A 57,671-nucleotide genomic window follows, 5' to 3' on the forward strand; every position below is an offset into this window, starting at 1 on the left:
TGCCCGGCGCGCGTATTGGCAATGACGCTCACATCGAGGCGGGTTCCACCGTCACCGGTGAGAAGAAGGTCAAGGCTGGCGCGCGCTGGTCGGGTTCCCCGGCTCGCAAGGTCGGCCGGTCCAAACACCGCTTCCCGGAGGAAGTTCCGCCGGCGCGCCGCCACTGGGTGGCTATCTACGGTCTCACCGCTGTCTTGCTGACACTGGTGCCACTGTCCGCTGCGGTCGCGATGGCTGCTGTCATCGGTTGGGGCACGGGGCTTATCGACGGCACCACCGAGCTAACCACCTCGAATCTCTGGCCAACGCTGGGCAGCGCCGTGCTGTGGGCTATTCCCGCCACCTTCGTTGGTGTTGCGGTGTATGCCCTGCTGACGCTGATTCTCGTGCGCCTGTTCAGCATCGGTCTGAAGCCGGGAGTGTTCCCGGTGCGTTCGCGCGTGGGTTGGCAGTCCTGGGCGACAATTCGCCTGATGGACGCTGCTCGTCATGACCTTTTCTTCATCTACGCCTCCATGCTGACTCCACTGTGGCTGCGTGCGCTGGGCGCCCAAATTGGTCACGACAGCGAAGTCTCCACCGCGATTGGTATTCCGAAGTTCTTGCACGTCAAAGACGAGTCCTTCTTGGCTGACGACACCATGGTCGGCAGCTACGAGCTCGGCGGTGGGTGGCTGCTGGTGGGCGACTCCCGCATCGGCAAGCGCGCCTTCCTGGGCAACTCCGGCATCACGCTTCCGGAACGCAAGCTGGCGAAGAACTCGCTGGTGGCCGTGCTGTCCTCTACTCCGAAGAAGACCAAGTCCGGCTCCAACTGGTGGGGTTCGCCGCCAGAGCGCATGCGCCGCGTGGGCACCGTCTCCAGCGATGAGTCGGCGCAAACCTACCGTCCGACTACGGGATTGAAGGTCGCCCGCGGCATTGTGGAGACGCTGCGCGTCCTGGCGCCGATGGTCTCTCTCATGCTGGCGACGATCACGCTGTTTAGTCTGCAGGGAATTGGCATGTTCACCGCGGAGTTGGTCCCTGCTGGTGGAGTTAGCGCTGCCGTGCTCGGCCTGGTGGTCGCGTGGCTGCTCTCCCCTGTTGTGCTGCTGATTGTTGGTGTGCTGGGGCTGTTGGTCACGGTCGTGGCCAAGTGGGTGTGCGTCGGCAAGCACAAGCCCGGTGATCACCCGCTGTGGAGCAAGTTCGTCTGGCTCAACGAGCTGCAGGATGCATTCGTCGAAATGGTCGCCGCGCCGTGGTACCTGAACCCGGCGATGGCCACCGGCGGTATCGCACGCGCGATGCGTCTGCTCGGCGCGAACGTCGGCCACGGCGTGTGGCTGGAGACGTACTGGCTGCCCGAGACCGACCTGGTCACCATCGCGCGGGGTGCCTCTGTCGGCCGCGGTTGTGTCGTTCAGACGCACCTGTTCACCGACCGTGTGATGACGCTCGACACCGTCCACATCGGACACGGCTCCGTGCTGGGACCGCACTCAGTCGCACTGCCGGCATCTGTGCTTGACGACGGCTGCCGCGTCGAGCCCGGTTCTCTCGTCATGCGCGGTGACCATGTTCCTGCGCACACCTCCTGGCGAGGTAACCCAATTGAGCCAGTGGTTACCAAGACGAAGTAGGGCTGCGCGGGTGGAGTGAAAGCCACCCGCGAAAACTCTTCCTCTATTTTGCGAAATCCTTTCGTATTGCAATCCAACCATTTACCCTAGTTCCTATGACTATTTTTCCTGACAAAAATGGTTTGGATCAGCCAATTACCCCACTGCGATTTCTAGAGCGCAGTGCCCGCGTCCACCCGAACAAAGTTGGCTTCGTCGACGGCCCACGTCGCATCACCTTCGCCGAGATGGCCGCCGATGCGCAGGCTTTTGCGCATGCACTGCTCGACGACGGGCTGAAGAAAAACGATCGGGTCGGCGTTCTGGCGGCCAATAGCTACGAAGCCCTTCTCGCGCAGTTCGCCATTCCGCTGGCCGGTGGCGTGGTAGTCGCAATTAATACCCGCCTGGCCGCCAAGGAAATCGAATACATCCTCGAGCACTCTGAAATCACCACGCTGCTCGGTGAACAAGCTTTGATTGACCAAGCATTTCCGACAGTCGGGCACCTACTTAAGCAGGTCATCTACATCGCAGATGGCGAAGGCAACGAACCCGAGATTGTTGACACCTCGGCATACCAGGCTGAGAATACGGCCGCTGTTACCTTTAGCCAGTACTTGGCTGGGGACGACGTCGTCAAGCGTGGGAAGAATCGCCCGAACCTGCCCTACAGCGTCGACGACGAACACGACCCCATCGCCATCAATTACACCTCCGGTACAACGGGTAAGCCGAAAGGCGTGGTGTACACGCACCGAGGCGCGTATCTCAATGCACTCGGACAGGTGCAGACTATGCACTTCAACCACTACACCGTCTACCTGTGGACGCTGCCAATGTTCCACTGTTCCGGCTGGTGTACCGGCTGGGCGGCGATGTCGACCAGCGCTCGTCAAGTGGCGATTCGCGCTGTTCGTGGTCCCGAAATGTGGCGACTCATCCTCGAGGAAGGGGTCACTGCAATGTGCGGTGCACCAGCTGTACTGACCACACTTGTCGATGATGACAACAAGCGTCGCGTCAGCAACCTGCGCATCATGACCGCGGGCGCACCACCGAGTCCGACAATTATCACGCGCTGTGAGAATATCGGTGTCGAGATCACGCACGTATACGGCCTCACAGAGTCCTACGGTCCTTTCACGGTTTGTGAATCACAACCTGATTGGAAGGACATGACTGTGCGCCGACGCGCTGTCCTCAAAGCGCGCCAAGGAGTCGCGACCGTTACAAACCAGGATGTTCGCATCATCGAACAAACTGATGCACTCGACGCACCACTGATTGACGTCCCCAGCGACGGCACCACCATCGGCGAAATCATCATGACTGGCAACGGTGTCATGAATGGCTATTTCAAGGATCCCGAAGCCACTGAATACGCTTTTCGCGGCGGCTGGTTTCATACCGGCGACCTCGGTGTCATGCATCCCGACGGCTATATTCAGCTGCTTGACCGCGCGAAGGACGTCATCGTCTCCGGCGGTGAGAACATTTCCACCATTGAGGTCGAGCAGGCTGTGGTCAGCTACCCAGATGTTTCCGACTGCGCTGTCATCGGCGTGCCCGATGACAAGTGGGGCGAACGCCCACGTGCATACGTAGTTCTGCGGCCGGAGGCCCGCTGCCAGGGCACTGCGGAAGAAGCGGCCGAGCACAACAAGAACGTAGCCGAAGTTGTCATTGCACACTGTCGCGCACACATCGCCGGTTATAAGATTCCACGCGATGTAGTTGTCATTGATGAGCTGCCACGCACCTCCACTGGCAAGGTGCGTAAAAATGAACTACGCGACCTAGCCTGGGAGAACGAAAAGACACGCATCAAGGGCTAACAGAGGCCGAAAGTGCTGGCGTTTTCCGAAAACGCGGTGCCACCCCCAATGTGATTATGCTCGTAGTCATAAAGGCTATTCATCCCACCTCTTTCAAGGAGTGACCTCGATTGACCCAGGCCCCCAACACTTCCCTGAAGGGTGCCAAGATTCCGTTCGATGGCCCGGTCCAGTCAGGCATTGAACAGCCCGGCCAGGCACACCTGCGCCTCGTCGCATTCAATTTAAAGGACGGCGTCGACGCAGCAGATCTAAAGGAACTGTTCTCCTCGCTTACCGACGTTGCCCGCCGCCTCACCCAAGGCCAAGACATCGAGGGGTATCTGGAACCGGAAATGGTCGCAGCCACCGCAAACCTGACCATTACCGCCGGTTTCGGTGAGCCCATCTTCGACATCCTCGGCAAACCAGAGCGCAAGCCCGCTGGCCTGCACGATATCCCCGCATTCCAACACGACATGCTTCGCCCGGAATGGGGTCAGTCGGACTTTGTGTTGCAACTGTGCGGTGACGACCTCGTCACCGTTACTGCCGCGTCTCGTTTGCTGGAAAAGAAGGCGGCTACATGGGCTCGCGTGAAGTGGTTCCAGAAGGGCTTTTCCTACGCCTGGGGTTCGCAGCCTCACGGCGCTACCCCACGCAACCCGTTGGGCCAGCTCGACGGCACCGTCAACCCGTCCACTCCGGATGAATGGTCCGAACAGGTGTGGATTGACTCCAAGGACAAGGCGATTAACAACTCCTGCGTGATGGTTGTTCGCCGTATTGCGCTCGACTTGAACAATTGGGATGAGCTCAGCACCGAGGAACGCTCCATCGTTATCGGTCGTGACTTCCACACCGGCGCTCCTCTTTCCGGAGGCGATAACGAGTTCGATGAAGAGGACATGGACGCCGTCGATGACCAGGGCGAGTACCTCATCCACCGCCAGTCTCACTTGGCGCTTTCCCGTGAGCAGGATGGTCAGCCTGACGACGCCCTGCGTCGCCGCGCCTATGCCTACGAAGACCAGCCCGGTGAGCCGGCCTTCCCGTTCGAAGGACCGAACGTTGGCCTGGTTTGGGTTGCATTCCAGAAGAACCCGGACAACCAATTCAGCGCAATCCAGGCCCGTTTGGATCGCGGCGATTTGCTCAATGAGTGGAACCGTCACATCGGCTCCGCTGTGTATTGGATCGCCCCTGGCACCACCCCGGAGTCCTACTGGGGTCAGGAGCTGATTGAGGGGTAGAGGCTGCAAGCTGGCGGGCTAAAGCCTGGCGTGCTAAAGCCTGGCGGACTAAAAAGCTTACGGGCTGCAAATGTGAAACTGACCCAGTTTATGACACTTTCGAGCAAAATTTCTGGCCGTTTTTGTCATAAACGCAGGCACTAACTCGCACTGGCCTGCCGCCGCCAGCCATAACCGAGGTCACTAACTCGCATTGGCGGCTAAGTAGGGCTAAGTAGCAAAAGGTACCCACCCAGCGTCACGCCGACCGGACACACTTTTTGCTACTTAACTCACTATTTATTTTGCGGCTATGCAGTTCGCGACTTACTCTGCTAGCTGCAACCGAGCCTGCTGAGCTGCGGCCACCAATACCTTCAGTGAAGCCGTAACCTCGTCCCAACCTCGGGTCTTTAGACCACAGTCCGGATTAATCCACAGGAGGTTGGGGTCAACGCTTTCGAGCGCATCTTCCACGAGCTGGTTGACTTCCCCGTCCGTCGGCACGCGAGGCGAGTGGATGTCCCAGACGCCTGGACCAATCCCGCGAACGTATCCCTCATTTTTCAGCGCTGCGAGCACCTGCATACCGTTGCGAGCTGCTTCGATGGACGTGACATCGGCGTTGAGATCATCGACGGTGTCGATAAGCTCATTGAAGTCCGAGTAGCACATATGCGTGTGAATCTGGATGTCGTCAGCCACACCAGAGGTAGCCAGGCGGAAGGACCCCACAGCCCACTTCAAGTAGGCGGGCTGGTCAGCTTCATTCAGTGGTAGCAACTCGCGGATGGCGGGCTCGTCGACCTGTACGATCTGCGCTCCAGCGGCCACGAGATCTGCAATCTCATCGCGCAGAACCAGCGCAACGTTATCCGCAGTGTCACCAATGGGCTGGTCATCACGGACAAACGACCATGCCAACATGGTCACCGGCCCGGTGAGCATTCCCTTGACGGGAAGGTCAGTCATGTTTGCTGCAGCCTTGTACCACTGCACCGTCATCGGCTCTGGCCTGGTGATATCACCGTAGAGAATCGGCGGCCGCACGCAGCGGGAACCGTAGCTTTGGACCCAGCCATTGGTGGTGGCAAGGTAGCCGTCCAGCTGCTCCGAGAAGTACTGGACCATGTCGTTGCGCTCAGGTTCACCGTGAACCAGCACATCGAGCCCCAGTTCTTCCTGCTGTTCAATGGCAGATCGAATTTCAGCGAGCATTGACGACTCGTAGTCAGCTGGGGTGAGCTCTCCCGAGCGCAGCTGTGCACGTGCACGTCGAATGCTATTGGTCTGCGGGAAGGAACCGATTGTGGTGGTCGGCAGCGGAGGCAGGTTAAGGGCCTCAGCCTGAGCCGCCTGGCGAGCTGCAAACGGGGAACGGTTACGGTCGCTATCCTCGATTGCCGCCAAAGCTTCACGAACTTCAGGCTTAACAATCCGCTTCGATTCTGCCCTCGATGCCAGTGCTGCCCGGGACTCCCTCAACACCTTCAAATCCGCGGCATCGAGTTGACGGTCATTCAACTTGGCATCAAGCGCCCTCGCCAAGAGGGTCACCTCGGCGATTTTCTCATCGCCGAAGGCCAGCCACTGCAGCACCTCGGCTTCTTCTTCGCTCGGGTTTTCCGAGGCCAGGGAGTACGGGACATGTAGCAGCGAACAGCTAGTCGACACCGCGATGGGGCCTCGAGCTGCCAGCTTCTCCAGCGTCGCCAGGGCTGCATCCAAGTCGGTGCGCCACACATTACGACCATCGACGATTCCCGCGACCAGCAGTTCCTTGCCAGTCCAATGCGGCAGCTCGGCGCTACCAGCTACCAGGTCGCAACCAATAGCCTGCACGCCTGTGCCAGAAAGGGTTTTCAGTGCCTGACCACCATCACCAAAGTAGGTCTGCACCCACAATTTGGTATTTGCAGACTCCGACACGCCAGCCAATTTCTCGTAGACCTGGCGAGTCCTATCAAGTGTCACTTCGTCGAGGTCAGTGACCAATACCGGCTCATCGAGCTGAATCCACTCAAAGCCTTTCTCTCCCAGTTGAGCAATGACGTCAGCGTACGCATCGGTCAACTTTTCCAAAAGGCCAAGTGGGTTAGAACCATCGTCGGTACGCGACAGGCTCAAGTAGGTCACTGGACCAATCAAATGTGGACGCAACATGGTTGTGGCGCCATTGTTCAAGCTGCAGGAATCGTCCAACCAGTCAGTGAGGTCGATGGTGAATTCCGTATTGGCCGACAGTTCCGGAACGATGTAGTGGTAATTAGTGTCGAACCACTTGGTCATTGCGGATGCCGGCTGCGTCTTTGTACCGCGAGCGGTGGCGAAGTAGTGGTTAATCCATCCTGGCAGATTGGAACCGTCCGTTTTCGGGGCATCCTGGAAGCGGGCTGGAAGCACTCCAAGCAGCGCCGATGTATCCAGCATGGAGTCGTAGAACGAGCGCCCAATTGTCGGAACCGAGTCGATTCCCGCCTTCAGCGCCGCGCCGATGTAGCTATTGACAGTATTGCGCGCCGTCGCGGCCAGCAAGCCGCCGGTCGCCGGGTCGCGCCAGTAGTTTTCCAGAGCTCTTTTGAGCTCACGATTACGCCCTATCCGCGGAATGCCCGCGAGGGTTGCGTGAATTGCCATGATCTCGTGATTTCCTCGTCAGTCGTGATCAGCATCGGATATGAAATTGCACAACCGGCAGGCATTCGGACTTGTCATCACTGCAAGATTGGTTATCAACGCGTCGGATAAACCAAAGCTCTGGCGGTGATGCTTACCGTTGCGGGACAGTTCCGGACTTGCACCGGGATTCCCCTGCATAACTCGAGGGTCTCATGCACGCTAGGTTCCAAAACACACCTTGCGCGGAAAACGTGCGATATGCAGCACTTTCCTTTATGAATACCTTCGAGGCGGCTGTGGATGTGAAGTATATCGCAATATACAAATATCTCATTCACTTAGCCCCCCCCCTCCCCGAGCCTTTGCTTTGATGCTCTCCTGCTGGGGCCAATGTGATTATGCTCGTAGTCATAAAGGCTATTCATCCCACCTCTTTCAAGGAGTGACCTCGATTGACCCAGGCCCCCAACACTTCCCTGAAGGGTGCCAAGATTCCGTTCGATGGCCCGGTCCAGTCAGGCGTTGATCAGCCCGGCCAAGCACATCTCCGCCTCGTCGCATTCGATTTGAAGGACGGCGTCGACGCAGCAGATCTAAAGGAACTGTTCTCCTCGCTTACCGACGTTGCCCGCCGCCTCACCCAAGGCCAAGACATCGAGGGGTATCTGGAACCGGAAATGGTTGCAGCCACTGCAAACCTGACTATCACAGCCGGTTTCGGTGAGCGCATCTTCGATGTCCTGGGCAAACCAGAGCGCAAGCCGGCTGGTCTGCACGATATCCCGTCATTCCAGCATGACATGCTCCGCCCTGAGTGGGGTCAGTCTGACTTCGCTCTGCAGTTGTGTGGTGATGACCTCGTCACCGTTACGGCCGCTTCCCGTCTACTGGAAAAGAAGGCAGCTCCGTGGGCTCGCGTGAAGTGGTTCCAGAAGGGCTTTTCCTACGCCTGGGGTTCGCAGCCTCACGGCGCTACCCCACGCAACCCGTTGGGCCAGCTCGACGGCACCGTCAACCCGTCCACTCCGGATGAATGGTCCGAACAGGTGTGGATTGACTCCAAGGACAAGGCGATTAACAACTCCTGCGTGATGGTTGTTCGCCGTATTGCGCTCGACTTGAACAATTGGGATGAGCTCAGCACCGAGGAACGCTCCATCGTTATCGGTCGTGACTTCCACACCGGCGCTCCTCTTTCCGGAGGCAATGACGAGTTCGATGAAGAGGACATGGACGCCGTCGATGACCAGGGCGAGTACCTCATCCACCGCCAGTCTCACTTGGCGCTTTCCCGTGAGCAGGATGGTCAGCCTGACGACGCCCTGCGTCGCCGCGCCTATGCCTACGAAGACCAGCCCGGTGAGCCGGCCTTCCCGTTCGAAGGACCGAACGTTGGCCTGGTTTGGGTTGCATTCCAGAAGAACCCGGACAACCAATTCAGCGCAATCCAGGCCCGTTTGGATCGCGGCGATTTGCTCAATGAGTGGAACCGTCACATCGGCTCCGCTGTGTATTGGATCGCCCCTGGCACCACCCCGGAGTCCTACTGGGGCCAGGAGCTGATTGAGGGGTAGAGGCTGCGAGCTGGCGGCGAAAAACTGACTTGACGGGCTAAAGCCTGGCGGGCTAAAAAGCTGACGGGCTGCAAATGTGAAACTGACCTAGTTTATGACACTTTCGGGCAAAATTTCTGGCCATTTTTGTCATAAACTCAGTCACTAACTCGCATCGCCCCGCCGCTGCCAGCCATAAGGGCATCGTCCCGCCGCCGTCACACGCCGCCGTCAGCCATAAGAAAACGCCCGCCGAGTGCCTGAGCACTCCTGCGGGCGTTTCTTCTAGACAAGAACTTTGTCAGTCACGGACCACCGAACTAGTCACCAATCTGGTCACGGCCACGCTTAACAATCTTCGGGTCCGGAGTACCGACCAGCTCGTGGTCCTTCTCCGTGTACTCGAACTTGCTCAGCACATAACGCATTGCGTTGATGCGGGCACGCTTCTTGTCGTTGGACTTAATGGTAATCCACGGGGACTCATCGGTATCCGTGTAGCGGAACTGCTCTTCCTTTGCGCGGGTGTAGTCACCCCAACGATCCAACGAAGCGAGGTCCATCGGAGAGAGCTTCCACTGACGTACCGGGTCAACCTGGCGAATTGCGAAGCGAGTGCGCTGCTCCTTCTGGGTCACAGAGAACCACAGCTTGGTCAGCGAAATACCGGAGCCCAGAATCATGTTCTCCAGCATCGGGACCTCACGCAGGAATTCTGCGTGCTGCGACTCAGTACAGAAACCCATCACGCGCTCAACGCCCGAACGGTTGTACCAAGAACGGTCGAAGAAGACGATCTCGCCAGCACATGGAAAGTGCTCAATGTAGCGCTGGAAGTACCACGAGGTGGACTCACGCGGCGACGGTTTTTCCAGAGCCACAGTACGAGCACCACGCGGATTCAGGTGCTCGTTAAAGCGCTTAATGGTACCGCCCTTACCAGCGGCGTCACGGCCTTCGAAGAGGATGATGTGCTTCTGGCCAGTTTCCTTGGTCCAGTTCTGCCACTTCAGAAGCTCAATCTGCAGCTTCCTCTTAATAGACTCATATTCCTTACGAGTCATGCGCTCCTCGTACGGGTAGCCATCGCGCCAGGTATCAACCCGCTCACCGTCTGGAGTGACCAGTACCGGATCGTCCTCATCAGAGTCATCGACGACGTAACCTTCGGTCTTCGCCAAATCGACGATGTGGAATTCCTCTTCATTCTTGTCAGCCATACCCCTTATCCTACTGAATTTCTCTGCCACACGTCCCCCATGCGGGTGCCCTTACCTGCAATTTCCCAGCAGTTAACGTTCCGTCTTACCGAAATTGAGGGGTGGGACTGCACGCGGCGACCGTCGATAAGCACTGCGCGTACAATAAATGCCATGTTGTTATCCGAGGCTCTTGCCGCACGATCCGAAGTTTCCGACCGGCTGGCTGAGATTAATCGCCGTCTCGCGCTGGTAGCGCAGGTGCAGGAAGGCGATACGCCTGATGAAGATCCGCAAGCGCTTATTGCCGAAGCCGAGCGTCTGATGGCGCGCTTCGAATGGCTGGTGCGCTCGATTAACGCAACGAATTCCGCTACTGCTTTCGAGGACGGAACGCTTAGCGACGCACTTGCGAAGCGCGACCACCTGCTAACACGGCGGCGGTTCTACACCTCCGTAGCCGATCAGGGCTCGGGTCGGCGGGATTGATACTCAGCTTCGGAGATTCGCTATGTCGCCACTGTGGATATCCGGTCGCTGCGCCAGAAAGCCGACAAGGTGGCGAAGGAATACCGGGACTTGGATACCCGTATTCAGCAGGCGAACTGGTCAACCGAGCTTATCGAGGCCGCGGATAAGCCGGCCGAATAGCAAGCACGGTTCGGAAGCGAAACTAGAAGAATTTCACATTTTGATAAGTCGGTAGTTGCATCCAGATTGTCGGCGAGCGCGACGGCCTGTCTCTGGCCTTAAAGGGACACCTAACGATCTCACCTGTACTGAGGCAGCAGGATTAATAACAGACAGTCCTCGGCATCGCGTACATGGGTACAGATCATCGGTTATTTTTCACTACCAAGCGCTGAGGCATCTGATGCGACGAGGGTGGGTTCGGGGACTTAAACTTTCTCAAGTTACAGAGCAAAAGCGCCGCTGAGGGACAACCCTCAGCGGCGCTTTTTAAGGCTGACTCAAACAGTTGGGACCTCTTTTAGAAGCCCATGCCGCCCATCTCGTCGCCACCCGGCATTGCCGGCATAGCCGGTTCCGGCTTGTCAGCGACAACAGCCTCGGTGGTCAGGAACAGAGCCGCAATGGAAGCAGCGTTCTGCAGTGCGGAGCGGGTAACCTTCACCGGGTCGTTGATGCCGGCTTCCATCAGGTCGATGTACTCACCGGTAGCAGCGTTCAGACCCTCGCCCTGCGGCAGGGAAGCAACCTTCTCGGTGACGACGCCGGCCTCGAGGCCAGCATTCAGAGCAATCTGGCGCAGCGGAGCTGCGAGAGCCGCACGCACGATGCGGACACCGGTTGCCTCGTCGCCGGTCAGACCCAGCTCGTCGTCAAGCACGTGCGAGACCTGCAGCAGTGCGGAACCGCCACCAGCAACGATGCCCTCTTCCACAGCAGCCTTTGCGTTGCGGACGGCATCCTCGATGCGGTGCTTGCGCTCCTTGAGCTCGACCTCAGTTGCGGCGCCAGCCTTGATAACTGCAACACCGCCGGCGAGCTTAGCCAGACGCTCCTGCAGCTTCTCCTTGTCGTAGTCGGAGTCGGAGTTCTCGATCTCAGCGCGGATCTGGTTGACGCGGCCCTCGATAGCGGACTGTTCGCCAGCGCCCTCGACGATGGTGGTCTCGTCCTTGGTGACGACGACCTTGCGAGCGCGACCCAGCAGCGGCAGGTCAGCGGTCTCGAGCGACAGGCCGACCTCCTCAGAGATGACCTGGCCATCGGTCAGGATAGCCATATCCTGCAGCATTGCCTTACGACGGTCACCGAAGCCCGGAGCCTTCACAGCGACAGACTTGAAGGTGCCGCGAATCTTGTTGACGACCAGGGTGGACAGAGCCTCGCCCTCAACGTCCTCAGCAATGATCAGCAACGGCTTGCCGGACTGCATGACCTTCTCCAGCAGCGGCAGCAGGTCCTTGATGTTGGAGATCTTGCCGGAAACCAGGAGGATGTACGGATCCTCCAGAACGGCCTCCTGGCGCTCCATGTCGGTGGCGAAGTAACCGGAGATGTAGCCCTTGTCGAAGCGCATACCCTCGGTCAGCTCCAGGTCGAGACCAAAGGTGTTGGCCTCTTCCACGGTAATGACGCCTTCCTTGCCGACCTTGTCCATAGCGGTGGCAATCAGCTCACCGATAGCCGGGTCAGCAGCGGAGATACCAGCGGTAGCAGCAATCTGCTCCTTGGTCTCGATGTCCTTAGCGGACTCCAGCAGCTTCTCGGTAACAGCCGCGACAGCCTTCTCGATGCCGCGCTTGATGCCCATCGGGTTGGAGCCAGCAGCAACGTTGCGCAGACCCTCGGAAACCAGAGCCTGAGCCAGAACGGTAGCGGTAGTAGTACCGTCACCAGCGACGTCGTCGGTCTTCTTGGCAACTTCCTTGACCAGCTCAGCGCCGATCTTCTCGTAAGGATCCTCAAGTTCGATTTCACGTGCAATGGAGACACCGTCGTTGGTGATCAGCGGTGCGCCCCACTTGCGCTCGAGGACTACGTTGCGACCCTTCGGGCCCAGCGTGACCTTGACAGCGTCTGCCAGGGTGTTCAGACCCGTTTCGAGACCACGGCGGGCCTCCTCGTCAAATGCAATCATCTTAGCCATGAGGTTTGAAGAATCCTCCGTCTATTTATGTGGCACTTACATTGGAAGTTGACCCAGGCGCCCGCGACGGCATGTGATTCGAGGGAAGCGCCGCCCTCTCCATCACCGGAGTCAACACTGTACTTTTTAACGACTTTTCAACACTTGTTTCAGCGTGCGCATACACAAGGTGTGAAGTTGTTTTTATTAGCACTCAATTAGAGCAAGTGCTAATTCACTTTTCTAGCACTCAACCCCATCGAGTGCAAGGTTAAGCACTGTCACTCCTGGCGTCACTCCTTATGCCACTTCCAACACCATCATGCTTGTGCGCCTACACTGTCGCACATGAGCATTATTAATAAGGAACTCACGGAGACCCTGCGAGACCACATCTCCAGCCAACGCGAGACCATCCACACCCAGCTGACCGAGCTGGTGGCTTTCCCCTCCGTACACGGCACCGAAGAAACCAAACAGGCTTGCATTGACGCCGCTCAGGCGGTTACCGACATGTACGCAGAGCTGGGCATCGAACTGGAGGCGCATCACACCGTCGACGGCTCGATTGCACTGTCGGGTTTCATCCCCGGGTCGTCGGAAAGCGCGAAGACCGTACTGCTCTACTCCCATTACGACGTTCAGCCGGCGGGCGACGAATCCGCTTGGACCGCAGGTCCGTGGACGCTCGACGAGCGCGACGGTCGCTGGTACGGCCGTGGCACCGCAGACTGCAAGGGCAACGTGGTCATGCACCTAGCTGCGCTGCGCGCGCTGCGTGACGACGCGCTTGCGGGCCGCGTCGACATGCCAAACATCAAGCTCATCGTGGAAGGTTCCGAGGAGCGCGGATCGGCGGGCCTGAACAACCTCATCGCCACGCAGCCGGAGCTTTTCGACGCCGACGTCATCCTCATTGCAGATGTCGGCAATGCCGAGGTTGGCCAGCCGACACTCGTGACCACCCTGCGCGGCACCGCCGATGTGGAAGTTCGCGTCGATGCGCTGGAGCAGCCTGTTCACTCGGGCATGTTCGGCGGCGCGGCTCCGGATGCACTGGCGGCGCTGATTCGCATGCTGGACAGCCTGCGCGATGAAAATGGCTTTACCTCTATTGACGGCCTGGACTGCTCGCAGCGCTGGGAGGGGCTGGACTACGCGCCAGAGACTTTCCGCGCCGATGCTGGTGTGCTTGACGGCGTGGACCTAATTAGCAACGAGGACGCTTCCGTCTCTGACCTGACCTGGGCTCGCCCGTCGGTGATTGTAACCGGTATCGACTGCCCACCAGCGACCAATGCTGTCAACGCAATTTCATCGACTGCTATGGCGCACATCAACTTCCGCATCCCAGGCGGCGTCGACCCGGCAGAAGCACAGGAGGCACTGGAGAATCACCTGCGCGCGCATGCTCCGTGGGGCGTGAAAGTGACGGTCGAGCGCGACGAGTTAGCGAACCCATTCCGGGCCAATGTTGAGGGCAAGGTTGTGCAGCTGGTTGCCGACAGCCTGTCGGCCGCCTATGGCAAGGAGACCGCAAGCATGGGCGAAGGTGCTTCAATTCCACTGTGCGCCACTTTGCTGGAGGCCGTACCAGGCGCTGACATCGCACTCTACGGCGTGGAAGAGCCGCAGGCTCGCATTCACTCGGCTGACGAGTCGGTGGACCCGAACGAGATTCGCGACATCGCTATTGGCGAGGCGGTTTTCCTAGCTTCCGTCAACGGAATTTAACGGGTACATCAAAAAAATCTGCCAGATTATTGGCTGAATGACTTGTGTCACATCTTTTTTCTGTAGTAAGGTTCGACCCATGCAGCAGAACATTCTTATTCGAGTAGCGAAGGCTACGAACCCCGGTGGAGGCCGACAGGACTGACCCCTCCACGCGGGGTCTCTGGCCGCAACTTCTCGAAGCACTTGGTTGGTCCGCCACTCACAGCAAAGCCATTAAGCAAAGGACCAGAAAAGAATGTTTTCCACTCGCACCCAGAAGAACATGTCCACTTCGACGACTTTCACGGGCAAGCGCCCCTCGTTGGAACACCAGGACAATGGCAATGTGCGAACTTATTCCGACGATCCGTTTAGGGCTCGCTTCGGACATCGCCTGCCTCGTGGCTTGAGGCAGGAAGCTCGTGGCATGAACTGGCAGAAGTTCAAGGACACTTACTCTCCCACTAACGGCCCGGTTCAAATCAAGAATTTCGAGGCAACCCGTGGCACCCTGGGCCGCTGGAACTTCAACGCTGACTTGTCTCTGACCGACAAGGACGGCCGTACCCGCACCTTCACCCAGGAAATCACCGCTATGGGGCCGGTGTCGGCTTGCACCAACTTGCTGGCTGATGCAGGTTACCGCGTTGAAATCGTGGAATTCCACCAGTTCGAGATTTTCGAGGCTACGGCTACCTTTGTCTACGCAGGTCACAACAATGACCATGTGTGGACCATGGGCTTTGGCCAGACTCCGGAGGCTTCCGTGCTCTCCGCTTTGGTCTGTGCTGCTAACCGCCTGCATGGCTAATGCGCAGGTGATATTCGAGTAGCGCACGAGTAATAAGTCCACCGATCTTGGGGCTTGGCAGCCAATTGCCAAGCCCCAAAAAATACCCAAATTCCCACCCCCAAATTTTCACCACACCGGAAAAAATTTCCCGTTTTCTCACACTCGGTTAACCCCATTTTGAATACTTAAGTCCCTAAAACGGGGTTGCATGAACCGGTGTGTTCCATTCATTATGGAATGGTGACTTCTCTCCTGTGCATCCTGTTCCTTACGGCAGCGATTGCACCATGGACGATTAAGTGGCTCGGAACCCGCGGGTTCCTCGTTCTCAGCCTCCCTCTGGCAGGTGGCGCTATCTACACCGGCGCCCATCTGGTTCGTTTAGCTCTAGCGAATGGAAACGGGGAAACCTCCGCAACCACACAACCCGCCGTCACGCATTTTTCGTGGATGCCCATTATCCACCTGGATGTAAACCTGCGATTAGGTCCTATTGAATCGCTCTTCGGCACACTGGTTTTGACCATCGGCTTTCTCGTACTGGTGTATTGCTCCGGATACTTCGTCAATCCGCCGCCCGGAAAACGTCGTCGCATAGGCTCCTTCGCAGCCCAAATGGTTGCCTTCGCCGCGGCTATGTACGGCCTGGTCATCAGCGACAACATCATGCTGATGTTTGTCTTCTGGGAAATTACCTCGGTTCTTTCCTTCCTCCTGGTGGGCTACTACGCCGAGCGAGCTTCCTCCCGTCGCGCAGCAGGCCAGGCGCTCCTGGTCACGACACTGGGCGGGCTGATCATGCTGGTCGGTATCGTCCTGATGGGAGTGACCACCGGATTCTGGAACTTCTCCGACCTCACAGCACCTGGTGCACTGACCACGTCGCAGCTGAATTCCACAGCAATCTCCACAGCCGCAATCCTGCTGGTCATCGGTGCACTTTCTAAATCCGCTATCGCGCCCTTCCACTTCTGGCTGCCCGGCGCAATGGCCGCCCCTACCCCGGTTTCTTCCTTCCTGCATTCGGCAGCGATGGTCAAAGCCGGTGTGTTCCTGGTCGCCCGACTTGCGCCAACTTTCAATGCCACCAACGCGTGGCAACCAATCATCATCCCGCTCGGCCTGTTGACCATGATTATGGGCGGCTGGATGGCTCTGCGCCAGCAGGATCTCAAGCTAATCCTGGCCTATGGCACGGTCAGCCAGCTGGGCTTTATCATTACCGTGTCGTCGATAGGCACGCGCGCGACAATGCTCGCCGCTCTCGCCCTGACCCTGGGGCACGCAATGTTCAAAGCGACGCTGTTCATGGTTGCGGGCACGATAGATAGGCTGACGGGGACGCGCGATATCCGCAAGCTCTCGGGCCTGGGGTCGCGGGCGCCGCAGCTTCAGATTATTTCGATTTTGGCCGCCGCATCGATGGCGGGTGTGCCGCCGATGTTTGGCTTTGTCGCCAAAGAGGCGTCCCTGGATGCCACTTTGACCGCACAGCCCCTTCACGGCATGCCCGCGGTGGCCACTACGGTCGGCCTGGTTGTCGGCTCGATTCTGACAGTGGCCTACTCGCTGTACCTGCTGCACGAAGCGTTTGCAACGAAGTCTCGCACTCACGAAAGCGGCGGTGGCGTCTCGGAGGCGGTGGAGAACATGGATCGGGCAACGTGGGCGCAGGTCGGCCCGGCGTGGCTGCTCGCAATTGCCAGCCTCATCTTCGGCCTCATTCCAAGTGTGCTCGACCACGCGATCTCGCCCTACCTCGTCGAGGCCTTCCCCAACTCGGCAGCCAAGACGCACCTGGCCCTCTGGCACGGCTTCACCCTACCGCTGGCGCTGTCTGCGACGATTCTGCTCACCGGCGTGATTTTGCACTGGCAGCGCCGCGCCGTCCGCCAGCTACAATTCGATCAGCCCGCGCTGGGCAGTGCCGACGCGCTTTACGACGCTACCTTGGATGCGGCCCGCCGTCTTTCTCTGCGCGCCACGGCTGCGACCCAACGCGGTTCGTTGCCTCTCAATGAGGCCGTCATTTTGCTGGTGCTGATTGTATTGCCGATTAGTGCGCTGCTGCTGGGCGAGCGCGACAACCTGCGGATGGAGCTGTGGGAAAACGCTCCGCAAGGCGCGGTGGCTTTGATTATGATTATCGCCGCATTGGCCGCAACCCGTCTGCGCAACCGGCTTTCAGGCGTGATTATGGTGGGTGTGACCGGCTACGGTCTGTCCATTATCTTCGCCATGTACGGCGCCCCGGATCTGGCGCTGACGCAGCTACTCGTGGAGACGGTCTCCATGATTATCTTCGTGCTGGTGCTGCGCACGCTGCCGCCGCGGGCACCGGAGTCAGATCGGAAGTGGACGCGCCAGCGCGCGTGGCTGGCAACCGCAGTCGGTGTGGCCGTGCCTATCCTCGGCGCCTACGCAATGGGCTCGCGGCGCGCGGCACCGATTTCGGAGGATATTTCGGCGTTGGCTCACGATATCGCGCACGGCCAAAACGCGGTCAACGTACTGCTGGTAGACATCCGTGCCTGGGACACCTTCGGTGAAATCACCGTGCTGGTGATGGTGGCCGTCGGCATCGCCTCGCTGGTATTTAGGACACACACGGTGTACCTACGGGCCAAGGTTAAGCCACAGCGCACCACCCGGCGCGGGGCTGACCGCTGGCTGAAGTCGACGGATTCCTCCGGCGAAATCGAGCGGATGCGCTACCCAATCATGGTGCTGGTGGCCTCCCGTGTGCTCTTCCCCGCCATGATGGTGCTCGCGCTCTATCTCTTCTTCGCCGGTCACAACGACCTGGGCGGCGGCTTCGCCGGCGGTTTGGTGGCGGCACTGGCGCTAACGATGCGCTATCTCATTGGCGGCCGCCGAGAGCTAGCAGCAACCCTGCCAATCAACCCCGAGGTCATGCTCGGGGGCGGCCTGCTGGTAGCAGCTATCAGCGCGGTGTGGCCGATGGTGATTGGCTGGGCTCCGCTGACCTCCTGGTACGGCTCGCGCGAGATTCCGCCTTTCGGCGACGTTACGGTGGTCTCACCGATGCTTTTTGACCTCGGCGTGTTCATGATTGTCATCGGCACGGTGATCTACATTCTGCGCAGCCTTGGTGGCGGTATCGATGTTTTCCTCATTCGCCGTCGGGGGCGCATCCGCTCTCGTGAGGTGACAAGGGCGACGATTGGCAAATCGCGCAGCCTGCGCAGCAAGCTCACCGCGAAGTCAGCCAAGTCTGCGACGGCGGCCAAAGTGGGCACAACGTCGGCTGCAACAATCGGGGCCGGTTCTGGAAATGGCGCTGCCGCTGACACCGACGCGTCCGCAGCCCAACCGAACACCGAAGGAAAGGACGCGCACCAGTGATACTCAACTTTGTACTCTTGGCGACCGTCGGCACGCTCGTTGCCACTGGCGTGTATCTGTTCCTGGACCGCTCCCTGACCAGAATGCTCATGGGGCTGCTACTGATGGGAAATGGCGTCAACCTACTGATTTTGCTCGGTTCCGGCTCGCCTGGCGCGCCACCCATCTGGGATCGCGAGTCGCTGATGAGCGACGCCCAGGCCGATCCGCTGCCGCAGGCTTTCATTCTCACCGCGATTGTCATTTCGATGGGCATGACCGCGTTCTTGCTGGCACTTGTCTACCGCCAGCATCGCTACCACATCGGCGACAATGTGCAGGATGACCACGAGGATTTGAGCCTGGCTCAACGCAGGGCCAACGACCCCACGGCCGCTCCAGACCACGACAAGTCGGACGATCCTACCACGGGGCGCCCAACTGAGGCTGGCGATAGCTTCGGCCCGGTGAGCTTTGAGAAACCGATTGCAGCGAAAGGCGGTGATGAAAATGATGACTGAGCTGCTCATCCTGAGGCTGATTCCCCTGCCCATCATCATTCCGGCCGCCACCGCCGCACTCGCGCTGCTGATGTCGCGCCGCCCCAGGGCCCAGCAGGCCATCTCGCTGGCGGCGCTGGGCAGCCTGGTGGTCATCGCCCTGGCGCTGGTCTACCTGGTCTACACCCACGGCATCCACACGGTGCAGGTCGGCGGTTGGGACGCGCCCATTGGCATCACGCTCGTCGCCGATAATCTCTCGGTGCTGATGATTGCAGTCTCCCAGCTCGTACTCTTTGCCGTCATGTGGTTCGGTATCGGCCAGGGTATTTCCGACGGCGATGATGACGAACCCATCGCGGTATTCGTGCCGACCTACATGCTGCTCAACATGGGTGTGTCCATGGCTTTCTTGGCCGGCGACCTATTCAACATGTACGTCGGCTTCGAGGTGCTCCTGGTCGCTTCCTATGTGCTGCTGACCCTTGGGGCATCAGCGTCGCGCATTCGCACGGGCGTGTCCTATGTGATGGTCAATATGCTGTCATCGATGGTGTTCCTGCTGGCCATCGGCCTGGTCTACCAGGCGGTCGGAACAGTGAACTTTGCGCACATCTCCATCCGGATGGCGGAAATTCCGGCAGGCACGCGCACCGCTATCTTTGCGGTACTGCTGGTCGCCTTCTCGGTCAAGGCGGCGGTGTTTCCCATGTCATCCTGGCTGCCCGACTCCTACCCCACCGCGCCGTCGATGGTGACGGCGGTCTTCGCCGGTCTGCTGACGAAGGTGGGCGTCTACGCAATTATCCGCACGCGCAGCGTCGTCTTCCCCGACGGCCGGCTTGACGACGTACTTATGTGGGCTGGCCTGGCAACAATGCTTATGGGCATCCTCGGCGCTATGGCCCAAAACGACATCAAACGCCTGTTGTCGTTTACGCTGGTGTCTCACATTGGCTATATGATTTTCGGTATTGCAGTCGGCAATACCTTGGGTCTCGGTGGCGCAATTTTCTACATCGTCCACCACATTTTGGTGCAGAGCGCACTGTTTTTGGTGGTGGGTCTTATCGAACGGCAGGCGGGATCGTCCTCACTGCGCAGCCTGGGTGGCTTGGCCAAGGCCTCACCGCTACTCGGCGTTCTCTACCTAATCCCCGCGCTGAACCTCGGTGGTATCCCGCCCTTCTCCGGCTTCCTGGGCAAGGTCATGCTAATCGAGGCCGGCGCGCAAAATGGCTCGGCCACCGCCTGGATTCTGGTTGCGGGCTCGATTATCACCAGCCTGCTGACGCTCTACACCATGGTCATCGTCTGGTCGAAGGCGTTCTGGCGCGACCGCTCCGACGCGCCCGACGGCGATTGTGTGCTGGCCCAACCAGCTACCCTGCGTGAGCAGACCAAGATGGTTGCAATCGACGAGCGTGACGACGTAGGTCGGATGCCGCTGGGAATGGTAATGCCAACGGCCCTGTTGGTTATCGCCTCCGTCGGCGTGACCATTCTGGCCGGGCCGCTGTCCGCGATGGCCACCGAGGCCGCCGGCAACGTCGCCGACATCGACGAGTACCGAGCGGCGGTGCTAGGCATCAACACCACCGATGCCAACGGCTTGGAGGAGCTGGAAAGTCCTGGCAGGACTAAGCAGCCGTGGGATGAGGATTCAGCAACTGAGCGGCCGACTAGCCAATTGGATGCGCCGCCTGGATCGGTCGACTCTCGGGCGACGAGCCGATGGAGCGAGGCGAGCGTTTCGGGTGCTGCTAGCACTGCTAGCACTGCAGGCGCTGCCAGCCCAGCCGCGGAAGAAGGTGAGACCGATGAGTGACAAAAGCGCACCGGAGACGAAGCAAGTACAGCGCAAGCAGGGTCTCGGCGCGCGACGCGCCCAGGCCACAGCCAAGGTCACCGCTGCCAAGACACCGCGGATTTCCGTCCTGATCTTCCTGTTCACACTGGTGATTTGGGTGATGCTCTGGGGCGAGGTGACCGTCGCCAACGTGATTACCGGCATCATTGTGGCCACGCTGCTCAACCTGGCCATGCCAGTTCCCCCTGCCCACGGAATCCACCTGAACTTCGGTGGCCTGGTACGGCTCTTTGCATCCTGGACGATTGATTTCGTGGTCGCGTCTTTGTACGTCGCCTGGCTGGCGGTGAGAAGGGCCGATCCGCCGCCGACGGCAATCATTACGGTGCCGATGCGCACCAACGGTGACATCACTCTGGCAACCGCGATGGCGCTAATTAATTTACAGCCGGGTGGCATCATCGTTGACGTCGATAAGCAGGAGCGGACACTGACCATCCACCTGCTCGACGCTTCGTCGACAAGCAAGATTGATAAGCAGATCAACCAACTAACGCGTATCGAGCGCCGCGTGATTCGCGCGTTTGAAAACCGCGAAGTCGACGAGGTTACCGAAGCTGAGGTAGTTGGCATTAAGGGCCCGACTGAGCAACACAGCGGCAGGAGCACCAAGTGAACGCAGAATTATTTACCACCTTGCTGGGTGTGGCCGCCGCGCTGTATTTCATTGCCGCGATGATCACGCTCGGCCACATGATTGCAGGGCCGAACTCGCTGGATCGACTGGTGAGTCTCGATACCATGACAGCCATGCTGCAGGGCATGCTCGCGGCCTTTATGGCCTGGACGCTGGACACCTCAGCGGTCTACCCCATGCTGATTATCGCACTGTTGGGCTTTTTGTCCTCGCTGGCAGTTGCGAAATTCCGCGTGCCCGATGACGAGGAATCTGCGGCCAAGTCCAAGGCTGCAAAGATCGCCAAAGTCACAAAAACTGTCAAAGCTGTCAAAGCTGCGAAGAAGGGAGAGGCCAAATGATTCTTGTGACAGACATCATCGCCATCGTGCTGATTATCTCCGGCGCGCTAATGTGCGTGGCCGCGGCCATCGGCATGGTGCGGTTTCGGGACACAATCAGCCGCATGCATGCCTCGTCGAAACCGCAGACTTTCGGTCTGATTCTGACGTTGTCCGGGGCGCTGCTGCACATTTTCACGCACAGTCCTGCCAATGCCACGACCTACAGTGACCTCGCACTGCTGGCGCTAATTATCCTGTTCGCGCTGGGTACTTCACCAATTATTGGTAGCCGCGTCGGCCATGAGGCATTCAAGGAGCGTCTGGTAAACGAAGCCGGCCTGGCCCGCGACGACACTCGCGGGGACAGCAAGCACTAGGCCCCGGGCCCAGGCCAGAATTTAGTCAGCCCGTCGTCCAGTGCAGCCGACAACCAGCCTGATTGGCGCAGCCGACACCCAGCCGTCCCGGGGAGTCCTGCCTATGCTTCGGTCTTGTCCACGAAGTCGACCGGCGAAATAGGATGTCCGACCCGCAGTTCCTGAACTGCGAGGTCTACCGCGGCTCGCCACGGAGTGTGGCCGAGTCGCTTTTCGTTTTCCCGCACATCGTCCTCGGTAGCCATAGAGGGCAGCGCCCCGGCCGCATCGGCGACGATGCGCTGACGCTCGTACCCCGCGCCCAGCTCAATGATGGTGTTGATATATTCCAGTTCGGCTCGGCAGCCGAGTTCGTCGGCAAGCGGAGCGAGTTCAATAACCAGTTCGCGCAGCTCATCGCGGACCCACCGCTCGTCGGTGTCGCGGTTGACAATCACCAGCGCGTCCATGCCGTAGCGGGCGGTGCGCCATTTGTTCTCAGCGATGTGCCAGGACTGTAGGCTCGGCAGCTCCTCGCCGGCTTCCCACATCCGGTCGAAGTGGACGGTCAGGCAGTGCGTCAGCGCGACGATGGCGGACAGTTCCTGCAGGTTAGAGGTAGCATCGGCGACGCGGACCTCAATAGTGCCAAATTTGGATGCCGGGCGGATGTCCAGGTGCATCGAGCCAGTGTGGTTGATGACGCCGGAGCGCGACTGGTCGTGCATGTAGGCCTCCCACTCAGGCCACGTGTAAATCGCTGGCGGCTGACCAGCGGTGGGAAGCTGCTGGTAGAGCAGGCTGCGGTTGGAGGCATAGCCCATATCCTCGCCATTCCACGCCGGGGAGGAGGCCGACAGCGAAAGCATGTGCGGCAGCTTCGTTGCCAGCGCCTGGATAATAGGCCAGACCCGCTCGGAGTCCTTAATGCCGATGTGAACGTGGATACCCCAGATAATCATCTGATTGCCCCACCACTGCGTGCGGTTGATGATTTCGGAGTAGTGCCCCTTAGCACTGACCTGCTGAGCAGTACCGCGGGCGAACGGATGCGAGCCCGATGACCACACATCCACCCCAACGCGGTCAGCGGCCTCGAGAACCATGTCCAGCTGGCTTTGGAGCTCCGCTACGACATCGGGCACGTTCATGTGCACACCGGTGACGAGCTCCACAGTGTTGGCGAGGAACTCGCGCTGGAGCCCATGTCCGGGATGCTCCGCATCGATGATGTCGAGCACCTCGGCGGCAGCGGGGGCGGTGTCACGCGTTCGTCGGTCAACGAACGCCACTTCCCATTCCACTCCCAGTGATGGCTGCGCCGATCCGGAAAATTGCTCAGTCATACCGCTATTTTTTCACACTAGGAGTCGTTTTCCTCAGTTGGCTCCGTCCAGGTGACGGTTTTTGCGCAGGAGACAAGGTCACCGTTGGAATCGACAAGCGCAACTGTGGTGAAACTGTCTTCATCCACTTTGGACGGAACGTTCCAGACATCCGCATTCCGTTTGTCATCGACGTGCACTTCGCCGATGACACCCAACCCTTCGGTTGCGGGGCTGCCGATGCCACTGCAACCAGATGCACCGCGCGCCTGCACTGTGTACTTGCCCTTATCCAAGGTAGTGAACTGACCTTTTTCGTCGGAAAGGCCCATCCACCCCTTGGCGCTCATGACCTGTACAGTTGCCAGCATTTTCATTGATCCGTCGTCGTTTGTGCGGATGAAATTATAGGCGCTGACGCGCTCGGTCAGCTTCGGTGCAGCCGGATCTACGCGCACTGGCGCAGTGCTTTTCGACGCGCCTGCGTTCCCGTCCTTGTCACTGCTGGATTCAACCCCCGAGCAGGACACCAACAGTGTTGCAGCACAACCCAACGCGGTGGCGACAGCAACGCGACGACGCTTTACGGCGAACATAAAAACCTCACAGACCTCACTGGCTACTAGCAGAATACTAGTACCCCTTTTTCAACCGTGATCTGTTTGAGACTGCAAAATATGCAAAAGCCCCGCGTAGGCCATGAAGTGTGTGGCTTACGCGGGACTTGGAAAGCTATGGGCGACTTCGCACCACGGCGGCAGGTTTTGAGGCTTAGACCGCAAACCTTAGTGAGAGACCGAAGCCTGGTGGGCCGGGAGTCTAGTGAGCCGGGTCAGTGGCGACCACGACGATTCCCGCCGGAGCGTCCCGGAGACGGTCATCGCGAGGTGCGGCTTCCCAACCGTTGTCGTGCGCGATCTGCTCAGCGGCGGCCTTTTCCTCTTCGTTCCTCGGGTCGAAGTAGACGGTGGTCTTCTCCCACACACCCATCTTCTCTTCAGGAGCGTTACCGGTCTCACCGGCGCCCCAGCCCTGCTCGCCCATCTGCTTGGACAGGTCATCGGCGAGGCCCACGACCTCAGAGTTATTCAGGACACTGACCCTGACAGCCTTGCGATCAATCTGTGGCGCTTCGTTGGCCTCATCCTGTGCCGGCGGATTCTCCGCGGGAGGAACCGGTTTGCCTGGCTCATTTGCCGGTGGCGGCAGGACCTCGCCGTCAGCATCTCCAGCAGCACCATCCTTTGCCGGATCACTGCCGTTGGCCGATTCAGCAGGCGCACCAGAGTCAGCCGGAGCGGATGCCGAGGTGTCATTCTGGCCGGTGTTCTCAGCATCGTCGCCACGCGTGCTGAGTGCGTAGGCACCGTAGGCGACCAGGCACACGCCGATAGCGAGCAGCACGATAGCGAGAACGCGCATGTAGCGGCCATCACCGGCACCGTCACCGATGTCGCCGTCATCAGCACCATCAGCAGCTGCGGAATTGCTAGCAGCAGTCCGAGAGCCAGCACCGGTAGTCGCGGCAGCGGTGGCACCAGCAGCGGCTGCGCCAGCGGCCGGGGCCGCAGATCTGGGCGCTGCGTGTTGAGCATCCGACGGCTCGGAGTACGCATGAGCGCCGCCAGCGGCGGGAGCCTCCGCGTAATCGCTGTACTCATCGAAGTCGTCGTAGTCGTCATCGAGTCGATGACGGCCCGGACGCGGCGAATTCTGAGGGTTTAGTTGGTCAGACACATCCCACATCCTATATGTTCTGCCGCCGAACCGTGAAGTGAAACTTGAACCTTATGCGTTGTGGTTGTCCCGCACGGCGCGCAGCCGATGAACCAACACGGGTTCGGCTGCTTCGGCTGCCGGAGAGTCGAGAAGTCGCGAAAGTACCTGGTGGTAGCGGATTGTGTTGTTTCCAAAGTCCTCGGCAAAGCGACGCCGAATTGCCTCCTGCCGCGCACCGGCCATACGTGGTCCACGGCGGGCAACTTTCAGCCATTCTTTCTCAAAATCCAGCATTTTCTGAGCCAAAACGGGTTCAATGCCGCTGGTATCACCCACGAGTCCGAGATGCTCGGATGAGTCAAGCCGCCGCTCGGCCTCAGGTTCGTGGCTGCCACCTATGGGCTTCTTGCTCACCACTTTCCGCACCCCGCTTTCCTTCTCGCTCGCCCTGATCCTCTATTCTGCACGACACCATCTATGCAGATACCTAGTGAAGATACATCGTCAGATCTAGCCACCCAGCCCTCACCTACGCCCCACCTACAACTCCCTGACACAACTCAGGCATCACCAGGCGATATAGAAAACATGGACGCCGAGTAGAATCAGCGACATGACTATCCGTCCCATTGTGATTGCCGGAGACCCCGTTCTCCACACTCCTACCCAGCCGGTAACCGAGGACATCTCCGAGCTGCGTGAGCTCATCGAGGACATGTACGAAACCATGGACCGCGCCCACGGTGTGGGGCTGGCTGCCAACCAGGTGGGCGTCGGCAAGCGTCTGTTCGTCTACAACTGCCCCGATGATGACGACGTCTGGCACCGCGGCTGCGTCATCAATCCGGTGCTGACCACCAGTGAAATCCCGAAGACCATGCCTAACGACGACGGTTCCGATGACGAAGGCTGCCTCTCTGTACCCGGCCTGTCCTTCCCCACCAACCGCGCGGAGAAGGCTGTCGTCACCGGCCTGGATGAAAACGGCGAAGAGGTCCGCATCGAGGCCACCGGTTTCCTCGCCCGATGCATGCAGCACGAGGTCGGCCATCTAGACGGGTTCCTCTATACCGATTGCCTCACCGGTCGTTGGAAGCGCATGGCCAAGAAGGAAATCAAGCGCGCCGGTTGGACCGAGGGCGGCCTGACCTGGATGCCGGGCGTGGATCCGGATCCGTTCGGCCACGAGGATTAGATCGTGGCGGATAGGCAATTGGAGTCGTCGGCAAGCGAGAATGCAGCACAGAAGCTACCGATTTCCCGCTGGGGCGTCGGTGAAGTAGCGGTGGGACGTCGCGTCATCGTGCGGCGCGCGCTGACCGATGAAGAGGCATTGGCCAGCGGCAAGAAGACTACGGACGTCATTGGGCATGTGCTCAGCATGGATCCGTTCGTCGTGCGTCCGCAGGTTCGCGCTGGCGTGCGTGCCGACGAATCCGTGGCAGCGGTGGACTTTAGCGATAAGCACATTTTGATTGTGAAGGCCCTGCCGGATCATCCGGTGCGCAATTCGGATATTCGCGCCGTGGAAACTGCGACAGCGAAGGCCTTTCCGGGTATCGCGCACGTGATGGAGTCGGGCTGGCTGCTGCGAGCCGGCGATGGCATTACGGAGCGTTCCAACTCCGCGCTGCCGCTCGAACCTGGAGCCAGCACTCAGCCGGTGCCGTTGGAGAAGATTAAGTCGTTTTACGATTCCCACGATTTGCCGGTGCGGATTGCGATTCCGGATAGAATCGCCAAACCTGCACAGGCACTGGTCGCGGGGCCGGAATGGACGGTCGGGCCGGACATCGTGGTCATGACGCGCTCGCTCGACGGGGATCTGCCGCCCGCTGTATTGGGAGTTGAATCGGACAGCACTGAACAGGCGCTTGATGAGCACAGCGCCGAACAGGTGCTTGATGAGCACAGCGCCGAGCTTGCAAACGTACAGGTGGACATCGCTGATCAGCCTGACGACGATTGGTTGGAGCTCTACCATTTCCGCGGCACCACGCTGCCCGAGCATGCACTACAGCTTCTGCGCAATGAAATCGATGGCCGCATGTGCTTCGGACGCCTGCAAGTGCCTGACGACAATGCGCCTGAAGGAATGCGCACGGTGGCAATCACCCGCGGCACGCTAACCGAATCGGACGACGGCCGAGTGTGGCTCGGATTCTCCGCTGTGGAAGTCGCAGCCGATATGCGCCGCCGAGGACTAGGCACGCTGCTTGGCATTCACATGATGCACTGGGGCGCACAACACGGGGCAGATTCGGCATATCTGCAGGTATTGGGTTCAAACGAGGCCGGTATTGCGCTATACCGGACACTCGGTTTTACCGAGCACCACCGGCACCGCTACGCGGAGCTGACAGGGGCTTAGGGGCCGGGGGTTACGTTTCGGCCCTGCGCTGCTCGCCCTGATCGCCCTACTTCCCGCGCTTAACCCTTTTAATCCGCTTCAGCTGCTTGCCCTGCTGCTCTTTGCTGCCCATGCGATTGCCCATGCGGCGCTGCCCGCGCTGCAGCTCGCGCGTCTCCGGCTTTTCCACCACACGGGTGTGGACCGAGAGTTCATGACGACCTCTCCCCAGCGGATCGCGTGACGCACCCATCGCAATCCAGCCAGCCAGGCCCGCAGAGACAAACCAACCGGCGACCGGAATCATCGACGGCAGAATCCAGGCATTGCGCACAAAACCATCGCGGGCTGAGACTGGCATCCCGTGTGCACCTTCGATTTTCATGCCCATGGCGTGTTTACCCGGCGACCCGTCGAAGATGGAGTCCCCCGCCACGCGGTAGAGGTAAAAACCACCGGGACCGAGGAAGAGGCTGATCAGCATCACCATTACGCCGCTGTCCGATGTCCCCACGATGCTAGTGAGAACTGCAATGGAGGCAATCAATGCAGTGTAGATGACAGAATCCACCAACAGCGCACCACCACGACGTGCCACTGAGCCATTGGCCAGATTGGGGTCAAAGCCCAGGTGTACTGCCATTTGAGCAGTCAGCGGCGCGACTTTGGGATTAGCACTGAGCACACCGAAGGAAGACACCCCGTAGCTAGCGGGGTACCCGCTCTCGTAGCCGACCGGAATGTTTGCTACCGGATATGGCACTTCCAGATGTGGCACTGCCTGATACGGCATTGCCGCACCGTACGCCGCATATGTGTCGTGCTCCCGATAAGCATTCCTGCCACTACTACTCAGGTAATCCGCCGGACTGTACTCGCCGCCGTAACGGCGATCGTCCCAGTTAGCCAACCTCGAAACTCCCTTTCCTACCGGGCTTCCGCCCACCTAGTCCGCTTTTGTCCGCCTATTTTGTCACTGCTTTATTCAACGCATGAGGCCGCCGTTTCGTTCCCCTTTTACAATCGTTGATATGCGAATCTGTGTCTGGAACGTCAATTCGGCTCGAACCCGCCTCGACCGAATGGTGGAAATGCTGCGCCGGAATGACATTGATGTCCTGGCCGTCCAGGAAACCAAGTGCAGGGACGACCAATTCCCCACCGCTGCTTTTGAAGAGCTGGGATACCAAGTCGCCCACCACGGCCTGAATCAGTGGAATGGCGTTGCCATCATCTCCCGCGTCGGCCTTGAGGACATCCAGGCAGGGTTCCCCGGTCAGCCCGGTTTCAACAAGGACCCCGACGCAACTCCCGCACTGGAGGCCCGCCATATCGCTGCTACCTGCGGTGGCGTGCGCATCCACAGCCTCTACATCCCGAACGGCCGCGACATCACCGACCCGCACTTCGAGTACAAGCTCGAATTTTTGGAGCGGCTCCGTCAGCACGTCATCGCCACGCTTGACGACGACCCGGAGGCCACCTTCATGATGGGCGGCGACTTCAACATCGCCCCGACCGACGCCGATGTCTGGTCAATGGCAGCCTTCGCGGGGAAAACACATGTCACACCACCTGAACGCGCAGCTTTCTATGCGCTGGAGCAGGCGGGTATGAAGGAAGTAACTCGCCAATTCACTCCAAACCAGTGGACCTACTGGGATTACAAGGCTGGCCGCTTTTTCAAGGATGAGGGCATGCGCATCGACTTCCAGCTCGCCTCCCCCACCCTCGCGGCAAAGGCGTCCACCGGATTCATCGACATCGAAGAGCGTCAGGGCAAAGGCGCATCCGACCATGCTCCGGTGATTGTGGATTACGAAGTGTAGATAAACGCGGCGGAAAAGTGCGTAGGCATAGCTCCTAAGGGGGTGTCGCTGGGGCCGTCGTAAAGCGGAGTTCTTACTGTCAGCCCCTAAAATCAGGGGCAGAAATGGGCGATAAAGCATCCGCACAACACTTATGAGCCTAACTTTTTGTTCAATCTACAAATTTTCACCACAGAAAGTTATTTCGACGATATAAGGTGTTTATTCAGAACATCAATTCATTACGTCGGGAAGGAAGATCATGACTTCTGCACGCTCCCCTCAGCGCACCACTACCCCGGAGCCAGCGAGCGGCTTCCCCACCGCGGATGACTCAACTGAGTCCGATGAATCCCTGCGCGAAAGCGTGCAGAAGATCTCCATCGGCCTGTATGACTTCCTTGCGTCGACTCGCCGCCTCGGTGAGCGCCCGAATGCCAGGATGGACATTTCCCAGTCGGAAATGGAAGTACTGCACTTTATTTCGACCCACCCGGGCTGCGGCGTATCCGACATTGCACGCCTGCGTTTTCTGCGCCCGTCCAACGTTTCGGCGACAGTTCGCCGTCTACTCGACAACGGGCTGATTGAACGCGAGAACAATGCAAAGGATCGCCGTGCGCAGAACCTCTACGTCTCCAGCGATGGCGAGACCCTGCTGGAGCAGCTTATCGACCACTGGGGTGCGCTGGTGTACGAAATTGTGCGAACGATGTCACAAAAGGACGTGCGTGCGCTAATTAAGGCACTGCCTTCGCTGCTGAAGCTGGCGGAGCACTCGGAAAGCTATGTTGAAGAGCACCAGCGCCGCCAAGAGCCGTTCTAATAGCGCGCCGCTAAGCCCTTCTTACTAGGTACGATGATGCTTATGGCTATTACTTTGAAGAAGGCAAAAGACGTAAAGACCGCTCCATTGGTGGCTACCGGCCTCATCGGCGGCTGGCTCACCGCTCGCGAAACAGGCATTCGCCCGCTCGGTGGCGTCATCTTGGGCGCCGCCGGCGCATATGCAGCACGCACCTGGAACGCAAAGACCGGCGCCCTGGGAGCCACTGGTCTGGTGGCCGCCTACCTCGGCGCTTTCGGCCTCTCACACCCGCTGGCTAAGAAGATTGGCGCATGGCCGTCCGTCCTGACCGTCACCGCGCTGGCTGCTGGCGCAGCAGCAGTTGCCGACTCCAAGTAAGCAACAAGTAGACAAGCCGCTCTCCCGACTTAAAAGTCGCGCCGGGGAGCGGCTTTGGTGTGTCAATCTCAGCGTGCAGCCTCAATGGGCGGTGTAAGCCTCAGACCTTAGCCACCTAGTCAAGGCCCTCCAGCAGTTTCTCGAGGTGCGCGCGCACCCGGGGCCACGATTCCACGAAAGGCGGCAGCAGATCGAGGCTGTCGACGTCGTCAAGCGGAATCCAGCGCAGCTCTAGAGACTCTTCGTTCGGATTCGTCTCCAGTTCTTCGGCAGCTAGTGCGTAGACCGTGTGGTACTTCCAGCCGCCGGCGAGCTCGGGACGGTCCGGATCGGCCGGGAAGGGGCCGGTGGTGACCTGCGTGTCGAGGATGCGAAGCTGATGCTCCAGCAGCCCAGTTTCCTCCGCTGTTTCACGCAGCGCGGTCGCCTCAGGAGTCTCATGAGAATCACAAGCCCCACCAGGAACACCCCACGTTAGGGGGAATGATGTCCAGTCAGCTCGATACTGCATAAGCACAGTGCGCTGAGGGCTCACAATCAGCAGCCCTGCAGCTCCGAAGCGTCCCCAGCAGCGCGTACCGTTGGGGCCGGCCGCCCAACCATTTCCATCCTGAAGCATGTCTCCACCCTACGCCAGATACCCTTGTGTTTTCCGTCACAAGCCCGAGCGACTAAGATTTGCAAGGAACTAACGTTGCTCTGAGCGGAGAGATTGTCGCAGGCGACTTCGGTCACGTCGGAAGGACACGTGCACATGGGTGAAACCACTTCAAGTGCGCCTCATTCCCGCGCCCACGACAAAAGCCGAAACCCGTTTCACCGCAAGAATCGCGCTCCCCGCCGAACTCGTTTCAGCGGTCGCACCACTCCCGGTGGCGAAAGCTTAGACACACACACTGCGACTCAGGCGGCAAAGCAATCGAAAGATGCTCCCGCATCCACCCCGGCTCCCGAGAGTGCGGCACCATCAACTGCTCTGGAAACTACAGAGTCCTCGGCTAATGCCCCAGCGACGGCCGCAACCCCAACAGCCCTAGCAGACTCTCCACGCGATACAGACCTCCGCGTGGATGCCCTGGAGATTGGCCCGCGCAACCGGAGATTGACACGTTTTCTCGGTGAGCGCCTCTATGACAAGCTCGGCCCGTCGGCCACGTATGTTCGCCGGTCAGCGTCATTTTTGATAACGTCGCCGGGCCGATTGACCATAGTCGCCCTCATCCTCATCGTCGCAATCCTGGCCGCCGGCCTATCCATGTGGCAAACGACCTCGCAACGCCAGCAGCAGCTCACCCGCATTTCGCAGCTGAGCGAGCCGATGGCCAACGCCTCGCAGAATCTCTATGCCTCGCTGACGATTGCCGATGCGTCGGCCAACACCGCTTTTTCCCGCGGCACACTCAACAGCAGCCAGGACTTGGTCAGTAACTTCGACGATGTCATCGCGCAAGCATCCATGTCCGCTACCCGCGCAGCTACGGGCATTGAAAACGTCGATGATCCAGAGATGAAGAATGTCGCGACTGTACAGCGACTGTTGCCGGTCTACACCGGCATGGTCGAGACAGCTCGCGCGAATGCGCGCCAGGGCAATCCCGTCAGTGTCGCGTACCTCGCCTCTGCCTCAAACTTGATGCAGGTCCAGATTCTGCCAGCTGCAAAATCGCTCTACGAACGCACCAGTACCACCACTAATGAGGAGCAGCGCGAACTATCGAAGCCACCTCTTTTCCCGATGTCAGGCCTGGCAGCGGCAATTTTGATGCTGCTAATCACACAGTGGTGGCTGACTCGCCGCACCGGTCGACTATTCAACGTCGGCCTGTTTGGTGCAACCATGCTGATGGCCATCGCGCTTGTCGGTGTGGGAATTGCCACCACTCAACCGTGGCAGTCCAACTCTCTCTTCGGAGAGCAGCGTCCGGACGTTCATGCCCTAACCGAAGTGCGCATTGATGCCCAGCAGCTACGCGCCAGCGAAACCCTCGGCTTAGTGCGCCGTCAGCCCGCGGACGCGGAGTCCTTCTCGCAGTCGGTGCGCACCCTGGTCGGCGAGCTGGAAAGAGTAGATGCCAACGCGCCGGACGACGATGTCAGAGCTGCCATCCACGGTATCTACAGCTGGGAGTCCGGCCACAACCTGATGATGGAGCACTTGAGCTCAGGCGACTACGCCGGCGCGGTTCGCATCGCGACCGATGTGGATAATGCCAGCTCGTCGGCGGCTGCGTTCAACCACGTCGATGAGTCGCTACAGAATTCCATCGCGGAGTCCCGCCTGACCGCCCGTGAGAACCTAGACCAATCCCGTCGCGCTCTCGCGGCACTCTCCCTTGCCACGGTTACACTGACCGTCATCGCGGCAGTCCTGGTCGTTTTCGGCTTCCGACACCGGCTTCTGGAGTACCTATGATCGTTCCGTTCTCCCCATCGCTCCGCGGTCTCGCCGGTTGGCGGCGCAGGGCCGTCCTTGGTGCACTCGCCGTCGCCGGGCTCACCGTCAGTGCCTGCGCGACCGATTCGCTTGCCGACGATCCCTACTCGCGCACAATTCTGGAGGCCACCGGTGACTTCCCCCTGCCACCGGGCGCGTTCTACGACCAAGCCTCCTCGAGGAGGCCTGCGGCAGAAGCCAACACTCCAGATCTGTCCACACTTGCCCCCGATGGCCAAACGCCGGAAGAGCGAATCCCGGAGATTTACCAGCGCGGTCGCATCATTGTTGGAGTCGACCAATCATTGAACCTGCTCAGCTTCCGCGACTTCAGCACCGGAGAGCTCTCGGGGTTTGAGGTATCACTGGCACAAGAGATCGCCCGGGACATCTTTGACAATCCCGATGCTGTCGAGTTTCGGTTCGTCGACAGCAACGAACGCACTGCCGCGCTCGAAGACGGCACCGTCGATGTCGTTTTGCGCACTATGACGGTCACCGATGCCCGGCGCGAAAAGGTGCTGTTCTCCGCACCGTATTTGACAGCACGAGCTGGAGTTCTAGTCTCTTCGCCGGGTGGCGATGCTTCCCCCGAGGACGTCGAGGATGGTCGTATCTGCGTCTCCAGGGGATCCACTACCGAGGATTTGATTCGACGGCTCTCGCCGAACAATACCCTGCTGTTGGTCGGTAACTGGTCGGATTGCCTCATTTCACTTCAAAACAGCCAGGCAGAAATTGTCGTTGCCGATGACACCATTCTCGCTGGTATCAACGACCAAGATCCGGCTACCGCCATTGTCCAGCGGGGCTTGAACGAGGAAAGCTACGCGGCCGGTGTATCCAAGGGGAACCCAGGCCTGGTTCGCCAAATCAACGCGACCCTGGAGCGTATGGCCAGCGATGGCACCTGGCAGTCCCTCTACGACACTTGGTTCGGTCCCTTCCTGCCAAGCGGTGCACAGCCATCGCCACAGTACGGCGACGACGAAGACATACTTGGAATCTCCCCCACACCGGAAGCTGCTCCAGAAGGCGAGGTGGATAACCGATGAGCGACGAAAACCAGTACTCCGAGCAAGCTCAGCAAGCCGAGCAGGCCCAGCATCCGCAGTACACGCCGGAGCCCCAGGAGGATGCTCACGCAGAGGCAGAGGCAGCTGCCACTCAGGCCGTCGCCTTCGACCCATTCGCCGATGAAGACGACGAACAAGAGCCCGGCACTGCCGCTGTCGCCTTCGACCCTTTTGCGGACGATGATGACGATGACGAAGAGTTCGATATCGCCGAATTGTTGGGGCGCGGGGGCTCGTCGTCAAGCGTGACGACCCAACCCGGCGCCCAGACACCAGATCCGTCGATGGCCTCGCACCGGAAAGCGTTGGAGGACTTCCGCCGGAGGCGATCGAATGCACACCGCGGACGCACTGTCGCCGACGGCATGGTGCACCTGCCGTACATCACAACGCAGGATCCGCGCGATGCAGTAATGAGTGATGAGAAGATTCGGGCGACGAATAAGCCAGCGCCGAGCCTGAAAGCCGGCGATATCGTGGCGGATCAGTACGAGATTGTGGGACCGATTGCCCACGGCGGTCTCGGCTGGATTTATCTGGCGATTGACCACAATGTCTCGGATCGCTGGGTCGTACTCAAGGGCATGATGGCAGCGAAAAACGAGAAGGATTTCGCCGTAGTCCAGGCGGAACGCGAGTTCCTCGCGGAAATCTCGCATCCGGGAATTGTGAAGATTATCAACTTCATCGATGAGACGGACGCCAACAGCGCCACCGGCTTCATTGTGATGGAGTACGTCGGCGGCCCGTCGTTACGCAAGCAGCGACGGAGCTACCCAGACGGTGTCATGCCCTGTGACCTGGCGATTGGCTACATCCTGGAGCTGCTCCCCGCGCTGGATTACCTGCACTCGCGCGGCGTTGTCTACAACGATTTGAAGCCGGACAACGTGCTGCTCAGCGAAGACCACGTCACGCTTATCGACGTTGGCGCGGTCACCGGCATCGGCGCCTACGGCCATATCTACGGCACGCCCGGTTTCCAGGCGCCGGAGATTGCCACGACGGGACCGACGATTGCCAGTGATATCTACACTGTCGGCCGCACGCTGGCCTCGCTGATTCTGAAGTTGCCGGCGACCAACGGCGTCTACGACCCGGGGCTACCCTCACCTGTCGAAGAGCCTCTGTTCCGCCGTTTTTACTCGCTCTACCGCTTCCTACTGCGCGCTTGCCACGATAACCCGGAGGCTCGCTTCGGTTCTGCCGAAGAGATGAGTGTGCAGCTTATCAGCGTATTGCGCGAGATTCTAGCGGTGCGCGACGGCGTGCAATTCCCGCAGGCGGTGTCGAATTTCTCGCCGCAGCGTTCCACGTACGGCACCAAGCACCTGGTGTTCCGCACCGATCAGCTTGTCGACGGCATCACCCGCGGCGTGGAAATCACTCCGCAAGAGGTGACCTTCGCGCTGCCTGTACCACTGATTAACCCGACAGATCCGGGTGCGCGCATCTTGAGTGCCTCGTCATTTACGGAGCCCAACGAACTTATCGAAACACTGACCAATGCGCTGTCCGAACCCGAGTATGGCTCTTCGGTGGAAATTCCGCTGGGCATCGTGCGTGCGAAACTGGACCTCGGATTAATTAATGAGGCCCGCGACAGCCTCCGCGATGTCTCTGAACGTTTGCAGCGGGATTGGCGTTACCACTGGTACGAGGGCGTGACTTATTTGCTTCTCGACCAATTTAACGATGCCCTCGCCTCGTTCCACCACGTGCTGACAATGCTTCCCGGCGAGCCCGCTCCGAAGTTGGCGCTGGCAGCGACTCTCGAGTTGATTCAACAGCGCTTGGGTATCGCCAACGCGTCTCTCCTCGAGCCCGCTGTCGCCCGCGCCGCCGCGAACTTGAGCAGCGCGCTGGATAATGTCGCTGCCGATACGCCCGAAATCTTCTCCCCCGCCTGGGCCAGCGAGTCCCTGTCGCCTCAGACGATTCGTTTCAACACCCTGCGTCTCTACGCCGTCGTGTGGGCGGCCAACCCGACAACGGTATCCTCCGCCTTCGGGCTAGCTCGTCAGCTGGCCTCTGAGCGCCAACACGAAATGGCTATCTCCCAGCTTGACCGCGTTCCCGGTAACTCCCGCCACCATCGCATGGCACGTTTGACGACGATTCTGATGCTCACCTCCGGGATGCCCTCCGAGTTGACCGAATCGAGAATTCGCCGTGCTGCGCGTCGCCTGGTGGAGCTACCAACGAATGAACCGCGCATGCCACAGTTGCGCATCGCCGTCATGGCGTCAGCACTGAACTGGTTGCGCAGCTCGAACCTCGACCATGCAGCTAGCTCCAATGGTCTTTTCGATGCACCCTTTACCGTGGCCGGCCTGCGTGAAGGACTGGAAAAAGACTTACGGATGTTGGCGCGCTCTTCGCAGTTTCCGCGACACCGCTACAACTTGGTGGATATCGCAAATCTCATTCGGCCACGGACTTGGCGTTAGTTCTCTACCAGCTCCTTACCGAACCTGCTCAAGCATGCGGTTGTGGGCGTGCGCGCCACCCCAGAATTGGTGAATAGAGAGAAAATTGCCTTTCGTGGTTTAAGATATCCTCTATGTTTGCCTCTTCGAAATCCTCTCTCCGCAGCGCTAAGCGTGTGATTATCAGCGCTGCAGCCCTCACCACCGCCTTTGGTATTGGGGCCGGCACTGCCGTTGCCCTGCCGGTTTCTCCTGACCTGCAGTCGCTCAGCCAGAGTGTTCGGGACCTCAAGCTGCCGGAGATCTCGACTCTGGATTCGGGCGACCTTGCCCCTGAGCTCTCTGAGGTACTGGATTCCTCTTCGGTGAAGCTGCCGGATTCGGTCGTCGCTCTGATTAATGAAAACTTCAAGTTCGCTGAAAACAACAAGCAGGTGGCGGACAAGGTCAAAACTCAGCTGCTGAACGCGATCGACAGCCTGCCGTTGCCAGCTGCGCAGAAGGCCGAAGCCACCCGCGTCGTCAACGAGATTTTCGGTTTGCTGGGGGGACAGGACGAGCCGTCGCAGCCTGAGCCGGCGCCTGCCCCTGCTCCACAGCCAGAGCAGAAGCCACGCCCTGAACCACGGCCAGAGCCAAACAACCCGTGCCCGCCGAGCGCCCGCGCATGCGTTGACCTGGCTAACCAGAAGACCTGGCTGCAGGAAAATGGCAACATCACCTACGGTCCGGTGCCAATGTCCTCCGGTATGCCAGGTTACGAAACCACCCGCGGCCACCTGAGCGTTACCCGCAAGGTCCGCGATGAGTGGTCCCGTCCTTACAACGGTCCGATGCCGTTCTCGGTGTACTTCACCAACGACGGCGAGGCTTTCCACGAGGGCTCTGTTAATCAGATGTCCCACGGCTGCATCCACCTGAACCACGATGATGCTGTGAAGTACTTCGATACCCTGCAGGTCGGCGACGGCGTCTACATCTGGTAGTTAGCTGCGCTGATGCGCTGAAACGATGACCGGGGGACTGAGCCTGTTGAGGCATAGGCGCAGTTTCCCCGGCGGTGAAAAATGAGCTCGCCCCACTAGGTTCTTCCAGTTTGGAAGGCAGTGGGAGCGAGCTCATTTTTGTTGAGTCACAGCTGCGGATTCAACAGGTGATATATCCGGCAGCCGTCGATTACGGAGGGTTACAGGAGCCCCTGCCTACTCGTCAGGGCTCCTGTCCAAAAACCTACTCCACGAAGCTCATTGCGTAGCGGGCAATGGCCAGTTCCTCGTTGGTCGGTACCACGAAGACCTTGACCTTGGAGTCCTCCGCCGAAATCAGACGCGGGCCGTCATTCGGCTGGGAGTTGAGCTCGTCATCAATCTTGATACCGAAGTTCTCAAGCTCAGCCATAGAATCACGGCGGATACCGACGTGGTTCTCACCGACACCGGCGGTGAAGGTGATGGCATCGAGGCGGCCGAGAATCAGCATGTAAGAGCCAATGTAGCGGCGCAGCTGGTGGACATACATCTGGTATGCAGCCCAAGCATCCGGGTCGTGGTCATCCATGCGCTCCTGCAGGACTCGGAAGTCATTGACACCAGAGACGCCCTTCAGACCGGACTGGCGGTTGCACAGATTGTCGATCTCGTCGATGCTCATGCCGTTGCGGTAGAGGTGGAAGATGACACCCGGGTCAATGTCACCGGTACGAGTGCCCATCATCAGACCAGCCAGCGGAGTCAGCCCCATCGAGGTATCCACCGCCTGGCCACCTCGGATAGCCGCACACGACGCACCATTACCCAGGTGCAGCGTAATCTGGTTGATTTCCTCTGCCGGCTTATTCAGAAGTTCCGGCACCTGCTTGGAAACAAACTCATGCGAGGTGCCGTGGAAGCCGTAACGACGGATATCGAACTTCGATGCGACCTCTGCATTGAGCGGGTACAGAGCAGCAGCTGGCGGCATGGTGTGGAAGAAACCAGTGTCGAAGACGGCGACGTGCGGCACGTCGGGAAGCAGCTTGCGAGACTCTTCGATGCCTACGATATTGGCCGGGTTGTGCAGCGGCGCCAGCGGAATAAGGTCGCGGATCATGCCGACAATTTCGTCGGTAATCAGCTCCGGCCCAGAAAACAGGCGACCACCGTGAACGACGCGGTGACCGACGGCGGCAATATCCACCGACTCCGGCCCAACACCGTGCTCATCCATCAGCTCGAACGCGCGGTCAAGGCCACTGGCGTGGTCGGCGATAGGCTCGGTGATTTCAATCTTCTGTCCGGAGAACTTCAGATTAATAATGCCGTCTTCTTCACCAATGCGCTCCACCAGACCGGAGACATACGGCGGCTGCGTTGAGTCCTTCTCCGGATCTACCAGCTGAAACTTGATAGAGGAGGAACCGGAGTTCAAAACAAGTACGTGACGGGACATAATAATTAGTTTCCTCCAGCCTGAATAGCGGTAATTGCAACCGTGTTGATGATGTCCGGCACCGTGGCGCCACGGGAAAGGTCGTTGACCGGCTTGTTCAAGCCCTGCAGAATCGGGCCGATTGCCAATGCACCACCACAGCGCTGGGCAATCTTGTAACCGATGTTACCGGCGTCCAGATCCGGGAACACGAAAACAGTTGCCTTACCCGCAACGGAGGAATCCGGCATCTTCTTCGCAGCCACAGACGGGTCAATAGCGGCATCGAACTGCAGCGGACCATCGACAGCGAGGTCCGGAGCCAGCTCCTTGGCCTTGGCCAGGCCCGCCTTCACACGGTCCACATCCTCACCCGTGCCGGATGCTCCAGTGGAGTAGCTCAGCATGGCGACGCGGGCGTCGATGCCAAAGGAAGCTGCGGTCTCGGCGGATACTACCGCGATTTCACCCAGCTGTTCCGGAGCCGGCTTCGGCAGCACCGCACAGTCCGCAAAGCCCCACAGCGAGTTGTCCATAACCATGAGGAACAGTGATGACACCGTGGAAGCCGACGGCTTGGTCTTAATGATTTGCAAGGACGGACGAATGGTGTGCGCAGTTGTGTGGGCTGCACCGGACACCATGCCGTCGACAAGCCCGTTGTGAATCATCATCGTCGCGAAGTAGGAGATGTCCTGCATCGTCTCACGGGCCTGCTCCAGCGTGACCCCCTTGGCCTTGCGCATCTCTGCGAACTGTTCCGCGAACTGCTCAACATATTCGGAGGTCTGCGGGTTCCAGAGATGGGCGGCGTCGATGTCAAAACCCAGTTCGGCGGCGCGCGCCTTCATCGCATCCGGGTCGCCGAGGATAGTGAGCTCACAGATGTCCTCGCGCAGGAGGTAATCAGCGGCCTCAAGAATGCGGTCATCGTCCCCCTCTGGCAGCACAATGTGACGCTTATCAGCCTTGGCGCGCTGCAACAGCCACCACTGGAAACGCTGTGGAGTCATCACTGCGGTGACCTCGCGGCTCACGACCTTGCGCAGCCCCTCAGCATCGTCAACGGCAACAACGGGAACGTCGAGCTCGAGAGTCTTAGCAGCCTCAGTTGCTTCCTCCCCTGTGAGGACAACAGCGAGTACCTCGCTGTGACGCTGAGCTGCACTGCTGAGCGCCAAACGAACGCGAGCCTTTGCGGCCTCTGTGTGGCAGCCCTCGCCGCCAGCGACAACGATGACACCGGCGCCGGCGACGGTGGCAATGCGGAAGTCAAAATCGAGGTTGCCGGAGCCGGTCAGAACAACCGCCCCCTCGTTAGCAGCGCGGTCAGCCTCAACAGCACTGACGATAGTGTCAAGCGCGGATTCCGGATCCACCACAACCTGATCCACGGTGGCGCCGTGCGCCCCACCGACAGTGTGGAGGCAACGTGCCCCACCCAGTGCCTCAGACAATGCCGTAATGACATCTTGCAGATTGTCTGCGCGGTCCACTGAAGTAATCAGGACTGCGGAGTTGTTGGTGGACGCTTGGGCGTTCTTATCGCTCACCGACGTTCCTTTCTCGCACTGCGCTTAATCGTTGACTTATTTAAACGTTGATTTGACTCGAGCCATTGGACTGCCGGAGGCTCAAAATCATGCTGAGCTTCTAATCCCGCTGAGTCCAATCCCGCTGAGTCCCAAATCATTATTTTCATCTTATTGTGAGTCACCTTACATCTCACGGCGGACTCAAACCGATTTGGTTACCCCTGGTAGCCACACTTTTCCCCACAGATTCCAACAGTTTTCCCGCATAATCTCGGGTTTTATGCGGTTTTTCTAGTGAACTAGCCCAAATTCCCACATTGGACGTGACTAAGGTCACATTTAGTTTTGTATGCCTTCAAAAGCATCTCACCGATGATGTGATGCTCGCCTCTCGATTTTTCGTAAGTTATCGCTACGATTGGGGGCGCTACCATTGGGAATGTCGAATAAACCGATAGCTCACTAATAACTCCTTTCCCCACGAGGTCACCGCTGGCAGCTACTTACGCCGCGGCCTCGTGGCCGTCGTAAAGCATTAGAGAAAGAAGGACACGCTTCATGAATCGCCCGCTCCGCGTTGCCGTAATTGGCTCTGGCCCGGCCGGTGTTTATGCTTCCGATGCACTGATGAAATCCAGTACTGACGTGGAAGTCGATCTGTTTGAAAAGATGCCGGCTCCATTCGGTCTAATCCGCTACGGCGTCGCCCCCGATCACCCACGTATCAAGGGCATCATCATGGCCTTGCACCGTGTGATGGAAAAGCCGGAGCTGCGCCTATTTTCCAATGTTGAGTTCGGCAAGGACATCACGCTCGACGAATTAAAGGAGCATTACGACGCCGTCATCTTCGCCACCGGTGCCGTCGGCGACCGCGCACTGCCGACTCCGGGAGCGGACCTGCCGGAGCACTTCGGCGCAGGCGAATTCGTGGGCTTCTACGACGGCAATCCGCTCTTTGAGCGCACCTGGGACCTTTCAGCGGAGTCCGTGGCCGTCGTCGGCGTCGGCAACGTCGCGCTGGATGTCTCTCGAATCCTGGCGAAGACCGGTGAGGAACTGCACGTCACAGAGATTCCGGACAATGTCTACGAGGTTCTGAAGACAAATAAGGCCAAGGAAGTCCACGTCTTCGGCCGCCGCGGCCCAGCACAGGCAAAGTTCACTCCGCTGGAGCTCAAGGAACTCGACTACTCACCGAACGTCGAGGTCGTTGTCGATCCGCGCGATATTGATTACGACTCCGCATCCGAGATTATGCGTCGCAACTCCAAGATCACCGACCAGGTCTGCACCATCCTGGAGAACTACGCCATCCGTGAGCCAAAGAACGCACCGCACAAGCTCTACATTCACTTCTTCGAGTCGCCAGTGGAAATCCTCAGTGAGGAGGGGGCCGACGGCCAGCAGCATGTGACAGGCTTGCGCACTCAGCGCATGGAATACGACGGTGCTGGCGGGCTGCAGCCGACCGGCGAGACCACCGACTGGAAGGTCGGCGCTGTCTACTCCGCCGTGGGCTACCGCTCTGATGCGCTGCCGGGTATCCCGTTCGACAACGTGAAGAATGTCATTTCCAACGTCGGTGGTCGAGTCATCGAATCCGACAACACCGAGGATGAAGCAGCCGAGGCCATCACTGGCCTCTACACCACCGGTTGGGTTCGCCGCGGACCGGTCGGCTTGATTGGTAATACCAAGGGCGATGCCAACGAGGCCGTGGCCAATCTGCTGGCCGATGCCGCTGAGGGCAAGAAATTCAACCCGTCGAAGCCGGAGTTGTCCGCTGTCAACGAGCTGCTGGAGTCCAAGGGTATCGACTACCTGGACTGGGAAGGTTGGCACAAGCTCGATGCTGCCGAACGCGCCGCTGGCGAGGCCGAGGGCCGCGAACGCAAGAAGTATGTCGAGTGGGATGAGATGGTCACCCACTCCAAGGGCGAGTAACGGCGAGTAACTAGGGCGGATAAAAGGCGCCGGCTACGCCACTACCTTCACGTCCGTGTACGCGGCGCGCGAGTCCCAGCGGCAGCACACAATCGGCGCCAACAGCTCGGCCAATGGCTCACCAAAAGCCACCTGGCCAGCACCGTCGGCAGCGCCCGCATCGATGACTCGATCCCACAGTAGGCCCGGCGCGGTAAACAGCGGCACCACTACGAGTCCGCGTCCGCGCTTCGCCGCGCGCTCCTGTGCCACGGCCACAGCATCGGCTCCCTTGATTTTCTCAGGACCGACCACGAATGCCGCGCTCACATGTCCCGGCAGCATCCCGCCAAGATTTGCCGCAAACTGGTGCACCGCCGCATTGGCATCCTCATCAGAGGATCCGACCCCCATCACCAGCGCATCGACCGGCCAGGAAAAAGATGCATTCTCCGCCGCTTCGATGATTCGCTTTACGACGGCGCGCCTCGTGCCGTCGCCAAGCCCGAGACCTTCAGCCACTGTGATGTCAACACCATGCCGATCGCAGAGTCGAACCTGCTCGGGAACATCGACTCGCGAGTGGAACGCATCGGTGAACAGCAGCGGTACAGCCAGCGCCTGAGTCTCGCCGGCAGCGGCGAGCTCAGCACAGACGGCATCCAGCGAGGGCTCGTCGAGGTCCAGCCAGGCGAGACGAATCTGAGAGGGCGCATCCAGGCGGGTGAGCGGCATCTTCTCGCGCACGAGCGCAACCACGTCTTCGAGCACCGGCTTGGTCTCGGGGTGTCGCGAACCGTGCGCAAGCAGAATCAGTGCGGTCATCGATGGTCTCCTCAGGCTCGCTAGCTGTGCTTTCTGGTTTCTCTACCTGGCAGCTCTACTGGGCAGCGCCACGCACGAGGCCTGCGGTGAGAGTGTCACCGGTGCCCGGCTCAATGAGCAGGAACGCACCGACGCGACCACCGACGCGGTAGGCATCGACCGGCAGCGGCTGTGCGACCTCGACGGTGATCTCAGCGACGTCGTTGACTGCAAGCTGATCAGCCACACCGGTGGGCTCACCGGTTTCGATGTCAATGAGCGCATCGACGGAAGCGATACGACCACGCACCAACGCGGCACCGTAGCGCACCTCTACGACGCGACCGACTGCCAACGGCTTGTCCGCAAGGTGGACGGCCACGGCGGAGAAACGGCGCACGTCTTCCGGGCGGGTGCCGCTGATGAGATCACCGCGGGCGAGGTCGAACTCGGCATCCAGGCTGATGGCCACCGACTGGCCGGCCACGGCCTCAGTGACATCCTCAGCTGCCACGGTGATTTTCGTGACCGTAGCCTGACGGTTGGCGTCTACGGAGACAACATCGCCCACACGCACGCTACCTGCGGCGATACGGCCGGCGTAACCACGGTATTCAGTGGCATGATCGCGAATGACGTAGTCGATGGGCAGGCGCAGGTCAGCCTCGGCATCGGTTTCCAGGTCGGCACCGATGTTGAGGTTTTCCAGCAGCTCCAGCACGGTCGGACCCTCGTACCACGGGGTGTGCTCAGAAGAATCGACAATGTTGTCGCCGACCAGAGCCGACACTGGAACAACGAAGGTGTTCTGCAGACCCAGGCGCTCTGCTAGTGCTGCCACATCCGACTCAATCTTGCGGAAGGCCTCTTCGCTGTAGTCCAGCAGGTCAATCTTGTTGACAGCGAAGATTACGTGGCGAACACCCAGCAGACCGGCCACCGTTGCGTGACGCTTGGTCTGCGTCACGACGCCGTTGCGCGCGTCGATAAGCAAAACGACGGCCTCGGCGGTGGACATACCGGTAATTGTGTTTCGGGTGTACTGCTCGTGACCAGGGCAGTCGGCGAGGATGAACGAGCGGACATCGGTGGCGAAGTAGCGGTAGGCAACGTCGATGGTGATGCCCTGCTCACGCTCAGCCCGCAGACCGTCGACCAGCAGCGACAGGTCAGGGTTTTCCTGACCGCGCGCCTGTGAGGAGGCGACGACGGCCTCGTACTGGTCAGCGAGGATGTTCTTCGTGTCGTGCAGCAGGCGACCGACGAAGGTGGACTTGCCGTCGTCGACGGAGCCAGCGGTGCACAGGCGAAGAGTGCGACGAGCGCGAGTGGCGCGGTCAGCGGTAATCAGGGTAGCTGGGGAATTTGGCTGGCTCATCAGAAGTAACCTTCCTTCTTGCGGTCTTCCATGGAGGATTCGGACAACTTGTCATCTGCGCGGGTAGCGCCGCGCTCGGTGAGCTTGGATGTGCGAAGTTCCTCCATGACCTCCGCAATAGTGGTGGCAGTCGATTCGACAGCGCCGGTGCAGCTCATGTCACCGACAGTGCGGTAACGGACAGTGCGAACTTCGAGGGTCTCGCCGTCGCGGGGGCCACCCCACTCGCCCGGCGCCAACCACATACCGCCGCGGTTGAACACCTCACGCTCGTGGGCAAAGTAGATAGGTGGCAGTTCGATGTCACGGGCTTCGATGTAGGCCCAGACGTCGGCCTCGGTCCAGTTCGAGATCGGGAAAACGCGAACGTTCTCTCCGGCGGCGTGGCGACCGTTGTAGAGACCCCACAGCTCAGGGCGCTGACGGCGTGGATCCCAACCGCCGAAGGAGTCGCGGACGGAGAACACGCGCTCCTTTGCGCGAGCCTTCTCCTCATCGCGGCGGGCGCCACCGAGAACGGCATCGTAACCGCGGTTGGCAATGGTCTCCACCAGCGGCACGGTCTGCAAGGGGTTGCGGGTGCCGTCGGCACGCTCGGTGAGCACGCCGCTGTCGATCCAGTCTTGGACCTTGGCTACGTGCAGCTTGATGCCCGGCTGAGCGGCAATCTTGTCGCGGAATTCAATAACTTCGGGGAAGTTGTGGCCAGTGTCGACGTGGAGCAGCTCCAGCGGGATACCCGCCGGTGCGAAGGCGCGCTTGGCCAGCTCGAGCACGACGACGGAATCCTTTCCGCCGGAGAAAAGTAGTGCCGGACGGTCGAACTGACCGGCGGTCTGGCGAATAATGTCGATGGCCTCGGCTTCCAGCTCGGCAAGCCGCGGGTCGAGGCGGTTTTGTACGGAAACGGTGGTTGAGCTAGTCATGGGGGTTCTTTCTCTTGGGGCTGTGTTGGCTGTTGTAACTGCGCTGTTTTAGCTGATATCGGTTATCGGCGGGCGGCTAGTGGCTCGAACTAGAGGTGCAATCCGCACTCTGTCTTCTCGGAGCCCGCCCAGCGGCCCGAGCGCGGATCCGCGCCCTCTGCCACTCGCGCGGTGCATGTCGCACAGCCAATCGACGGGAACCCCTGAAGCGTCAGCGGATGCACAATGAGGTCGTTGTCCTCGATGTACTGGGCAACATCCTCATCTGTCCAGGTGGCCAACGGGTTGAGCTTGATGCGACCAGTCTTGTCGATCTCCAGTACCGGCGTGTGTGCGCGGGTCGGCGCGTCGACGCGCTTCAGACCTGTGACCCAGCCCTCGTAAGGGCGCTTCACGGCTGACAGCGGCTCGACCTTCCGCAGTGCGCAGCATCGCGTCGGGTCGGTCTTGTACAGATCAACGCCCTCTTCGGCGTCCTGCTCGGCGCGGGTGCGCTTCGGCTCAATCGACAGCAGTCGGTTGTCGTAACGCTGTGCGACCTGCTCTGCCACGTCGAGGGTCTCCGGGAAGTGGTAACCCGTATCCAGGAAAATCAGATCTGCCTCCGGCGCGTGCCGAGCAGCCAGTTCCGCCAATACCGTGTCCTGCATCGACAGGGTCACAGCCAGTGGCGTATGCAGGTGCTCCGCACCCCATTCCAGTACTTCCCCAGCAGTGGCGGTCTCCAGCTTGGAGCCCCACTCCAGTGCGAGCTCAATCAGACGGCGAGCAGTTTCCGGGTTGTCCAGCACGTCCTCACGCGCGAGCGCCTCCTGAGTCTTAATGACCTCAGCGGTTTTCAGTCCCGTGCTCATGACGCCACCTTTCTATCGATATGTCCGTGCAGTTTCACTGTGAATACCCGGCAGCATTCGCGGCATTGCCAGGCGTAATCGGTTTCCACATCGGGCCACAGATCATCACCGCCGCAGTAAGGGCAATGCATCACCGCGCCCCGGTTCGGATTGGGGTGTGCGCTTCGGCCACCGATCCCCAGTCGCGCTGGCGTCTCGTCTTTTTCGCTTGCCGACGACCCCTGCGACCGAACCCCATTGGGAGATTCACTCACTTCAGGTCCTCCTCATCAGCACGGACAATCCACTCGCGGAACTGTTCACCCTCATGGCGCTGCTCCTTGAAGTGATTGACGACGCGCTCGATGTAGTCACCCAGTTCTGCCGAGGTGACCTTGTGTCCGCGAACCTTGCGGCCGAAGTTGGCGTCGAGCCCCAGCGAACCACCGAGGTGAACCTGGAATCCCTCGACACGGTTGCCCTTATCGTCGGTGACGATCTGACCCTTAAGGCCAATGTCGGCAATCTGTGTGCGGGCGCAGGCATTCGGGCAGCCATTGAGCGCGATGGTGATTGGGACGTCGAGATCACCGAGACGTTCCTCCAAGTCGCCCACCAGATCAATTGCGCGCTGGCGCGTGGTGACAAGTGCGAGTTTGCAGAACTCCAGGCCGGTGCAGGCCAGGATGCCCCGTCGGAAAGCAGAAGGCTTGGCAGACAGGCCAATTTCGTCGAGTTCTGCGAGCAGGGAGTCGACCTGGTCGTCGGCGACGTCGAGGAGAATGAGCTCCTTCATCACGGTGGTGCGGACGCGGGAAACACCGTGGCGCTCGGCGATGTCGGCGAGCTTGACCAGGTCAGAGCCCGGAACACGGCCAACTGCGGGCTTAACACCGACGTAGTTGAGACCGTCGGCCTGCTTGTGCACGCCGATGTGGTCACGGTCGCCCTCGAAAGGCTCGGGCGCGGGGCCGTCGATAAGCTTGCGGTTGAGGTAGTCGTCTTCGAGTACCTGGCGGAACTTCTCCGCGCCCCACTCGGCAACGAGGAACTTCAGACGCGCGCGATTGCGCAGGCGACGGTAGCCGTAGTCACGGAAGATGCGGCACACGCCCGCCCATACCTCGGGAACCTCGTCCTCTGGGACCCAGGCTCCGAGACGCTGGGCGAGCATCGGGTTGGTGGAAAGACCGCCACCGACCCAAACGTCGAAACCGGGGCCGTGCTCTGGGTGATTGACACCGACGAAGGCAACGTCCTGGATTTCGTGGGTGACATCGAGACGCGGGGAACCGGAAACTGCGGACTTGAACTTACGCGGCAGGTTGGAAAACTCGTCGCCGGAGAGGTACTCCTCCTTAATACGGCGAATAGCGTTGGTGCCGTCGACAATTTCATCGGCCGCAACACCGGCAACCGGGCTGCCTAGAATAACGCGGGGAACGTCGCCACAGCCAAAGTTGGTGTCGAGACCAACCCGCTCGAGGCGGTCCCAGATCTCCGGCATATCCTCGACGCGAATCCAGTGCAGCTGGACGTTCTGACGGTCGGAGAAGTCCGCAGTGTCACGGGCGAAGTCACGGGAAATCTCGCCGATGGTGCGAATGCCCTCAGTGGTGGTCTGACCACCATCGAGACGAACGCGGAGCATAAAGTACTTGTCCTGCAACTCGGCGTTAGTCTTCACACCGGTGTGCTCACCACTAAGACCCTGCTTGCGCTGGGTGTAGAGACCAATCCACTTAAAGCGCGGAGCTAGATCCTCCGCGGGGATGGAGTCAAACCCCTGCTTGGAGTAGGTGTCGATAACACGCTGCTTAACGGCAAAGCCGGCATCTTCTTTCTTAATGCGCTCGTCGTCATTAAGTGGCTCGCGGCCGTCGATAAGCCACTGCCCCTGTGGCTTCGGTGCACGCTTCTTACGTCGGGTAGCCGCTGCGGAAGCCGGACGCTCGGCGGTTTTCGTAGGAGAGCTCATGGGAATCTACCGAATCACTTTCGTTTTTGTTCTCGTTGACCGAATTAGTTTCTAATTTTTATAGACCGTTTGGTCTACGTTGTATTGCAGGCAACATTAGACCGACCAGTCTGGCTAGTGCAAGCCGGGACACGCTCGGACACCTAGCGGACCCCCGCTTCACCCACGTGGACACCGTTTTCCACGCCCACTTTGACACCTCCAGAAGCTTCCTCAGCCCCAGCATCAACCGAAGCGGGTGATGGAGATTCAGAACTAGGCACATCAGCCGAGGGAGACTGAGAAGTCGACTCAAGTTGGACCCGCTGGCGCAGCCCTGGAAGGGTGTCGTGCGAACGCGCCCACAGCACCAGCGCGACGACAACAAAAGCCCACACGAGCAGCACCGTTGCCAGCACGCCCCCTGAAACGAGCGACGAGAACAGAGTGCGGATATTCAACCCCACCAACACGCCGCCGATCGCAATTCCAAGCAGGCGCGGATTAATGCGTCCCACCAGGTACGCAGCCAAAGGTGCCGCAATGACACCACCGCACAACAAACCAATTACCGGTGCAGCATGTTGAGTGAATTCCTCCCGCAGCTTGGGCAAAAAGCCCAGTACAGCCGCCGAGGCAACGAGAAACTCCGCCGCAGAGACAGTACCGATAATCTTGCGCGGCTGGTCAGCCTCAGCACCGAGCAAAGTTGAGGTGGTAACAGGCCCCCAGCCACCGCCTCCAGTGGAATCAAGCAGGCCACCAAAGAGCCCTAGAGGAGCGAGCTTCTTCGCCCCCCAGGCCTTCTTCTTGCGCTTAACATTGGCCAAAAAGGCGAAGCGGATAATCACCCACAGGCCGAGGAAAAGCAAGATTGTCGAGGTCACAGGCGTCGCGGCGTCACCGTCGAGATTGGCCAAAAAGGTCGCACCAATAAAGGCGCCGATAGCACCCGGCACACCAAGGCTCAGTGCGCGTCGCCAGTCGACATTGCCGAACCGCCAGTGCGAAATACCGGAGGCCAGTGTCGTACCCACCTCTGCTACGTGAACCACCGCCGACGCAGTGGCAGCACTACTACCAGCAACAATAAACAGCGAAGTAGCGGTGACACCGAACGCCATCCCCAGAGTGCCGTCAACTAATTGCGCGCCAAGGCCGATTAGCACGAAGACTATGAGTTTTTCCATGACAAGCCCTTCCCCCGCTTACCCAACCAGAGCCTGCCGTTGCCACGATGCCCGCACGACGAGCCCTATCAGAGCTCATTCAGCAGAAGCGATGCGCAGCAACACCCTCTCAAGCCAAAGCAGTGATTCTTGCGGTGTTTTGTGTTTGCTTTTTGTAGACCAGTTTGTCTATATTCTGTTTCAGCAAGCATAGACCGATTGGTCTACGATAAGCAATCGCGACAAAGAAAACGTAGAAAAAGGATTCCACTCAATGACCAACGACCAGACTGCAGCCCAGAACACGGCCGCTTCCTCACTGCCCGATCTCGCCAACTCCACCACGCCACTGCGTGTAGCCGTGGTTGGCTCGGGTCCGGCCGGCATTTACGCCTCCGACGCGCTGATGAAGTCCGGCCGCGACGTCGCCATTGACCTCTACGAGCGCCTTCCAGTGCCGTTCGGTCTCATCCGCTACGGCGTTGCGCCAGACCACCCGCGAATCAAGGGCATCATTAAGTCCCTCCACCGAGTGATGGACAAGCCGCAGGTTCGACTGCTGGGCAACGTGGACGTCGGCAAGCAGGTCAGCGTCGATGAACTGCGCCAGTTCTACGACGCCATCATCTTTGCCACTGGCGCGACCGGCGACCGCGATCTGAACATCCCGGGCTCGGACCTGCCGGAGCACTACGGCGCCGGTGAGTTCGTAGGTTTCTACGACTCCCACCCGGAGTTTGCTCGCGAATGGGAGCTCTCCGCTGAGTCGGTCGCTGTGGTCGGCGTCGGCAACGTGGGCCTCGACGTCGCCCGCATTCTCGCCAAGACTGCCGATGAGCTGCACGTCACCGAAATCGCCGACAACGTCTACGATGGCCTGGCAAAGAATGCCGCCCGCGAAATTCACGTCTTCGGCCGTCGCGGTCCGGCTCAGGCAAAGTTCACTCCACTGGAGCTGAAGGAACTGGACCACTCCGACACCATTGAGGTTGTCGTGAATCCGGAGGACATCCTGTACGATGCCGCCTCCGAAACGTCCCGTCGCGAGTCCAAGATCACCGATCAGGTCTGTACGATTCTGGAAAACTACGCCATCCGCGAGCCAAAGGGCGCCCCGCACAAGCTCTTCATCCACTTCTTCGAGTCGCCTGTCGAAATCATCGGCGAGACCGGCGAGGATGGAGTACAGCACGTCAGCGCTATCCGCACCGAACGCACCGAACTCGACGGCGAGGGTGGCGTCCGCGGCACCGGCAAGTTCACCGAATGGCCGGTAGGTGCGGTCTACCGCGCAGTCGGCTACCGCTCCGACGCAGTCACCGGCGTACCGTTCGACACCGAGACCCACACCATCCCAGATGCCGGCGGACGCGTGCTTGACGACGTCGACGGCAACCACATCCAAGGCCTGTACACCACCGGCTGGATTCGCCGTGGCCCGGTCGGCCTAATCGGTAACACCAAGGGCGACGCCAACGAAACTGTCGGCAACCTCATCGCCGACTGGGAGGCAGGTCGCCTGGCCGCACCTGCAAAGCCCACGCATAACGACGTCGACGAGTTCCTGGCCGACAAGGGCCTCCAGGTCACCACCTGGGAGGGCTGGCACGCACTCGATGCCGCCGAGCGTGCCGCGGGCGAAGCCGAGGGCCGCGAGCGCAAGAAGCTGGTCGAGTGGGCTGACATGGTTGCGGCCTCCACGGTCGTCGCAAAGCAGCCAGATGCCGATGACGTGGCCGAAGCTGTGCACGAAGCGGTTGTGGAGACCGTCGCGAGCTAGCGCATCGGGTCTAACCGGACAGTTGATTGTGCACGTCAGTCGATCTTCGGATTAGAGTTAATACATGGCTTATCATGCAGACTCATCCAACCTGGACGTCAAGGAAGTTCTGACCTGGGAAGGCTTCGGCGTCGCCTCCCGTGAACTGGCACAGCAGATTGTCGACTCGGACTTCGACCCGGAGATTATTATCGCCGTGGCCCGCGGTGGCCTGCTGCCAGCAGGCGCACTCAGCTACACCATGGGCGTCAAGCTCTCTGACGCCATCAACGTCGAGTTCTACACCGACGTGGCGGAGACCCTGCCGGACCCGGTACTGCTGGAGCCGCTGCTGGACGTCGAATCGATTTCCAACCGCCGCCTGCTGGTCGTCGACGATGTGGCCGACTCCGGTCGCACGCTGCACCTGGTGCTCGACCTGCTCAAGAAGCACGGCGCTGAAGTCCGCTCCGCTGTGCTCTACGGCAAGTCCCGCTCGGAGATTGCACCGGACTACGTCTGGAAGCACACCGATGACTGGATCGTCTTCCCCTGGTCGGCCGAACCACCGGTGCAGAAGTCCAAATAACTCACGCGCTGCCGGAGGCGCACAAAAAAGTGCGCTGCAGCGTTCTTTTCCCAAGCAACACCAGCAGCGCACACTAGGTCGTCGAACTAGCCCAGTTCGACGACCTTAATCTTTGATGCCGCCTCCGATGCACGCTCACGAGCAGCGTCGACAGAATCTGCGGTCGAAACAGCAACGCCCATGCGGCGACGCGGACCGGCAACCGGCTTACCAAAGATACGAATATCAGTCTCCGGAATAGCCATGGCCTCCGCCAGGCCGGTGTAGCCCGGCTGCTCGATATCAGCACCGCCGTAGACAACTGCGGAGGCTCCCGGGGACACCAACGTGACGTCGATAGGCAGACCCAACACTGCGCGCGCGTGCAACTCGAACTCGGAGAAACGCTGCGTACCCATGGTGACCATGCCGGTGTCATGCGGGCGCGGGCTGACCTCGGAGAACCACACTTCATCGCCGCGGACGAAGAGCTCGACGCCGAAGATACCGCGACCGCCCAGCGCGTTGGTGATGCGCGCGGCGACAGAGCGTGCATTGTCCAGGGCATTTTCGCTCATGGCAGCCGGTTGCCAGGACTCAACGTAGTCACCGTCCTGCTGACGGTGCCCAATTGGCTCACAGAACCACGTTGCTCCCTCGCCGGTCTCCGGATCAACGGAACGCACGGTCAGCAACGTGATCTCGTAGTCGAAATCGACGAAGCCCTCCACGATGACGCGACCGGACTCGACGCGGCCGCCACTCATGGCGTAATCCCACGCAGCCTGGACATCCTCCGGCGAACGCAGCGTGGACTGTCCCTTGCCCGAGGAACTCATGACCGGCTTGACCACACATGGGAAGCCAATCTCATCGACAGCGGCGGTGAACTCATCAAAGCTGGAGGCGAAGTGATAACGGGAAGTCGGCAGCCCGACCTCTTCCGCAGCCAGGCGGCGAATACCCTCTCGGTTCATGGTCAGCTGAGTCGCCCGTGCAGTCGGAATAACGGTGACGTCCAGCGTCTCATCTTCCTCAACCTCTGCCAGCACCTCGGTTGCCAGGGCCTCGATCTCAGGGACGATGAAGTGAGGCTTGACCTGGAGAATCAGGTCCCGCAGTGCACTGGGGTCCGACATATTCAACACGTAGGCGCGGTGAGCTACCTGGTGTGCCGGTGCATGCTCGTAGCGATCGGCAGCGTGCACCTCAACGCCAAGACGCTGGAAAGCAATGGTCACCTCCTTGCCGAGCTCGCCAGAGCCGAGCAGCAGAACTCGCGTTGCTCCCGGCTGGTACGGGGTTCCGGTGACTTCAGGGGTGAACATCGAGATAAACTCGCTTTCGTCTACGGCACATACGCTGCGCAACCAGCAGCTGTTAAATTGATTGCCTCCAGCATACGACAGCGAGCGGATTCACCGTGCCGGGCACGGGCGGGAACCTATCGCGGGAACACCCGCTGGAACTCAGCCAGCGCCACCTCACGGTCAGCGGACAGGACGACATTCGCCACCGCACCGGCTGAATCCTCCACCACCTGACCACGGCGTGCTGGCTCATCTGCAAAGGTTCGCTTATCGACGCCCACGAGACGCATTTTCTCCGCTTCCCCGGTCACCGCACCGACGGCCACCATTGCAGCAAAGAGGTCATGGACCTGCGCCTTGTAACCGACCCCCACCCCCTGGTGGAACTCAAAGTAGAACTTCAGCGAGCGACGCAGAACACGCAGCAGCTCCGGGTTCATACCGGCATCGCGCCAGGACTCAATTTCGACATCGCTGATAGTGATGGTCTCGGTGACATTGAGCGGAACCAGCGTCGGCACCGGCGCGCCTGCGGCGGTGGCGATGCTGCGCACGGCATCCTCCGGGTGCTCGACGGCTACAGCGCCCGCGGTGCCGAAGACCTCGTTGACCGCGGTGGGGTCGACCCAGAAGTTCCATTCCGCAAACTCGGTAACGTTACCGTGGTACTCCACAGCACCGCCCATAATGGTCACGCCGTCGAGCTCCCGCATGAGTTCTGGGTACTTCTTCAAAGCGGCCACGTAGGTGGTCATAGGACCAGTGACCAGCAGGTGCACCTTCTCCCCCGTCGACCGCGCCTGCTCGATGACCTGGCGCCACAGCGCCAGCGGATCCGCCGCTCCTGCGCGCCCCGGTTCGTAGATGACGGCCGGTGGCGCCAGGTTATAGCCCAGCCCGTACGGGCCATGCGTCTCAGGCGTGGTGGTCAGTTCACGGTCAGCGGGCCCCTCGAAACCGCTGACAACCGGAACCTCCGGACAACCGCAGAGATTCAACATGTACTTGGTGTTGCGAGCGGACCATGCCGCAGTGGTGTTACCACCTGCGCAGGTCACACCCACCAGCTCAATTTCACCTGCGGTATGCAACCCCGCGAGGTAGACGAGAGCAAGACTGTCATCGATACCCGTGTCAACGTCGGCAAGCACTTTCAAACGCGTCATAAGGTCAAGTGTGACACGAAACACGCTCGGCCCGCAGAGCTAAACACGGGCAAAAACAGGGATACAGACGAGTTTTCGCTGGTGCTGGCCGGGTTTACTAGTTCGTCGCCATCGCTGCATCACCCACCGGAGCGGGCTCCGGCAGCGGCATTTTCAGCTCGGCCAAGACCTCGCGCAGTCGCGTCGGGTAGTCGGTGATGATGCCATCGACACCAGCGGCAATCTGCTCGCGCATGGTCTCCTTTTCATTCACCGTCCACGGCACTACCTTCATGCCGGCCTCGTGCGCGCGGGAAATCAGCTCCGGCATGGCGACCGGGTGGTAGTCAGAATCCGACGGTGTCTTGCCGTAGGGAATGCTGTGCGTCGGTGAGAGCACCTGCACGCCAAGCTGCTTGGCGGCTTCGATAATGTCGCCGTCAACCTCGTCGTAATTGACATCGCCGATCCAAGGAGAATCCTTCTTCCAGGTGGTCTCGTCCCACAGCATGACCAGCGGAATCTCCGGGTTCCGTTCCGCGACCAGCGGCAGCGAGCGCCAATCGAAGGACTGAATCATCACACGATCAGCCACACCCGCGCGGTCAATCTCGTCGAGAATCACATCGACGAACTCCTGCGGTTCTGCAGAGTCAGCGCGCTTTTCGCCCTCGATCTTGGTCTCAATGTTGAAGTGGATGTCCTGGTTGTCCTTAGCCAGCTCGAACAGCTCCGGCAGGGTCATCATCCTGTTGCCCTTAATTGGCTCCGCATCCGGGAAGTCCTCGAGCTTCTTGTCACAGACCAGGGTTTGGATCTGCTCATAGGTGAGATCGTGCACGAGCTTGCCGACGTACGGGTACTGCGGATCCCCCTCCGTCACCGGCTCAGTGTCCGAGCACTTATCGTCTTGGATTTCCGGATCGTGCCAGACCATAGGCACGCCATCCTTCGTCAGGACAATGTCCAGCTCCAACGTCGTAACGCCCAGCTCCAGCGAGTTGGCCATCGCCTGCTTGGACTCCTCCGTCCACTCACCGCGACCACCACGGTGCGACTGCAGATCAAAACCCTCCGGCAGCTTAGCCATCGCAGCCGGCCGCACATTCGCGGCCGCATTCAGCTCAGCGACCTGCTGCTTCTCAAAGGTCTTCTCTTCGCTCGACGTAGTGCTAACCGCGCTTGCACTGCTTGACGACGATGCCGCGTCGTTGTCCGCATCATTGCTACAGGCTGCAATAGGAGAAATAGCAAACGCGCCCATAGCGATGGCCGCGATTGCGCGGCGCGTGCCGTGGACGCGTGAATTCTGAGGCTGCTCGCTCTGCTTGGTCCGTTCGTCAAACATGGAGTCAGATGAGTTGCGAGAAGACATGGCCGGTGATTTTCCTCTTTGGGCGTAGTATTAGCGACTTCATAGCGACGGCATAGTACCGACAACACAGTGTCGGCAAACTACCGTCGGAGGTTTACGGAACACAGAAATCTGGGTGAAAACTGTGTGGTGCGCCACTACTTTAAAACGGCCTGACAGCACTCGCATCTGGAGCGAGCGCGGGGTGAGCGTTTAATTTCCCTCTGCCTTCGGAATCTCGCCTTCTTGAGCAACCTCTGACCCATCCCAGGAGTACGTAACGGGAGCGTTGTACTGGTCTTTAAAGGCGAAGGCACCGCCGTCTTCGATCATTTTATTGACATCGAAGAAATTGACGGTCACAGTTTTGCCATCGCCTTCGACCGAGTTGATTGTCTGCGGACCACCGGCGGTACCCACGTACTCGCCCTTATGAAACAGCAGCACTGCACCAGCGGTAGTTGAATGGGGAATTTCATTCTGTACTGCTGAGGCAAAGGTCAACTCGCTGGTGGTATCCCAGTTCGTATCGTCCGTGACTGTCCAACCGCTGCCATTGCCACCTTCCATTGAGTTCAGGTCGGCAACCGCTTCTTCGAAAGCCTCTTCCTGGGTTGGCGCAGAAGAACCCCCATCGGAGTCGTTGTCATCGACATCCGGATTGGGGGTATCTGCACTTTCACTGTCATCCTCGACAGTGGTGGTCGTAGTGATGGTGGTCGTTTCTTTATCTACCTGAGAAGCAGAGGTCGGTGCTGCGGTCTCATCAGTGGAGCAACCGGACAAAGCCACTACACCTGCGACCGCCGCGCTAACCAGCATCGACCCGCGACGAACTGAATGACCACTCATGGCTGGAACCTCTTCTGTTCTCTCAAGTTTTCTCAAGCACTTCGCTACGACGGAGCATTACTTTCTCATGTCCGACTCTGAATTGAGTTTACTTGGAAAACTCAAGAGCCCCCGAGAGTGTCCAAGAATTCTCGAAAGCTCTCGAAAATTCTCGGAAGTCCTTAGGAAGCGGGCTTCGCGCCGCCGGGAATCTTGCCCTCATGGACGACGTGATCGCCGTTCCAGAAGAAGTGAACATTAGAGGTGAACTTGGCCGCATCAGCGTTCGGCGCACCTGCGGCCTCCTGGGCTTCCCAGTCGTGGTAGATGACCGAGATGTTCTTGCCATCAGGGGTCGGCGTCACCTTATTGATGTGCTGAGGCCGGTCAGAGTCCGTACCAATGAACTCACCCTTGTGGAACATCAACAGCACAGTGGAGGACTGAGCGCTGCCCTGCTTTGCCTGATCTGCGAGAGCAAAACTCAAATCGCTACACGGGCTGAAGTTGGAGGTGCCAGTGTACTTCCATCCATCATGGTTATTCGGACGCTCCCTGTTGACCTTATCCAGGGCCTCCTGGATTTCAGGTGCAGCCGGGTTCGGGGTACAGCTATCCGACTTTGCCGGAGCCGGTGCCGGCGCTGGGGCCGGTTCTGCCTGAGCCGCAGGATCTGCAACTGCTCCACCTACTGCGGAGAAAACCATCGCGCCGGAAAGCACGGCGGAACTTGCCAGTCGTTGTACTCGGTGTCCTGTGTTTTGCATGAAAACCACACGCCTTCTGCCGTTTGGACTTCTGTCGTTGGACCACGCGGTGAGGCCTACGATACAAAAATGACTCTGGGATGCCAGGGGCAACTGACAATTCCCAGAGCCTTCGCGTGGTTAGCAAATGTTCTTTTTTACAGCAGCCAGCAGTTTCGGCACCGAAGATTTTTTATCTAACAGTTCGATAAAGCCGGGTCGAAAGCCGGACTATTTTCCGGTTAGTTCGCCACTGACCCCCAGGCTAAGTGCCCAGCGCTAGTTGCCCAGCGCTAGTTGTCCAGCACGTCGTGAACAACGATGGTCTGGTCACGACCCGGGCCAACACCGATGTAAGAAATGCGAGCGCCGGAGAGCTCCTCCAGTCGGTTCAGGTAATCCTTGGCCTTGTCCGGCAGCTCGTCGAAGGTGCGGCAGCCAGTGATGTCTTCATCCCACGCAGGCATGGTCTCGTAAATCGGGACAGCGTGGTGGAACTCCGACTGGGTGAGTGGCATTTCGTCGTGACGCACGCCA

At 59.6% G+C, this 57,671-nt stretch carries 47 protein-coding genes, 1 pseudogene and 1 riboswitch (2 of these 49 cut by a window edge); of the genes and pseudogenes, 25 read left to right on the forward strand and 23 right to left on the reverse strand.

Annotated features, from left to right (window positions below):
• The 3 genes from NQ014_RS07275 to NQ014_RS07285 form a co-directional block, all read left to right on the forward strand.
• A protein-coding gene (locus tag NQ014_RS07275) for a Pls/PosA family non-ribosomal peptide synthetase (protein ID WP_257074520.1) crosses the window boundary here: on the forward strand, positions 1 to 1,625 show its 3' portion. 2,425 nt of this gene lie to the left of the window's left edge; the window shows 1,625 of its 4,050 coding nt (coding positions 2,426-4,050); the start codon falls outside the window, past its left edge; the stop codon is at positions 1,623 to 1,625.
• A gap of 95 nt (positions 1,626 to 1,720) precedes the next feature.
• Complete coding sequence (locus NQ014_RS07280; RefSeq protein WP_257074521.1) at positions 1,721 to 3,442, forward strand: AMP-binding protein; 1,722 nt, start codon at positions 1,721 to 1,723, stop codon at positions 3,440 to 3,442.
• Positions 3,443 to 3,552: 110 nt separating this feature from the next.
• Positions 3,553 to 4,674, forward strand: a complete 1,122-nt coding sequence (locus NQ014_RS07285; RefSeq protein WP_257074522.1) for a Dyp-type peroxidase — start codon at positions 3,553 to 3,555, stop codon at positions 4,672 to 4,674.
• A 306-nt stretch (positions 4,675 to 4,980) separates the two neighbouring features.
• Here the strand turns inward: NQ014_RS07285 and metE are convergent, their stop codons facing one another.
• Positions 4,981 to 7,290, reverse strand: a complete 2,310-nt coding sequence (metE, locus tag NQ014_RS07290) for a 5-methyltetrahydropteroyltriglutamate--homocysteine S-methyltransferase (RefSeq protein WP_257074523.1) — start codon at positions 7,288 to 7,290, stop codon at positions 4,981 to 4,983.
• A gap of 38 nt (positions 7,291 to 7,328) precedes the next feature.
• Positions 7,329 to 7,511: riboswitch (cobalamin riboswitch) on the reverse strand.
• A 213-nt stretch (positions 7,512 to 7,724) separates the two neighbouring features.
• Between metE and NQ014_RS07295 the strand changes: the two genes are divergently transcribed.
• A complete protein-coding gene (locus NQ014_RS07295; protein ID WP_257074524.1) occupies positions 7,725 to 8,846 on the forward strand; it encodes a Dyp-type peroxidase in 1,122 nt (373 codons plus the stop codon).
• A 299-nt stretch (positions 8,847 to 9,145) separates the two neighbouring features.
• Here the strand turns inward: NQ014_RS07295 and ppk2 are convergent, their stop codons facing one another.
• Positions 9,146 to 10,045: a polyphosphate kinase 2 gene (gene ppk2, locus NQ014_RS07300; protein ID WP_005510168.1), complete on the reverse strand. Its 900-nt coding sequence runs from the start codon at positions 10,043 to 10,045 to the stop codon at positions 9,146 to 9,148.
• 153 nt (positions 10,046 to 10,198) lie between these two features.
• On the opposite strand from ppk2, the pseudogene NQ014_RS07305 reads away from it, so the two are divergent.
• Positions 10,199 to 10,675: pseudogene (locus NQ014_RS07305) on the forward strand (DIP1984 family protein).
• 340 nt (positions 10,676 to 11,015) lie between these two features.
• On the opposite strand, the gene groL reads toward NQ014_RS07305, so the two are convergent.
• A complete protein-coding gene (groL, locus tag NQ014_RS07310) occupies positions 11,016 to 12,641 on the reverse strand; it encodes a chaperonin GroEL (RefSeq protein ID WP_016421501.1) in 1,626 nt (541 codons plus the stop codon).
• A 327-nt stretch (positions 12,642 to 12,968) separates the two neighbouring features.
• Between groL and NQ014_RS07315 the strand changes: the two genes are divergently transcribed.
• From NQ014_RS07315 to NQ014_RS07350, 8 genes are all read left to right on the forward strand, one after another.
• Positions 12,969 to 14,354: a dipeptidase gene (locus NQ014_RS07315; protein ID WP_257074525.1), complete on the forward strand. Its 1,386-nt coding sequence runs from the start codon at positions 12,969 to 12,971 to the stop codon at positions 14,352 to 14,354.
• Between the two features lie 238 nt (positions 14,355 to 14,592).
• Positions 14,593 to 15,147 (forward strand): acetyl-CoA acetyltransferase, encoded by a 555-nt coding sequence (locus NQ014_RS07320; protein WP_257074526.1) that lies wholly within the window; start codon positions 14,593 to 14,595, stop codon positions 15,145 to 15,147.
• Positions 15,148 to 15,366: 219 nt separating this feature from the next.
• Complete coding sequence (locus tag NQ014_RS07325; protein WP_257074527.1) at positions 15,367 to 18,495, forward strand: Na+/H+ antiporter subunit A; 3,129 nt, start codon at positions 15,367 to 15,369, stop codon at positions 18,493 to 18,495.
• Positions 18,492 to 18,995, forward strand: a complete 504-nt coding sequence (locus NQ014_RS07330; RefSeq protein ID WP_257074528.1) for a Na(+)/H(+) antiporter subunit C — start codon at positions 18,492 to 18,494, stop codon at positions 18,993 to 18,995. The genes NQ014_RS07325 and NQ014_RS07330 overlap by 4 nt, the downstream gene beginning before the upstream one ends.
• Positions 18,985 to 20,802 carry a Na+/H+ antiporter subunit D gene (locus tag NQ014_RS07335; protein WP_257074529.1) on the forward strand — a complete coding sequence of 606 codons (1,818 nt, stop codon included), beginning with the start codon at positions 18,985 to 18,987 and terminating at the stop codon, positions 20,800 to 20,802. Before NQ014_RS07330 ends, NQ014_RS07335 begins: the two co-directional genes overlap by 11 nt.
• The gene (locus tag NQ014_RS07340) at positions 20,795 to 21,460 is read left to right on the forward strand and encodes a Na+/H+ antiporter subunit E (protein WP_257074530.1); all 666 of its coding nucleotides are present in this window, start codon (positions 20,795 to 20,797) and stop codon (positions 21,458 to 21,460) included. Before NQ014_RS07335 ends, NQ014_RS07340 begins: the two co-directional genes overlap by 8 nt.
• Positions 21,457 to 21,822 carry a monovalent cation/H+ antiporter complex subunit F gene (locus tag NQ014_RS07345; RefSeq protein ID WP_257074531.1) on the forward strand — a complete coding sequence of 122 codons (366 nt, stop codon included), beginning with the start codon at positions 21,457 to 21,459 and terminating at the stop codon, positions 21,820 to 21,822. Before NQ014_RS07340 ends, NQ014_RS07345 begins: the two co-directional genes overlap by 4 nt.
• Positions 21,819 to 22,181, forward strand: coding sequence for a monovalent cation/H(+) antiporter subunit G (locus tag NQ014_RS07350; protein ID WP_257074532.1), 363 nt, complete (start codon positions 21,819 to 21,821; stop codon positions 22,179 to 22,181). The genes NQ014_RS07345 and NQ014_RS07350 overlap by 4 nt, the downstream gene beginning before the upstream one ends.
• Positions 22,182 to 22,282: 101 nt before the next feature.
• Here the strand turns inward: NQ014_RS07350 and NQ014_RS07355 are convergent, their stop codons facing one another.
• The 4 genes from NQ014_RS07355 to NQ014_RS10980 form a co-directional block, all read right to left on the reverse strand.
• Positions 22,283 to 23,506: a glutamate--cysteine ligase gene (locus NQ014_RS07355; RefSeq protein ID WP_257074533.1), complete on the reverse strand. Its 1,224-nt coding sequence runs from the start codon at positions 23,504 to 23,506 to the stop codon at positions 22,283 to 22,285.
• A 17-nt stretch (positions 23,507 to 23,523) separates the two neighbouring features.
• Positions 23,524 to 24,081 carry a hypothetical protein gene (locus NQ014_RS07360; protein WP_257074534.1) on the reverse strand — a complete coding sequence of 186 codons (558 nt, stop codon included), beginning with the start codon at positions 24,079 to 24,081 and terminating at the stop codon, positions 23,524 to 23,526.
• A gap of 223 nt (positions 24,082 to 24,304) precedes the next feature.
• A complete protein-coding gene (locus NQ014_RS07365; protein ID WP_257074535.1) occupies positions 24,305 to 25,222 on the reverse strand; it encodes a LytR C-terminal domain-containing protein in 918 nt (305 codons plus the stop codon).
• 51 nt (positions 25,223 to 25,273) lie between these two features.
• Positions 25,274 to 25,621 carry a DUF3263 domain-containing protein gene (locus NQ014_RS10980; RefSeq protein ID WP_257074536.1) on the reverse strand — a complete coding sequence of 116 codons (348 nt, stop codon included), beginning with the start codon at positions 25,619 to 25,621 and terminating at the stop codon, positions 25,274 to 25,276.
• A 196-nt stretch (positions 25,622 to 25,817) separates the two neighbouring features.
• On the opposite strand from NQ014_RS10980, the gene NQ014_RS07375 reads away from it, so the two are divergent.
• Both NQ014_RS07375 and NQ014_RS07380 read left to right on the forward strand, forming a co-directional pair.
• On the forward strand, positions 25,818 to 26,399 hold the full coding sequence (locus NQ014_RS07375) for a peptide deformylase (RefSeq protein WP_049169904.1): 582 nt from the start codon (positions 25,818 to 25,820) through the stop codon (positions 26,397 to 26,399).
• A gap of 3 nt (positions 26,400 to 26,402) precedes the next feature.
• Complete coding sequence (locus tag NQ014_RS07380) at positions 26,403 to 27,575, forward strand: GNAT family N-acetyltransferase (RefSeq protein ID WP_257074537.1); 1,173 nt, start codon at positions 26,403 to 26,405, stop codon at positions 27,573 to 27,575.
• Positions 27,576 to 27,621: 46 nt separating this feature from the next.
• Here NQ014_RS07380 and NQ014_RS07385 read toward each other — a convergent pair whose 3' ends face one another.
• Positions 27,622 to 28,464 carry an RDD family protein gene (locus NQ014_RS07385; RefSeq protein ID WP_257074538.1) on the reverse strand — a complete coding sequence of 281 codons (843 nt, stop codon included), beginning with the start codon at positions 28,462 to 28,464 and terminating at the stop codon, positions 27,622 to 27,624.
• 121 nt (positions 28,465 to 28,585) lie between these two features.
• Between NQ014_RS07385 and NQ014_RS07390 the strand changes: the two genes are divergently transcribed.
• The 3 genes from NQ014_RS07390 to NQ014_RS07400 all read left to right on the forward strand — a co-directional run bounded on the left by NQ014_RS07390 (position 28,586) and on the right by NQ014_RS07400 (position 30,548).
• Positions 28,586 to 29,383 carry an exodeoxyribonuclease III gene (locus NQ014_RS07390; RefSeq protein ID WP_257074539.1) on the forward strand — a complete coding sequence of 266 codons (798 nt, stop codon included), beginning with the start codon at positions 28,586 to 28,588 and terminating at the stop codon, positions 29,381 to 29,383.
• 241 nt (positions 29,384 to 29,624) lie between these two features.
• A complete protein-coding gene (locus NQ014_RS07395; protein WP_016421518.1) occupies positions 29,625 to 30,188 on the forward strand; it encodes a MarR family winged helix-turn-helix transcriptional regulator in 564 nt (187 codons plus the stop codon).
• A gap of 42 nt (positions 30,189 to 30,230) precedes the next feature.
• A complete protein-coding gene (locus NQ014_RS07400; protein ID WP_172620224.1) occupies positions 30,231 to 30,548 on the forward strand; it encodes a hypothetical protein in 318 nt (105 codons plus the stop codon).
• A 115-nt stretch (positions 30,549 to 30,663) separates the two neighbouring features.
• Here the strand turns inward: NQ014_RS07400 and NQ014_RS07405 are convergent, their stop codons facing one another.
• On the reverse strand, positions 30,664 to 31,167 hold the full coding sequence (locus tag NQ014_RS07405) for an NUDIX domain-containing protein (protein ID WP_257074540.1): 504 nt from the start codon (positions 31,165 to 31,167) through the stop codon (positions 30,664 to 30,666).
• A gap of 135 nt (positions 31,168 to 31,302) precedes the next feature.
• Between NQ014_RS07405 and NQ014_RS07410 the strand changes: the two genes are divergently transcribed.
• The 4 genes from NQ014_RS07410 to NQ014_RS07425 all read left to right on the forward strand — a co-directional run bounded on the left by NQ014_RS07410 (position 31,303) and on the right by NQ014_RS07425 (position 37,473).
• Positions 31,303 to 32,961, forward strand: a complete 1,659-nt coding sequence (locus NQ014_RS07410; RefSeq protein WP_257074541.1) for a hypothetical protein — start codon at positions 31,303 to 31,305, stop codon at positions 32,959 to 32,961.
• The gene (locus NQ014_RS07415; RefSeq protein ID WP_257074543.1) at positions 32,958 to 34,037 is read left to right on the forward strand and encodes a glutamate ABC transporter substrate-binding protein; all 1,080 of its coding nucleotides are present in this window, start codon (positions 32,958 to 32,960) and stop codon (positions 34,035 to 34,037) included. The genes NQ014_RS07410 and NQ014_RS07415 overlap by 4 nt, the downstream gene beginning before the upstream one ends.
• On the forward strand, positions 34,034 to 36,508 hold the full coding sequence (locus tag NQ014_RS07420) for a serine/threonine protein kinase (protein ID WP_257074544.1): 2,475 nt from the start codon (positions 34,034 to 34,036) through the stop codon (positions 36,506 to 36,508). The genes NQ014_RS07415 and NQ014_RS07420 overlap by 4 nt, the downstream gene beginning before the upstream one ends.
• A gap of 113 nt (positions 36,509 to 36,621) precedes the next feature.
• Positions 36,622 to 37,473: a L,D-transpeptidase gene (locus NQ014_RS07425; protein ID WP_257074545.1), complete on the forward strand. Its 852-nt coding sequence runs from the start codon at positions 36,622 to 36,624 to the stop codon at positions 37,471 to 37,473.
• Between the two features lie 244 nt (positions 37,474 to 37,717).
• On the opposite strand, the gene NQ014_RS07430 is transcribed toward NQ014_RS07425, so the two are convergent.
• Together NQ014_RS07430 and pta are read right to left on the reverse strand one after the other, a co-directional pair.
• Positions 37,718 to 38,914, reverse strand: coding sequence for an acetate kinase (locus tag NQ014_RS07430; protein WP_005510264.1), 1,197 nt, complete (start codon positions 38,912 to 38,914; stop codon positions 37,718 to 37,720).
• Between the two features lie 5 nt (positions 38,915 to 38,919).
• Positions 38,920 to 40,245 (reverse strand): phosphate acetyltransferase, encoded by a 1,326-nt coding sequence (gene pta / locus NQ014_RS07435; RefSeq protein ID WP_257074601.1) that lies wholly within the window; start codon positions 40,243 to 40,245, stop codon positions 38,920 to 38,922.
• A 741-nt stretch (positions 40,246 to 40,986) separates the two neighbouring features.
• Here pta and NQ014_RS07440 point away from each other — a divergent pair.
• Positions 40,987 to 42,375 carry an FAD-dependent oxidoreductase gene (locus NQ014_RS07440; protein WP_257074546.1) on the forward strand — a complete coding sequence of 463 codons (1,389 nt, stop codon included), beginning with the start codon at positions 40,987 to 40,989 and terminating at the stop codon, positions 42,373 to 42,375.
• 33 nt (positions 42,376 to 42,408) lie between these two features.
• Here the strand turns inward: NQ014_RS07440 and NQ014_RS07445 are convergent, their stop codons facing one another.
• The 6 genes from NQ014_RS07445 to NQ014_RS07470 form a co-directional block, all read right to left on the reverse strand.
• Entirely contained in the window at positions 42,409 to 43,179 is a 771-nt protein-coding gene (locus tag NQ014_RS07445; RefSeq protein WP_257074547.1) for a sirohydrochlorin chelatase, read from the reverse strand.
• 55 nt (positions 43,180 to 43,234) lie between these two features.
• Positions 43,235 to 44,536 carry a sulfate adenylyltransferase subunit 1 gene (locus NQ014_RS07450; RefSeq protein WP_048734531.1) on the reverse strand — a complete coding sequence of 434 codons (1,302 nt, stop codon included), beginning with the start codon at positions 44,534 to 44,536 and terminating at the stop codon, positions 43,235 to 43,237.
• Positions 44,536 to 45,462: a sulfate adenylyltransferase subunit CysD gene (gene cysD / locus NQ014_RS07455; protein WP_038626730.1), complete on the reverse strand. Its 927-nt coding sequence runs from the start codon at positions 45,460 to 45,462 to the stop codon at positions 44,536 to 44,538. The genes NQ014_RS07450 and cysD overlap by 1 nt, the downstream gene beginning before the upstream one ends.
• 89 nt (positions 45,463 to 45,551) lie before the next feature.
• Positions 45,552 to 46,316, reverse strand: coding sequence for a phosphoadenylyl-sulfate reductase (locus tag NQ014_RS07460; protein WP_257074549.1), 765 nt, complete (start codon positions 46,314 to 46,316; stop codon positions 45,552 to 45,554).
• Positions 46,317 to 46,566: 250 nt separating this feature from the next.
• Positions 46,567 to 48,273, reverse strand: coding sequence for a nitrite/sulfite reductase (locus NQ014_RS07465; RefSeq protein ID WP_257074550.1), 1,707 nt, complete (start codon positions 48,271 to 48,273; stop codon positions 46,567 to 46,569).
• 143 nt (positions 48,274 to 48,416) lie between these two features.
• Complete coding sequence (locus tag NQ014_RS07470; protein WP_257074551.1) at positions 48,417 to 49,442, reverse strand: sulfite exporter TauE/SafE family protein; 1,026 nt, start codon at positions 49,440 to 49,442, stop codon at positions 48,417 to 48,419.
• A 253-nt stretch (positions 49,443 to 49,695) separates the two neighbouring features.
• Here NQ014_RS07470 and NQ014_RS07475 point away from each other — a divergent pair, with 253 nt between their 5' ends.
• Both NQ014_RS07475 and NQ014_RS07480 read left to right on the forward strand, forming a co-directional pair.
• The gene (locus tag NQ014_RS07475) at positions 49,696 to 51,201 is read left to right on the forward strand and encodes an FAD-dependent oxidoreductase (RefSeq protein WP_257074553.1); all 1,506 of its coding nucleotides are present in this window, start codon (positions 49,696 to 49,698) and stop codon (positions 51,199 to 51,201) included.
• A 64-nt stretch (positions 51,202 to 51,265) separates the two neighbouring features.
• Positions 51,266 to 51,769 (forward strand): phosphoribosyltransferase, encoded by a 504-nt coding sequence (locus NQ014_RS07480; protein WP_257074554.1) that lies wholly within the window; start codon positions 51,266 to 51,268, stop codon positions 51,767 to 51,769.
• Between the two features lie 86 nt (positions 51,770 to 51,855).
• Here the strand turns inward: NQ014_RS07480 and purT are convergent, their stop codons facing one another.
• The 6 genes from purT to NQ014_RS07510 form a co-directional block, all read right to left on the reverse strand.
• The gene (gene purT, locus NQ014_RS07485; protein ID WP_257074558.1) at positions 51,856 to 53,076 is read right to left on the reverse strand and encodes a formate-dependent phosphoribosylglycinamide formyltransferase; all 1,221 of its coding nucleotides are present in this window, start codon (positions 53,074 to 53,076) and stop codon (positions 51,856 to 51,858) included.
• 116 nt (positions 53,077 to 53,192) lie between these two features.
• Positions 53,193 to 54,224, reverse strand: a complete 1,032-nt coding sequence (locus NQ014_RS07490) for a nucleoside hydrolase (protein ID WP_257074560.1) — start codon at positions 54,222 to 54,224, stop codon at positions 53,193 to 53,195.
• A 97-nt stretch (positions 54,225 to 54,321) separates the two neighbouring features.
• The gene (locus NQ014_RS07495; protein WP_257074562.1) at positions 54,322 to 55,578 is read right to left on the reverse strand and encodes a glycerophosphodiester phosphodiesterase family protein; all 1,257 of its coding nucleotides are present in this window, start codon (positions 55,576 to 55,578) and stop codon (positions 54,322 to 54,324) included.
• 192 nt (positions 55,579 to 55,770) lie between these two features.
• On the reverse strand, positions 55,771 to 56,409 hold the full coding sequence (locus tag NQ014_RS07500) for an LppP/LprE family lipoprotein (protein ID WP_257074563.1): 639 nt from the start codon (positions 56,407 to 56,409) through the stop codon (positions 55,771 to 55,773).
• 161 nt (positions 56,410 to 56,570) lie between these two features.
• Positions 56,571 to 57,155, reverse strand: a complete 585-nt coding sequence (locus tag NQ014_RS07505) for an LppP/LprE family lipoprotein (RefSeq protein WP_257074564.1) — start codon at positions 57,153 to 57,155, stop codon at positions 56,571 to 56,573.
• Positions 57,156 to 57,427: 272 nt separating this feature from the next.
• Positions 57,428 to 57,671, reverse strand: partial view of an adenylosuccinate synthase gene (locus tag NQ014_RS07510; protein ID WP_016421542.1) — the end only. The gene runs 1,046 nt beyond the window's last position; 244 of the gene's 1,290 nt are visible here — the last part of the coding sequence; its start codon lies off the right edge, out of view; the stop codon is at positions 57,428 to 57,430.

Origin of the sequence: Corynebacterium sp. 5QC2CO (assembly GCF_024580435.1) — a bacterium.
Lineage (GTDB): Bacteria > Actinomycetota > Actinomycetes > Mycobacteriales > Mycobacteriaceae > Corynebacterium > Corynebacterium jeikeium_D.

Coding starts and splice junctions, on each gene's coding strand:
- NQ014_RS07280 (WP_257074521.1), top strand. CDS start 1,721: ATGACTATTTTTCCTGACAAAAATGGTTTGGATCAGCCAATTACCCCA.
- metE (WP_257074523.1), bottom strand. CDS start 7,290: ATGGCAATTCACGCAACCCTCGCGGGCATTCCGCGGATAGGGCGTAAT.
- ppk2 (WP_005510168.1), bottom strand. CDS start 10,045: ATGGCTGACAAGAATGAAGAGGAATTCCACATCGTCGATTTGGCGAAG.
- groL (WP_016421501.1), bottom strand. CDS start 12,641: ATGGCTAAGATGATTGCATTTGACGAGGAGGCCCGCCGTGGTCTCGAA.
- NQ014_RS07315 (WP_257074525.1), top strand. CDS start 12,969: ATGAGCATTATTAATAAGGAACTCACGGAGACCCTGCGAGACCACATC.
- NQ014_RS07320 (WP_257074526.1), top strand. CDS start 14,593: ATGTTTTCCACTCGCACCCAGAAGAACATGTCCACTTCGACGACTTTC.
- NQ014_RS07325 (WP_257074527.1), top strand. CDS start 15,367: ATGGTGACTTCTCTCCTGTGCATCCTGTTCCTTACGGCAGCGATTGCA.
- NQ014_RS07335 (WP_257074529.1), top strand. CDS start 18,985: ATGATGACTGAGCTGCTCATCCTGAGGCTGATTCCCCTGCCCATCATC.
- NQ014_RS07340 (WP_257074530.1), top strand. CDS start 20,795: ATGAGTGACAAAAGCGCACCGGAGACGAAGCAAGTACAGCGCAAGCAG.
- NQ014_RS07350 (WP_257074532.1), top strand. CDS start 21,819: ATGATTCTTGTGACAGACATCATCGCCATCGTGCTGATTATCTCCGGC.
- NQ014_RS07355 (WP_257074533.1), bottom strand. CDS start 23,506: ATGACTGAGCAATTTTCCGGATCGGCGCAGCCATCACTGGGAGTGGAA.
- NQ014_RS07360 (WP_257074534.1), bottom strand. CDS start 24,081: ATGTTCGCCGTAAAGCGTCGTCGCGTTGCTGTCGCCACCGCGTTGGGT.
- NQ014_RS07375 (WP_049169904.1), top strand. CDS start 25,818: ATGACTATCCGTCCCATTGTGATTGCCGGAGACCCCGTTCTCCACACT.
- NQ014_RS07390 (WP_257074539.1), top strand. CDS start 28,586: ATGCGAATCTGTGTCTGGAACGTCAATTCGGCTCGAACCCGCCTCGAC.
- NQ014_RS07395 (WP_016421518.1), top strand. CDS start 29,625: ATGACTTCTGCACGCTCCCCTCAGCGCACCACTACCCCGGAGCCAGCG.
- NQ014_RS07400 (WP_172620224.1), top strand. CDS start 30,231: ATGGCTATTACTTTGAAGAAGGCAAAAGACGTAAAGACCGCTCCATTG.
- NQ014_RS07405 (WP_257074540.1), bottom strand. CDS start 31,167: ATGCTTCAGGATGGAAATGGTTGGGCGGCCGGCCCCAACGGTACGCGC.
- NQ014_RS07410 (WP_257074541.1), top strand. CDS start 31,303: ATGGGTGAAACCACTTCAAGTGCGCCTCATTCCCGCGCCCACGACAAA.
- NQ014_RS07415 (WP_257074543.1), top strand. CDS start 32,958: ATGATCGTTCCGTTCTCCCCATCGCTCCGCGGTCTCGCCGGTTGGCGG.
- NQ014_RS07420 (WP_257074544.1), top strand. CDS start 34,034: ATGAGCGACGAAAACCAGTACTCCGAGCAAGCTCAGCAAGCCGAGCAG.
- NQ014_RS07425 (WP_257074545.1), top strand. CDS start 36,622: ATGTTTGCCTCTTCGAAATCCTCTCTCCGCAGCGCTAAGCGTGTGATT.
- NQ014_RS07430 (WP_005510264.1), bottom strand. CDS start 38,914: ATGTCCCGTCACGTACTTGTTTTGAACTCCGGTTCCTCCTCTATCAAG.
- NQ014_RS07440 (WP_257074546.1), top strand. CDS start 40,987: ATGAATCGCCCGCTCCGCGTTGCCGTAATTGGCTCTGGCCCGGCCGGT.
- NQ014_RS07445 (WP_257074547.1), bottom strand. CDS start 43,179: ATGACCGCACTGATTCTGCTTGCGCACGGTTCGCGACACCCCGAGACC.
- NQ014_RS07450 (WP_048734531.1), bottom strand. CDS start 44,536: ATGAGCCAGCCAAATTCCCCAGCTACCCTGATTACCGCTGACCGCGCC.
- cysD (WP_038626730.1), bottom strand. CDS start 45,462: ATGACTAGCTCAACCACCGTTTCCGTACAAAACCGCCTCGACCCGCGG.
- NQ014_RS07460 (WP_257074549.1), bottom strand. CDS start 46,316: ATGAGCACGGGACTGAAAACCGCTGAGGTCATTAAGACTCAGGAGGCG.
- NQ014_RS07465 (WP_257074550.1), bottom strand. CDS start 48,273: ATGAGCTCTCCTACGAAAACCGCCGAGCGTCCGGCTTCCGCAGCGGCT.
- NQ014_RS07470 (WP_257074551.1), bottom strand. CDS start 49,442: ATGGAAAAACTCATAGTCTTCGTGCTAATCGGCCTTGGCGCGCAATTA.
- NQ014_RS07475 (WP_257074553.1), top strand. CDS start 49,696: ATGACCAACGACCAGACTGCAGCCCAGAACACGGCCGCTTCCTCACTG.
- NQ014_RS07480 (WP_257074554.1), top strand. CDS start 51,266: ATGGCTTATCATGCAGACTCATCCAACCTGGACGTCAAGGAAGTTCTG.
- purT (WP_257074558.1), bottom strand. CDS start 53,076: ATGTTCACCCCTGAAGTCACCGGAACCCCGTACCAGCCGGGAGCAACG.
- NQ014_RS07490 (WP_257074560.1), bottom strand. CDS start 54,224: ATGACGCGTTTGAAAGTGCTTGCCGACGTTGACACGGGTATCGATGAC.
- NQ014_RS07495 (WP_257074562.1), bottom strand. CDS start 55,578: ATGTCTTCTCGCAACTCATCTGACTCCATGTTTGACGAACGGACCAAG.
- NQ014_RS07500 (WP_257074563.1), bottom strand. CDS start 56,409: ATGAGTGGTCATTCAGTTCGTCGCGGGTCGATGCTGGTTAGCGCGGCG.
- NQ014_RS07505 (WP_257074564.1), bottom strand. CDS start 57,155: ATGCAAAACACAGGACACCGAGTACAACGACTGGCAAGTTCCGCCGTG.